The following is a 56195-nucleotide window of genomic DNA, read 5'->3' on the forward strand; positions in this document are numbered from 1 at the left end:
GTTCAAGGGTGTCAGTGCCGCAGACCGTTCCGCAAAGTACGAGGAGGGTTCTGTTCGTGCATCCCGGGTTCCTGTTCACGCGACCTTGGGTTCCTGTTCATGCGACATTGGGTTCCCGTTCATGCGACATTGGGTTCCCGTTCACGCGACTTTGGGTTCCTGTTCACGCGACCGCAGGCTTATAAGGTTCTGAAAAGAGGAGCGGAATCGCGGCCCGAATCTATAGAATCTTGAATCCCCAGAAAAGACGGTCGGCGGTGCCGCCGTCGGCATTGTGAAGCGCGGAGAATTGGCTCGTCGCGTTTGAATGCGTTTCGGCTCTCCTGCTCAGAGGCTGGAGTCTTATCTCGAGTGGGCCGCCAAGATATTCGATGCCGTTTTGGATCGCCGGAGCCGGAGCCTAATTGCATGCGACCATGCAAGACAAGCCACTCAACCGATTTGATCTGATCCGCTTTTTCAACACGACTGAAAGGGGGCTCCCGCGCATTCTGCGGGAGCTCGACCTGAGACTCGTCGGTGGAACGACGCGCTGGTCGGTTGTCTGGCGAACGCTCGGGCTTAAAGAAGACCAGGACCCCTCCCAGATCGACGACCTGAGGGAACAGCTTCTCAGGGCCGGGGACGTCGCAAGCCTTCTCGGTGTCTCCACCTCCATCATCTATCGGTGGGAGAAGGGAAAACTTCCCAAGGGTCAGAGGCCCCTTCCCAAGTCCATCGACCTTTCGGACGGGCGAAAGAATTCCCGTGCGAAGCGCTGGCGCAAGGCCGAGGTGCTGGCCTGGCATACCGGAAAACCTATTCCGCGATACGCCAAAGCCGCTCCAGCCTTCGGCGCACTCATCCCCAACAAATAAGGACGTCAATCCAATGCAGACGACGCCCCCGATACACGATTTTCGCCCAACCGACACGGATCACCAGCAAGCGACCGGGATACAAACACCCGGAGGATTTCACCGGCGGTAATCTTCCAGGCGTGTGTATCCAGACCGCGTTTTAGCGACTGAAACCGCGTTCTGGTGACACACGAGAGGAAAACAAATGGTTCAGTTCACGATCAAGACCGACACCCCGGCCAAAGCCATAACCACAGGTCGAGGGTCGGCGTCCGCCGGGAAGACAATGTCCGATCTCCATACGTATGTCCAAGCGCGGACAGATATCGCGAGTTCCACGAAGAACTCGTATCTCGGCGCAATCGAATATCTCGCCGATGTCCTAAACAAACCCCTTATCACAATCGACGCATGCCTTGATGAATTCGATGAACGGTTTCCCAAGACTGCGTTCGATATAGAACAATGGCCGACCAACACCGCATTCGGACTCTGGCGCCGCCGAGTCCGCTCTCCGCTCAGGAAGTTCCTGGGCGTAACGAAAGCTTTGGCAGACTTGCGAATGCAGCAAGACGAATGGAACGATCTCTTCGACGCGATCGAGCCTCTTGTTTCCGGCAAGGTCGGGCAGTCCGCCAGATGGCATCCCATGAAGCTTTCTGCACTCAAGACTTTCGCGGTCGTCGCACGCGCCTACGGATATCTGCCTCGCGATATCGGTATTGCCGTCGCGCTTCGGCTGGACAGCGATTTCACGGGCAACAAGAGGGAGGCGAACCGTCGCTCTATCGACAGGCTGGATGAGTTGCGTCAGTTCCCGGAAATTCTGCCGCTGCTTCCTCCGCAAGCAGTCAATTTCAAGCCCGAACTCCGGCGCAAGGCCGTCGCTTCACTCGATCATGACTGGGAAGCGCAGTTCTGCGGGTGGATCGAAAAGGTGACCAAGACAGGTTGGGATCCCGTATCCCGACAATTCGCGGACGACCATCAAAGCCACGCCGATGTCATGCGCTCGGCGATGCGGACATTCCTGCGCATCGCGGTGGATACCGGACGGGTGTCCAACGCCGATGCCGATCTCGAGGTCGTGCTTGAAGATGATGATCTGGTGACCGAAATCGCTGGTGAATTGTTGGAGAGAACCACCAGGCGTAAATGCGAGGGGCGCCTCGTCCCGCGGACATGCCGGAAATACCTCAAGGCGATCGGGCAGATCAGGCGGCACCTTGGGATCGACAACTCTGAACTCGAGCTGATCATTGCGAACAACGCCATATCCCGAGAGGGTGGAAAGGCGGAAAAGCGGATGACAAAGAAGAACCGGCAGTTCTGCGAGGCACTGATCGACAAGCCCCATGTCCGACGCCGTTTCTTCTTTTCGTTCGAGACCCTCAAGCAGGAGGCGTCTTCCATCTTCGAAAAAGCCTCACTCGAGCGTCGCGACCTGACGCGAAGGGAAATCGGAACCGCGCGCCTCCTCGGCTCAGCGGCGTGTTTCGTCGCAATCGAAATCGGTGGAGCTCCGATCAGGATCGAGAACGCGATGGGCCTCACGTGTTTTGGTGACGATGCACAACTGCGCGTCCCAAAGGGCAAAGACAAACCGATACAGTTATGGATACCACCGGAATTGACCAAGAACAGGGAGGAGATCGAATTTCCCATCCAATATGACAAGTTCGGTTACTACGAAACCATCCGCTGGTATCTGAAAGAGATCCGTCCGCTGTTCCCGCATGCAGACAGCGGTCCGTATCTCTTTCCGGCGGTGAAGACTCCGGGCGCATCGATGAACCCGTCCTGGTTCGGATCGGAATTCTCGAACGTGATGCGTACATACGTGGATCTGCCCATGACGCCGCACCAGATGCGTCACGGCCAGGTTTCCCTATTGCTGAACAAGCACCCCGAAGAGATCGAAGTGATCGCGAAGCGCATCGACGACAAGGCCGCGACCATGCGCACGTTCTACGGATTCATCAAGGCGCTTCTGATGGTCGAACGGGGCCAGGACCTCCTGAAAGGATTGATCGATGTCTGATCGTAGATACGACACGCGTAGCCGAGACCAACTGCTTGCGGGCTCGCATTTCGCACCCTACAGCGGAACCGCTTCGATCAAGACGATCGGTTTGCGGGAATTGCGTACGCTCGATCAGTTTCTCGCTTGGTCGAATGAAACCGATCTTGAATTGACGGGCAGCGATGTTTTTCTGGCCTTTGCCGCGCAAGACAAATCCACCCGGCGCCTCGAAAACCTGCGAACGGCACTCGATCGATTGCTGCCTTCGGAGGCGAGTGCCCTCGTCGCTGTCCGCGATGCAATCCGGAGAAAGCATCCCCGGAGCAGGTCCTGTGACCGGCGTGACCGGGCAACGCTTCTCGAGAGCTCTCACATCGCGCCTTATCGCGGATTGGACGCGATCGAGGAGGTGGATCTGGAAGACCTTCGTGTTCTGGAGCGATTCATGGCGTTCGCGGCCGAGCGGGGGATCGACGTACCGGACGTCAAGGATTTCCTTTCGTTCTGCTCCGACGTGACGACCTCGCGACGCCTGCGCAGCCTGAAAGCCGCGCTCGATATCCTGTTGCCTGGTAATCCCGGCGTGATCATCACCTTGAATGCGGCCATTGCCGAGAAGGGCACACCCCGGTCGCCAGTCAAGTCGCCCAAGGCGCGACCGCCGGGGAAACGTCGGGTCACACTGGCCGGGTTGCCCGATCAATGGCAGCGACGTCTTTCCGCGCTGCGTGCGGGGCGCATGATCAACGGTCGGCGTCCACCGGCCCGGAGTGTCGTCAACAGTATGGAGGAGGTGTTGCGCGAATACGTGAAAGTTCAGCAGGATGCTGGCGCGGGCATCGACCTGACGGTCGAGGGCCTTCGACGTTTCGAAGACAGCAAGGCGAGACACGCGCAAAGGATCTCCGACCCGAAATACGCCGGGCAGGGCAATCGCCCTGCGACCCGCCACACGGCCACGATGCGGATCCGTCAATTCGCGGAATACCTGAGCTGCGATGACATGATAATTGCAGCATTCAGGACGCACGAAAATGCGCTTCGACGTGAATGCGACACCGTCGTGCCCCTGAAATTCGGTAGGTACGAAGACTTGCCGACGTTGGCCGAAACATGGGAGCTGGCTCACGATCTGCTCGAGAAGAGCTTCCGCACAAAGCGCAGGCAAACAAGGCTTCGGCTCGTCAACGAAGCCGCCGTGATCGCCCTCTGGACATTCATTCCGTTGCGCCTGCAAGACGGGCAGCTTCTGTGGGGGCGCGACATCTATCATGACGGAACGCGATACCGGATCGACATAGAGACGCAGAAGGAGGGGAAAGAACTCAGAGGTCGTCTCCACGAGGCATTGACGCCCTTTCTTGACGCGCTCGTGCTCACCGGCATCGACTCAGCATATCTCGATGCAATGCGTTCACGCGCCAATGCAGAAGAACTGCCGGTCTTCGTGCGAACAAATGGCCGGATGCTGGGCGCAGGCTACCCGTCGGCCGTCTGGCGAAAACATCTCGGAACCGGCGCGCACATCGCGCGCACGCGGATCCACACTGAGCTCGGGAGGCTCGGGCGTGAAGGTGTCGATGCCGCTCTCGCGCTGTGCGCGCAGAGAGATCAACGGAGCCGGACCTTCTATCAAGCAAGGGCTGTGGCCGTCGCGCAGCGCACCAGGGGCCAGGAAATGATCGATGCAATACTGGAGGAGAGCTCCGCCGAACACCAGGGTGCCTGATCGGCGCCGACGTTAGGAAAGGTCCTCGCAGAATGCGCGGACCGCCTGCCGTGCTCCTCCGCCGTGGCACCAGCGCAGGGACGCTGGCCATCTCGGCACTCCCAGGATTCCTTCTTGGCGCCGCCCGCAGATACCGGCGCTCCTCTTGCCGAGAGCGCCGGTATCAACGCCCGTGCAATCAACTGATCGCGGACCTTTCGCGCCGCCTATTCCCAGTCGCAAACCAGGACCCCACCAATTCGAAAGGAGACGTCCGGTGGGCTGACGCTGCACGAACGCAGCGGGAAAAGGAGAACAATGCTCGACAATTCCACTTCGATGCATACCAGTACCAATCCGGATTGCGACACACTTTTTCGAATCCGGGTTTTCTTGGCGACACAGGCTCCAGGCCTTGAGGCCGCGGCGCAGTTGCTCGGAGGCCAGCGATGGTCCGGACGCGTGCGGCAGCTCTGCGCGGATGTCAGTGACGGATCGTTGCCATCGCGCGCATGCCTACGCGAACTCAAGGCACTCCTCGGTCTTCTGAGGCTTGAGTCGGTACACGATCTTACATCCGAAGAAGCGGCGTGTTTCGCGATGATTGAGCCTACGGATCCGCGCATCTTTGAAATCTGCCTGATCACCGATCGACTGGCGCAGTTCCTTGATGAGTATCAGGCAAGACCACCGGCCGACGCCAGCCAGACATGATCACATTCCGGCCCCTTGGGGCCGGTTCTGAAGGGCGGGCCCGCTGCTCGTCCCGTCCAGGAAAGGACATGGTCATGAAAAATGTAATCAACGACGCGACACTCGAAGACCTGATTTTCGAAGCCCTACAAAGAGCAAGGTCATTTGTTGCGGCGCTCAGGGGTGACAGATTCGTAATAAACGCTCGCGACAGTGCTTTTGTCGGTCGGTGCCTATCCTCAATTGAGGAGGGGCGCATACTCGAAGAAGATGTCGCGGGCACTCTCGATGCCGTCCGCGAGGTTCTCTGCCGGGAAATCGAGAAAGAGACACTCGAAACCCGTCAGGTTTTCGAGGGCTATCACGATCCCGAGATTGGCGACGTTGGACGTGTCATCGAGATACCGGTTCGGACAGTGCGCGGAGATGATCTTGCTGAATTGCTTGCTCAACTCGATGGGTTATCCAAGGCAAGGAACGCTGCGGTCGACCGATTGCGTGCAGAGAAGGAAGTCCGCAAACGGATCTGAAATGGGGCCCTGCCGCGCCGACGCGCGGCAGGGCCTTCACTCATCCGACCACACGAAGCCCCTGCGTCTCCGCCTTCTTCCGGGCTTCACTCGGCGCGTCAGAAAACGGACTCCTGATCATCGAAATGTCGATTTCGACATCCCGGATGCGCTCGAGGAGCACGTCGATATGCAGGCCCTGACTGTATGAACGATCTCCTTCGTCGCGCGGCTCGTGTCCCATCAACCGACATCTGATCGCGTCGGACTTGTCGCGGTTCATCAGGTCACCGTGGAAAGTCGTCCGGAATGCGTGGAAATCCAGACCGGGCCAGTAGCACTCGTTCGTCTGGCGATAGTACGTGAACTTCTTCGAGAAATTCTCCGAGAACTTCCCCTTGGTTTGCCCGCGGGTCAGGTTCGGAAAGAGGCGGCTCTGCCCCTGGCGCCGGCGCATCTCCACGAGTTGCAGCAAGCCCAGTTCGATGAGCTGCGGATGCACGGGTACCTTGCGTTGAGACTCGTCCGATTTGACATGGTTGGCATCGCATCGCTTGATGTCGATATAAGGTATGTTTCGATCGCTGCCAAAGTCCTCGGGCGCCAGCTGGCAAGCCTCTTCCTCCCGGAACCCCATGAGACGGGCGAGAAGGGGAAGCCAGAACAGCGGCTCGCCAGGCTCGTCGATCTCGCCCTGAAAGACGGGTGAGTGGAACAGCGTCAGGATCCGGTCGTCCCAGACGGTGCGGGCCCGGCTCGCCTCTTTTGCGGCCATGCGCTTTTTGTCGCTGTTGGAGACCGAGCAGATTTCGAAAGGATTTTTGTCGATCAACTGAAGGTCATACAGCATCTGCCCCACGGCACGCATCGTCCGACGATGCTTGATGATGGTTTCCGACCTTAGCCGGGGTTGCAATGCCTCGCGCCGCGCCTGCTCCTTGTCCGCCTCTGTCGCATCGGTGCGGGATGCCACAATATGGAGATTGGCTTCCGCGTCCGTTTCCTCGTCCGAGTCGATGCGTTCAATGAGTTCACGATAGCCATTTTCCGCCAGATATCTTTCCTGTCCCTTGCCGTGCTTGGCTGGGATGCGCGGCAGGAAAGCCAGGGCATCGCGGATGTCGTTCTTGCTCGCATCCTCGAACGTCACATTCCCAACGAATTCCGGCCAGAACGTTTCCGCGAACCGGATCTTGCTGGCGCTGTCCTTTTGCCATTTCCGGCCTGCATCGGCGTCTCGCGTTTGCTCACGCGCAAATTCATTACCGTATCCGGCCTCCTTCAGTTCGCGATACAGTCTGATCGCCTGGATCACGGTGATCCCGCGTGGTGAGGCAAGTGCCATGCGACTTTCCTCGCTCAGGTCTCGCAGGTCGATGTTCTCCAGCCGTGGGGGTCGCATCTTTGCCCTGATGGCGGCCTCGTCCCCGAGAGTGGCCGCGGCGCGGATCTCGACGGGGGCCTCGGCTTGCGATGCACTTGCCGGCGACGGGGACGGCTCCTCTTGTCGAGGTCGTGCCGTGGTCTCGCCGGCCCGGGGCGCTTCGATTGTCGTGCAGATGGGGGCCGGCACCGGCGCGGTTGGCGCCGTGTAACTCGCAGCGACGGGGGCGGCAGCAATCTGAGACGGCGTTCCGGGAGGCATAGGCGAGGCAATCGGAGCCGGGGTGGCGGCGGTCCTGATCGATGCTGCATTGCCTGGCATTCCGTTTGAGATTGCACCAGGCGCGGCACGGGCCGACACGAATATCGGGCTCGGGGTGTCGAACCGCCCGAGTTCGCGGTTCTCCCGCTCTCGGCTGACATCGAGAAGGATCCTGGTGGCCTCGTAGGCGAGCATCCGCCAGTTCTCGGTGTCTTCGGCCAGATGAACCCCGAGACGCTCGGCGACGGCTCTCAGGGGCGCGCGGACCACCTCGCGATCGCCGCAAGCCAGGGCGCGGCGCAGGACGGCCTGCGTCGCCTGTTCGCAGGCAGCGGCCTGGTGGGCGGCCGCCTCGCTTCGAGGCGGTGCCATGGCCCGCGCGGCGGCGTGCGCGTCGATCTGGAAGCGCGCCAGAGCTTCGAGCAACCGGATGTCGTCGGGTCGCAGATGGTCCATGTCTCTCTCCGTCACCATCGCGAATGCGAGGTCGCAGAGCCCGGTGAGGCGCCGTGCGAGCTCTTTCGCGTCGGTCGGGACATGGGTGCGCAGCGAGACACGCAGGAAATAGGCGGGAACAAGGTTGACTGGTGTCAGCCTTGCGGGAAGCCGTCGGCGGAAAAGAAAGCCGGCTGGGCGGCGTTCGAGATAGGGAACATGTGCGATTGCGGTCATGGCGCGACCCTCCGATGCGATGGTCGGGGCGGTCCGGAGTCGCGCAGGATGCGCAGAGTCGTGCGCGGTCGGTGTGTCGACCTGTGTCCCTGAATGTGCCCCATCCGGGGCACAAGGGCTGGACATGCGACTCCAACGAAAAGCATGTCCCATGAAATCAGGGGCTTGGAGGATTTTTGGCTCCGGCGGTAGGGATCGAACCTACGACCAATTGATTAACAGTCAACTGCTCTACCGCTGAGCTACGCCGGAACACGGTGGTCCGTATAGCAACAGCCTTGGGCGGCGTCCAGAGGGATTGTTACATATTTTCCGTGTCGCGCGCCGTGCTGCTCAGACCGTCGAAAAACGTGCGCGTGAAGAGAGGGGATCGATGGGGGCGGCGAGAGTTTGTCCCATGAGATCAATAAGGTGGGCAAGGACGTTGCGGGTCGCGGCGGGCATCAGAGATGTGGGCGTGTCGCTATAGATTCGATCCGCCAGCGCCTGCGCCGTCGCGGGGCCTGAGCGGAGTTCCTTCAGGATCGCCGCCTCGCGCGAGCGGCGGTGCGCGATCAGCCAGTCGAGCCGCGCCAGCGGGTCTTCGATCGGTGCGCCGTGCCCGGAATGGAAAATCTGTGCGCCGACACTTTTCAGGCGCTGGCAGGAGGCCATGAAATCTGTCAGGTCGCCGTCGGGGGGCGAGACGAGCGAACTGGCCCAGCCCATCACCAGATCACCTGAAAAGATCGCGTCACGGGATTGAAAACAGAGATGGTTGCCCAGGTGCCCCGGCGTCCAGAGAGCGGTGATGCGCCAACCCGCTCCTTCGACGGACTCGCCATCCGCCAGTCGGATATCGGGGCGAAAGCCGTGGTCTATCCCTTCGCCGCCATCGCCAAGACCGCTGGCCGCAAGGCGCTTCATCACGGCGCTGCGCCCGTCCTGCGCGCCGCCATAGGCATGGACCCTAGCGCCGGTCTCCTCCGCCAACCGCGCTGCCAGTGGCGAATGGTCGAGATGGGCGTGGGTGACGAGGATATGGGTGATCCGCTGGCTTGGCTTCACGGCGCCAAGGATCGCCGACAGATGTGCCTCATCCGCCGGTCCCGGATCAATCACCGCAAGACCGGATTCTCCCAGCAGATAGGTGTTGGTACCGCGAAAGGTCATCGGCGAAGGGTTGGGCGCCAGGATGCGGCGGATTCCATCGCCCAGATCCTCGGCTATGCCCACCGGCGGGTCGAAATCGCTCTGCAGCATCATCGGGCTTCCTTCCTTCGCGGTGCGCGTCTAGTTTCGGCGCATGTCGTTCAGTTGGCTCAAATCATATACGCCACGTGGCCTTTACGGGCGGGCAGCGCTGATCCTGCTCTTGCCGGTTGTCAGCCTGTTCCTGGTGATGGCGGTGGTGTTTCTCCAGCGCCACTTCGAGGGTGTTACCACGCAGATGACCCGCGTCGCCAGCCGAGAGGTTGCGGTATTGCGCGCGAGCGGGCTGTCAGCCGAGGAGACGGGCAATACACCGCTGGCCCGATCACTGGGGATTGATATCCGCGCGGTGCCTGTCGAGGCGCTGCCCGAGGGCAACCAGCGACGTTGGTATGACCTGACCGGGATCGTCGTGATCCGTGAGTTTCAGGCGCTGATCCCAGGGCTGTGGGCGGTGGACCTGCCGGATGACCGTGTGGTGCGGCTTTTCCTTCAGCAGGCCGATGGGATCTGGCAGATGGAATTCGACCGGGTCCGGGTGTCGCCCAAGAACGCGCACCAGATCTTCGTGAACATGGTTTTCTTCGGCGTTCTGATGACGGTGATCGCCTATTTCTATCTGCGCAACCAGCTGCGCCCGATCACCCGGCTGGCGCGCGCCGCCGAAGCTTTTGGCCGGGGCCGTCATGAACCCTACCGCCCTGCGGGCGCGATAGAGGTGCGCGCGGCCGGAAATGCGTTCCTGGACATGCGCGCGCGGATCGAGCGCCAGATCGAGCAGCGCACGCTGATGCTGTCGGGCGTCAGCCATGATCTGCGCACGCCGCTGACGCGGCTGAAGCTGGGTCTTTCCATGCTGGATCATGAGGATCGCATTCCCATGGAGCAGGACGTGGCGGACATGGAACGCCTGCTTGACGAATTCCTGGCTTTTGCGCGCGGCGCGCAGGAGGGGGCGCCGGTGGCGCTCGACCCTGTGGCGCTGGTCGAGCGGATCGTCGAAGACTGCCAGCGCGCCGATATTTCGGCGGAGCTTGTCGAGGTGAAGGGGGAGGGGTTGGTGCCGCTGCGCGAGGGTGGTATCCGGCGCGCCATCGAGAACCTGATCAACAACGCGGTGCGTTATGGCAGCAGGGCCGAATTGTCGCTGTTGTTGACCGATCGCGCGCTGCGAATCCGGGTCGAGGATGACGGGCCGGGTATCCCGGCGGCACGGCGCGAAGAGGCGTTGAAGCCCTTTGCCCGGCTGGAACCGGCGCGCAACCAGAACCGGGGCACCGGGGTCGGCTTGGGCCTGTCGATTGCGATGGACATCGCGCGGGCGCATGGCGGGACGCTGCGCCTCGGTGAAAGCCAGCGTCTTGGCGGTTTGCGCGCCGATATCGTGATCGGTCGCTGAGCACGGCGTGTCAGCGCCGGTTGTGCTTACGCCATTCGGCCCAGGCCTCGGGTGTGTCGAGGTCCATTGTAGCGCGCTGGCCGGGCAGGGGCAGTGTGAGGACCTTTTCCTGCGCGAGAACGGCGCGCGCGCCCTGATCGCCCGATAGGTGCGTCAGCGCCCCGAACAGCCGCGCCGGAAAGATCACCGGATGTCCGGCCTGCCCGCTCAGGTCGGTGGCGCGGATCGGGTGCGCGGGATCATGACGGAACATGGCCAGGAGGCGTTCAAGATCGCCGGTTTCGAGATCGGGCAGATCTGCGAGTAAAACCATCAATCCCATTGCGCTTTGCCCCTGTGCCCATGCCGCGCCGGCGCGAAGCGAGGCCGCGATCCCTTCGGCGGCGTCGGGCAATTCAATGCGCTCTGGCGAGCCGGATGTCGAAAGTGCCGTGTGACGTGCCTTGTCGCGCAGGCGCAGTGTGACCAGAACCGCACAACCCGTCGCCTCGGCCACCCGAACCTGACGTGCCAGCAAAGGCAGCCCGTCGACCGGTTCGAGCAGCTTGTCGCGCCCACGCATGCGCGTCGCGTCCCCGGCGGCGGGTATCAGGATGACGATATCGTTCATTGCGCCTCCGGTCGCACGGTGGCCCGGCACCTGTCGGTCAAGGCAAACGATACCTCCGCCAGCGCCTGTGGGCCAGCTGGAAAACCCTGCTCCATCGCGATAGGGGTTCAGCCGCGCATACGGGCGCCATCGGCGTCGAAAAGCGGTGTCGTGATCAGGCGGGCGGGGCGCATTTCGCCGAGGATCTCGATCTGCGCCTCAAGCCCCGGCTGGACCAACTCGGATGCGATCAGTGCCAGGGCGATGGATTTCCCGGCATGGTGCGAATAGCCACCCGAGGTACAGAAACCCTGTACCGCGCCGTCGATCCAGACCGGCTCATAGGCGTTCACATCTGTACCCCCGGCAGTGACTTCGAAAGCGGCGAGGCGACGCGCGGGACCCGCGTGGCGTTCGGCCTCGGCGGCGGCGCGACCGATGAAATCGGCATCCTTGGAAAAGCGGATGAACCTGTCGAGCCCGGTTTCGGCCGGGGTGTAATCGGGGCCGTATTCATGCAGCCAGGCCCCGAAGAACTTGTCGAGCCGCAGCGACATCATCGCGCGCATGCCAAAGGGTTCCATCCTGTATGACCGGCCTTCGCGCCAGAGTACGTCCCACAAGCTGCGCTGCGCCATCGGATCGCAATAGATCTCATAGCCCAGATCGCCGGTGAAGCTGACGCGTTGAATCAGGCAATCGACCATGCCGACATTGGCCCGCATGAGCCCCATGAACCGCAGGCCCGCCATATCTGCATCAGTGCAGGCGGCCAGCACATCGCGCGCCTTCGGCCCTGCGATCTGAAAGCCGGTCAGCCGGTCCGAGATGTTCTCGACCGTCACGCCAGCCTGCGCGTTCTGTTCGAACCAGCGCATGTGATACCCCTGCGCGCCGTAGGATGCGGTGAGTTGAAACGTCGTCTCATCGCGGCAGGCAACGGTGAAATCGCCGATGATGCGTCCCTTGGGGCTGAGCATCGGGTTGAGCGCCAGCCGACCGGGTTGAGGGATCGTACCGGCCATGATCCGGTCAAGCCAAGCCCGCGCCGAAGCACCGCGCACGAGGTATTTGCCGAAATTCTGTACTTCGTTGATGCCCACGGCCTCGCGCACGGCTCGCACTTCGCGGGCGGTGGCCGCAAAGGCGTTAGAGCGGCGAAAGCTGGGGGTTTCGAAACGCGGCTCCTCGCCTTTGGCGAAGTAGTTCGGCACTTCCAGCCCGTATTGATGCCCCCAGACCGCGCCAAGCTGATCGAAGAGGTCATACATCGGCGTTCGCCGGAACGGTCGTGCCGCAGGCAACTCTTCGTTCGGGTAGGAAACCGAGAACCGCTTCTGATAGTTCTCGATCACCTTGGGGCGGGTATAGCCGGGGGTGATCCAATCGCCATAGCGCGCCACGTCCATGGCGCTTACATCGCGCTCGCACTCGCCAGCCGTCATCCATTGCGCCAGCATCAGCCCGACGCCGCCACCCTGGCTGAACCCGGCCATCACGGCGCAGGCGGACCAGTAATTGCGCAAGCCCGGCACCGGCCCGACCAGCGGGTTGCCGTCCGGCGCGAAGGTGAAGGGGCCGTGGATCACCGATTTCACGCCCGCGCGTCCAAGGGCGGGGAAGCGGCGATAGGCGAATTCGATACTGTCCTCGATCTTGTCGAAATCGTCGGGTAGCAACTCATGACCGAAATCCCAAGGCGTGCCGTTAACTGCCCAGGGGCGGCAGGGCTGTTCGTAAAACCCGATGCAGAGTCCGCGGCCTTCCTGACGCAGATAGCTTTCGCCCGCCGGGTCCATCACATGGGGGTGCTCGCCCCCGGCGTCGATGATCGTGGCGATCTCGGGCACGTCGCCGGTCACGATATACTGGTGTTCCATCGGATGCAGGGGCAGGTAGATCGCCGCCATCGACGCCACCTCGCGCGCCCATAGCCCTGCGGCATTGACCAGATGCTCGGCGTGGATCGTGCCCTTGGCCGTGACCACGTCCCAGGTGCCGTCGGGGCGCTGATTGGTTTCATGGACATGGCAGTTGGTCTCGATCACCGCCCCGGCCATGCGCGCGGCCTTGGCATAGGCATGGGTCGTGCCCGAGGGGTCGAGATGCCCGTCAAGCGGGTCATAGAGCCCACCCAGGATGCCTTCGGTATTGGTGACCGGTGCGATCATGGCGATGTCTTCGGGTGTCACGATCTCGGTTTCCAGCCCCATGTAGCGGTGCTTGGCGCGTTCGGCCAGCAGCATGTCGAAGCGGTCGCGATTGTCGGCGAGGGTCACGCCGCCCACGTGATGCAGCCCGCAGGAGAGGCCAGTGATCTCTTCGAGTTCCTGGTAAAGCTTAATCGTGTAGCCTTGCAGGGCCGCCATGTTGGTGTCGCCATTGAGCGTATGAAATCCTCCCGCCGCATGCCAGGTGCTGCCGCTGGTCAGTTCCGAGCGCTCGATCAGCATGACATCCGACCAGCCAAGCTTGGTCAGGTGGTAAAGAACGCTGCATCCGACAACGCCGCCCCCGATCACGGCAACACGGGTGGTGGTTTTCATGGGCGTCTCCTGCATCTAGTCCGACCGTTTCAAACTGAGGTGGCGCAGTCGGGCGGGCATGTCGGAAAGCGACAGCTTTTGTCGCAACCGTGCAGGGCGGACCGGTTGCGCGGCGGCGAATTTCTGGTTCGCTCAAACCCTTGGGACGGCGCTCGCTGCCGCAAAGCGAAAAATACTGTCGTAAACCGTAAGGACATTTGCCGCCTTGCATCCAATGATGACGGGACGCGACGACCCCGGCGCGCGCTCAAGCGCGCGGGGGGGAGGCGACAACAGTCAAGGGACCGGAAATGAAAACCCATGCACAGGCCGTTGTGATCGGCGGGGGCGTCATCGGATGCTCGATCCTCTATCACCTGACCAAACTGGGCTGGAGCGATGTCGTTCTGCTGGAGCGCAACGAGTTGACATCGGGATCGACCTGGCATGCGGCGGCCAATATCCACGGCTTGCATGACAGCGCCAATATCTCGCGGCTACAGCATTACACGATGTCGCTCTATAAACAGCTCGAAGAGGAGACCGGCCAGTCCTGTGGGGTGTTTCAGCCGGGCAGTCTCTATCTGGCGCAGACCGAGGCGCGTGAACACCAGCTGCGCCTGCAGGAGGCCAAGGCGCAGCTCTACGGGATGAATTTCAGCGAAATCAGCCGCGGACGCGCCGAAGAGCTGCATCCGCTGGTGAATTTTGATGGCATCCGCTGCATCATGTGGGAGCCCGAGGGCGGCAATGTGGACCCCTCGGGCGTGACCAATGCCTATGCCGTGGGCGCGCGTCAGCGCGGCGCCGAAATCCATCGCTTCACGCCGGTCACGGCGACGACGCAAAAGCCCGATGGCAGCTGGATCGTGGAAACGCCCAAGGGCGAAATCGAGACCCGTTGGGTCATCAACGCGGCGGGTCTTTGGGGGCGCGAGGTGGCGAAACTCGCGGGGATCGAAATGCCGCTGCAGCCTACCGAACACCAGTATTTCGTGACCGAGACCATCGCCGAGATCGACGGGATGGACCGCCGCCTGCCTTCAGTGGCCGACCGCGACGGGGAGTATTACCTGCGTCAGGAAGGCAAGGGCCTGCTGATCGGTGCCTATGAGCGCGATATGCGGTTCTGGGCGGAGGACGGCACGCCGCTTGATTTCGCGCATGATCTCTTTCCCGACGACCTGGAACGGATCATGGAAAACGTCATGCGCGCGATGGACCGCGTGCCGGTTGCCGCCGAGGCCGGGATCAAGCGTGTGATCAACGGGCCGATGATCTGGTCCCCCGATTCCAACGTGATCCTTGGGCCGGTGCCCGAATTGAAGAACTATTTCATGTGCGGCGGTATCATTCCCGGCTTCAGCCAATCCGCCGGGATGGGTCTGATGGCGGCGCAGTGGATTGTCGAGGGCGAGATGCAATATGACATGTTCGCCTGGGATCTGGCGCGGTTCGGCCAATGGGCCAATGACCGCGATTTCGTCAAGGCCAAGGTCGAGGATGTCTATGCGCATCGCTTCGCCATTCATTATCCCAACGAAGAGCGCGAAGCGGGCCGCCCGCTGCGCACGCGCCCGGTCTATGGCATGCAAAAGGAGATTGGCGCGGTGTTCGGCCTGAACTACGGCTGGGAGCATCCCCAATGGTTCGCCGATGAACCCGGCAGCGAGGACACGAACGGCTTCACCCGCCAGAACTGGTGGGGGCCGGTTGGCGAGGAATGCCGCATGCTGCGCGAACGCGCGGGCATCATCGACATCTCGAATTTCGCTAAATACAGGGTCAAGGGGCCGGGGGCGGAGAATTGGCTGAACGCGGTTTTCGCCAACAACATGCCCAAATCCGTGGGCCGCTCGTGCCTCACGCCGCTGATTTCGGTGCGCGGCGGAATCGCGGGTGACGCCACGGTGACGCGTGTCGCCGAGGATGAATTCTGGGTCATCAGTTCAGGCATGGCCGAGCGCTATCACAAGCGCTTCTTCGACATGGTGCCATTGCCCGAGGACACCAGTTTCGAATCCCGGACCGAACGGATGTGCGGCTTCAACGTGGCCGGGCCGAAGTCGCGCGAGCTGTTGGCGCGGCTGACGAATGCCTCGCTTGCCACCGAAGACTTTCCCTTCATGCGCTCGCAGCGCATCGAGTTGGCGGGGGTCGATTGCCTGGCGCTGCGGGTCAGTTTCACCGGCGACCTGGGCTGGGAGCTGCATTGCGCGACCGAAGACCAGGCGCAGCTTTATGCAGCGTTGCTGGAAGCGGGAAAGCCTCTCGGCGCGGGCCCGGTGGGCGCGCGTGCGCTGATGTCGATGCGCATCGAGAAGGGCTACGGTTCCTGGTCACGCGAATACAGCCCCGAATACTGGCCCCATGAGGTGGGGCTTGCCGGGTTGTGCAAGATGGGCAAGGATTTCCTGCACAAATCCGCGCTGGAAGAGGTGCTGGAGAAGACCCCGCGCGAGGATCTGGTGCTGATCCATATCGATGAGGCGGCGGTCGCGGCTTCGAATGCGGATGCCACAGGCGGCGAGCCGATCTTGTGCAAGGGCAAGCCCGTGGGTCGCGTGACCTCGGGCACCTATGGTTACAGCGTCGGCATGAGCCTTGCGCTTGGCTATGTGCGCCACGGCGCGGCGACGCCGGGCGACGCGGTTGAGGTGATGGTGCTTGGCCAGCCTCACAAGGCCCGCATCCTGCACGCGCCGCCATTTGATCCCAAGGGCGAAAAACTGCGGGCGTGATTTTCCGCGGCAAGGCCGGGGGGCCAGCCCCCCGGACCCCCCGAGGTATTTGAAGCCAGATGAAGGGGGGCGGCGCGCAGAGGGTTCGTCAGATCTTGCGGATCTTGAGGCGGGTGATCCGATTGTCGGCCTTGGCGACGACCTCGAAGCGGAAGCCGTGGAAGTTGAACACCTGGTTCACGTCCGGGATCATTTGCGCCTCGTGGATCACGAGACCGGCGATGGTGTTGGCCTCGTCGTCGGGCAGGTTCCAGTCGGTCGCGCGGTTGAGATCGCGGATAGTCATGGCGCCATCGACGAGGAACTGGTTGTCCTCGCTCTTGCGGATCGGATGATCGGCGTCGGGGTCGAATTCATCTGTGATCTCGCCGACGATTTCCTCGAGAATGTCCTCGAGCGTGATCAGCCCTTCGAGCGTGCCGTATTCATCCACCACCAGCGCGAAATGGCTGCGCATTCGAAGGAACTGGCGCATCTGGTCATCCAGCGTGGTCGTTTCGGGCACGAAATAGGGCTTCATCGCCACATCACAGATATCAAAGGACTTCAGCGCGTCGCGCGACAGCTCGTCGACCGTGACGAGCTTGTGCATGGCGCGCAGAAGGTCCTTGGCATGAACGATGCCGATGATGTTGTCGGGGTCGTCGCGATAGATCGGCAGGCGCGTGTAATTGGATTGCAGGCACTGGTTGAGGATGGTCTCGGGATCGTCCTCGGCATTGATCATCTCGATCTGGCTGCGGTGGAGCATGATCTCCTCGACCGCGCGCTCGCCGAGGTCCAGGGCACCGAGAATGCGGTCGCGATCCTCTTTTTCGACCACGCCTTCGGAATGGCCGAGATAGAGCGCGCCGGCGATCTCCTCACGCACTGCGAGGATATGGCTGTCGGGATCGGTCTTGACTCCGAAGACCCGCAACACGCCGCGCACCAGCCAGCGCACCGCCGAGACGATCGGCGAGAAAGCATTGACCGCGACACCGATCGTCGGGGCGACGCGCGCTGCGGCGGCCTCGGCATTGGTGATGGCGTAAGTCTTGGGCAGCACCTCGGCGAAGATCAGCACGAGAAGCGTCATCACGAGCGTCGCCAGTGCCACGCCGGATTCGCCAAAGAGGCGGGTGAACATGGCCGTCGCCAGCGAGGCGGCGAGGATGTTCACAAGGTTGTTGCCCAGCAGAACCGACCCGATCAGACGCTCGTTATCCTCGGTGATCTGGAGCGCGCGCGCGGCGCCAGTTTCGCCCTTGTCGGCACGCGCACGCAGTTTACCGCGCGAGGCGGCGGTCAGCGCGGTTTCGCTGCCTGAAAAGAAGGCAGACAGCACCAGCAGGGTGATGATCGAGACCGAGGTGATCCAGAAAGCGGCATCAAGTGTTGGCGAGGTAGGTTCCATGGAGTGCGGCATCCTTATATCCAAGAGGCGTTATGGGCTGTGCCGAGGTTGCGATCAAGGAGGAATGGGTGTGAGCCCGGGTGTGAATCTGCGTGATACTCGGAGTATTGGACGGCCCGGTGCCGATCTTTGGCTGCCCCCCCCTTTGAAGCTGCATCCGACGCGTGCCCAATGATGGCGTGCCGGAGGACCGCTTTGCGGTGCTGAGCGGCGCAGAGGTCTCGATCGGACGTCTGCGGTATGGTCATGCGGGCGCGCGCTGTGCGATGCGGGCGGCGAGGCTGAGCCATGGCCATGACGATGCGCTTATGGGCGTCTACTGACCCTCTCAGGAGGTCTTGCCGCCCGCATTGCGCCGCGCCGCCCGTGCCAGCGGATGATGATCTTGCACGAGATCGCGCAGGCGCTGTTCCAGAACATGTGTATAGATTTCCGTGGTCGCGAGGTCGGCATGGCCCAGAAGCGTCTGGATCGAGCGCAGATCGGCGCCATTGGCCAGAAGGTGGGTCGCAAAGGCATGGCGCAGCGTATGCGGGGTGACCTTGGCCGGTGAGACGCCCGCCGCGACCGCGATATCCTTGATCAGGATGTAGAAACGGTGTCGCGTCAGGTGCCCGGCCTTGCCCGAGGAGGGAAAGAGATGCGGTGATGCGGCCTTGCCACGCTTACGCGCGGCGTCCTCCTGCGCGTTGCGGCGCGCCAGCCAGCCCGCCAGCGCGATACGGGCATCGTGTGACAGGGGCACCATGCGTTCCTTGCCGCCCTTGCCGCTGATCAGCAACATGCGCGGGTCTCCGCGCGCCGCCGACACGGGCAGCGCGACCAGTTCGCTGACCCGCATGCCGGTGGCATAGAGCAACTCCATCAGGCAGGTATTGCGCAGGCGGGCTGCGTCATTGCGCCCATGGTTGCGGGCGGCGGCAAGCAGGCTGTCCACCTCGGCTTCGCTGAGGGTCCTGGGCAGTTTGTGATCGCGCCCCGGCCCCTTGATGCGGATCGCGGGGTTGTCCGTGCGCAGGCGCTCCTCGAAGGCGAAACGAAAGAGCTGCTTGATCGCCGAAAGCCGCCGTGCACGGGTCGCGCGTGCCAGCCCCTGCGCGTCGCAATGCACGAGATAGGCTTCGATGTCATGCTGGTCGGCGGTATCGGCCTGCAGGGCGTTGGCGCCAAGCCAGTCGTCGAAATCGCGCAGGTCACGGGCGTAGGCTTCGAGCGTGTTGCGTGCTGACCCGAGTTCGGCTGCCTGTGCTTCGAGAAAGGCGGAAATCCAGTGGCGCGCCGGGGTCATGTCCCGCGTTCCAGGATGAGCAGCTGCAAACCCGCGCGCCGGGCGGTGTCTTCCAGCCCGACCGCACGCAGGGTGGCGAGCGACTTTGAGATATCGTCAAAGCCGCGCGGTCCCGCCTCATCCAGTTGCAGGGCCGCCGTGAGGATCGCCTGTCCAAGCTTGCCGCTGTTGAGCATTCCCGCATGGGTGCGTGCCGGGCCTTTGCCATCAAAGGCGCGGGCGATAGCCTCCTTGAGCGGCGTGTCGGCAAGATCGGCAGGTGGTGCGCCCCGCGCCAAACCGGCCAGGAAGGCCTCGGCGGGGTCGTCGGGATTGGCGGCTTGCGCGGCTGTCTCGTAGTCCGGCGAGAGCAGCGCGATACGCAGCGCAAGGGCGCGCGCGGGCGCGGACAGGCCGCTGAGCGCAGCGAGATCCTTGCCGTAAAGCTCGGCAAAGCTGACGCTCAGCCTTTGCTCGCGCATCTTGCGCCAGACGTCAGGCAGGGCGTTGGCGATGGCGTCGCGACTGCCACGCGCAAGGGCCTGATCGAAGGCCTGTATCGCTGCGACCCTGTCCCACACGCCGCCGGATGCCGCGGGGCTGCGTTCGGTATAGAGACCTGACAGGCGGTTGGGAGGTAATGCGCCGGTCCGCGTGAGGCGCTCGGCCGCCTCGATCCGGGCTCTCCATCCGCTTGAGGGGCGAAGGTCGGCCATCGCGAAGGCACGGGGCAGACCCTGTGTGGACAGGGGCTCGCCGATGGATTCGTAAAGCCGGAACAGAAGCGGTGTCATGTCGCTTGGCGAGGTCCGCGAATGGGATTCTCCAACCATTTCGGGATCCAGGAACTGCGCCAGAAGGTCGGCCTCGGTGGCGCTCAGAAGGTCGAGCGCACGAGCCGTTTCATAGAGCAGCGCCGCGGTCTGCCAGTCGCCCGCACGCGCCGTGCAGAAAATGCGCGCGCCATAGCGTTGGCTCAGTGGCGGCGTATCGGCAAGCGCCTTGCAGGCAGCGTTCTCGGTGCCCGCCAGAAGCGACAGATCAAGCCAGCGGTCGAACAGCGCAGGGTTTGCCGGACCTGCGCGCTCGATCAGGGCAAGGGCTGGATCGACGGCGCCGAAAGACTCCAGCGCGGTCAGCCGCGCCTTGAGGAAATCCGCGCCTGCGCCTGCATCTGCCGGGGCCTCCGCCTCGGCAAGAAGCAGCGTGTAATAAAGCGCCTGTATCGCCGGCAGGGGCTCGGGCGAAAGACGCGCGAACTGGGCCATCACGGCGCGCTCCGTGCTGGCCTGCCAGAGTGACACCGGCAATCCGGTCACGTCCGAAGGCAGAAGGCCGACCGAGTCCCTGCGTGCCGATCCAAGCGGCATCACGGCGACTTGAGGTGTGTCGACACCCTCGCTCACGGACATGTCGTCCAACGGCATGACCCGGGGTGCGGCGACGGTGACCGAGACCGGGGCATCAAGCCACTCGATCGCCGAAAGGGGCTCCTGCGCGGCGGCGCCGGAGGCGATGAAAATCGAAGCGATGAGCGCGTCAGTCTGTCTCAAGTATGATTTCCTGGCGAATCTCATTCGTCGGGGGCGAGAAGTCCGCCCCGAAAAACGGCCCTATATAAGCATAGCCCACAAGCCCGATGAACGCCAGAATGGCGAGGTATAACAGCCATTTGATCAATCGAAACATGGTGGGCCTGCCTCATTCGCTCCGGATTTTTGCATGTTTATAACTGGCCTTTCTGGCAAGATCACGTCATTCAGTGCGAACGCGCGAAATTTGGGCAGGGGAGCGCCGAAGGTGATTGCGCAGGAACAGTGGAAGCTGAAGAAAACCGTGGTGCTTGTCGGAATGATGGGGGCCGGGAAGACGGCCGTCGGCAAGGCGTTGGCCGCAGGGCTCGGGGTGCCGTTCCTGGATTCGGATGCCGAGATCGAACGGGCGGCGAACATGAGCATCGCGGAGATATTCGCGCGTGACGGGGAAGCGTTTTTCCGGGACCGCGAGACCCAGGTGATCGACCGTCTGCTTGATGATGAATGCGGAGTCTTGTCGACCGGCGGGGGCGCGTTTCTGGCGCCGCGCAATCGTGAACTCATCTCTCGTAAGGGCGTTTCGGTCTGGCTGAAGGTCGATCTTCCAATCCTGTGGGGTCGCGTAAAACACAAGGATACCAGACCCTTACTGCGCACAAGTAATCCTTATTCGACGCTACAAGATCTGTTCGAGGCTCGCGTACCTGTCTATGAGCAAGCGGATCTCTGTGTCGAGGCGCGGGCGGATTATTCGATCGAAACCATGGCGGGCAAGGTGCTGGAGGCGCTGGCGAGCCGCGCGGATGTTCTGGAGAAGGTGACATGATGGAAACGGTGCATGTGCCGCTGGATGAGCGGGCCTATGACATACATATCGGCCCCGGCCTGATCGAGCAGGCGGGCGGGCTGATCGCCCCCTTGCTGCACCGCCCGCATGTGGCGATCATCGCCGACGAGCATGTTGCGACCTTGCATGGAGAAACGCTTGTAAACAGCTTGAAAAACAATGGTATTTCGTCGTCTCTCATGACGCTTCCGCAAGGTGAGTCCACCAAATCCTGGCCTCAGTTCGAGCGCGCTGTGGAGTGGCTTCTGGACGAGCGGATCGAGCGACGGGACGTGGTGATCGCCCTTGGTGGCGGGGTGGTCGGGGACCTTGTGGGCTTTGCGGCGGCGGTGCTTCGGCGGGGGGTGCGGTTCGTTCAGGTGCCGACGAGCCTGCTGGCGCAGGTGGACAGCTCGGTTGGCGGCAAGACCGGGATCAACGCACCGCAAGGCAAGAACCTGATCGGCGCGTTTCATCAGCCGAGCCTTGTTCTGGCCGACACGGCGGTTCTGGACAGTCTGACCGAGCGCGATTTCCTGGCCGGTTACGGTGAAGTTGTCAAATATGGACTTCTTGGAGATTCTAATTTCTTTCAATGGCTTGAACGCCACGGGCCATGTCTTGCCGCAGGTGATCGCGCCGCGCGCGTGGCGGCTGTGAAACGGTCGGTCGAGATGAAAGCGGATATCGTCGTGCGGGACGAAAAAGAGATGGGGGATCGGGCGCTTTTGAATTTGGGTCATACATTCTGCCATGCTTTGGAGGCGGCGACGGGGTATTCGGGGCGGCTGTTGCATGGCGAGGGTGTGGCCATCGGATGCGCGCTGGCATTCGAGCTTTCGGCGCGGCTGGGCCTGTGCAGCCAGGAGGAGCCAGGCCGCGTGCGCGCGCATCTTAAGAACATGAAGATGAAGGCTGATCTGTCCGATATTGAGGGAGAATTGCCCGACGCCGACACGCTTCTGAACCTGATGGGACAGGACAAGAAAGTCGTCGCAGGCAAGCTGCATTTCATCCTGGCACGCGGCATCGGGGCGGCGTTCGTGACCTCGGATGTGGACCGGGGCGCGGTGCGCGACCTGCTGGATGACGCGCTGGCGGCGCGGGGCTGAGACAGCGTACAAAACGTCCGTTTTGTACGCCGCTTTTGTACAGGATTCGCCGTCGCGCCCCGGAGTTTTGTACAAACCGCCCGAAAGCGGCCTAAGTGCCCTTGGTTTCGGCGCCGCCCATTGCCGCCGGCGCGTTCACCCGGCGCGAAAGTTCTTCGACGGATTCGATCCGTTCGGAATACCTGTCGGTCAGATAATCCGTTTGCGCGCGCGTCAGTAACGTGAATTTAACCAGTTCCTCCATAACATCGACGACACGGTTATAGAGCGGCCCCGGTTTCATCCGGCCCGCATCGTCGAACACATCCCAGGCCCTGGGAACGGAGGATTGATTTGGAATGGTGAGCATCCGCATCCAGCGACCCAGAATCCGCATCTGGTTGACCGCGTTGAAGCTTTGCGATCCGCCCGACACCTGGGCCACGGCGAGGGTCTTGCCCTGGGTCGGGCGAATGCCGCCGATCGGCGCCAGAGGAATCCAGTCGATCTGGGATTTCATGATGCCGGTCATCGCACCGTGGCGCTCGGGGCTGACCCAGACCATGCCTTCGCACCACATCACGAGGTCGCGCAGCTCGGCCACTTTGGGGTGGGTATCGGGCGCGTCATCGGGCAGGGGCAGGCCGGAGGGGTCGAAATGGCGGGTCTCGCAGCCAAGTCCGCGCAGGATGCGCGCGGCTTCCTGTGCAAGGAGGCAAGAATAGGAGCGATCCCGCAGGCTGCCATGCAGCAGCAGGACGCGCGGCGGATGGCCGGGCCGGTCCTGCGGAAACAGGCGCGCGGCGTCGATCTGGTGAAACTGGCTCTTGTCGATATTCGGTGTGCTGTTGTCAGGCAATGCGTTGTCCTTGTCGGTCGGTGGTCAAGCTGCCGGGGACCTTGAGAGGCGATCCGGGCGGGAGCGAATCGGAAGGGCCGGGCAGGGGTTCGGAAAGGTCGGGCTGATGTTCGCAAAGGTCGGGCAGGATTTGAGAAAGGTATGGCAGGATTTGGGAAAGGTCGAACAGGGTTTCGCAGGGTTGGCCGCCATGCGGGCCATTGAAAGAGCGGATGGCGTGCGATCGACCGGACCCGGTTGCGCCTGCATCGCGTGGGGTCGTGCACCCATGCCGGCCGATGAGGTCGGCATGCCGGGCCATTTGCTGTCCATCTGTGTCAATACTCAAGCGGGTGTCCTTCGTGAAGGTGGTCCGGCGGAGTGTGAAACAGGCGAGAGTGGCGCGAACCCGTTCGGAGCGCGGGGCGGCCGGATAAACGCAATTGATCGCGCGCGGGGGGAACGTGGGGAACCGGGGGCATTGCAAACGGCCAAGCGCGCCGGGGCGTCAGGCAACCCGCTGCCCTTGAGCGTCGATGATCAGTTCGCCATCCTCCTTGTAGAGCGGTCCGGGCGGGAGCGTGTCGAGAAGGTCGAGCACGGTTTCGGACGGGCGGCACAGGCGCACCCCCTTGGGCGAACACACGATGGGGCGGTTGACCAGCACGGGATGATCCAGCATCGCGTCAAGCAGCGTGTCGTCGCTGACCGAGGGGTCCAGAAGGCCAAGCGACTCGGCGGGCGATCTGGTGCTGCGCAGGGCCGCGCGCGGGGTGAGACCGGCGGCGGCGAACAGCGCAAGAAGCTGCGGGCGCGTCCAGCCGGTATCGAGATAGGGGATCACCGTGGGCTCGGTTCCGCTGGCGCGGATCAGGGCCAGAACGTTGCGCGATGTGCCGCAGTCGGGATTATGATGGATGACGACGTACTTGTGTTCCGCGCGCGGTGTGAGGGAATTCGGAATGTGATCGGGCATGAACCGTCCTATGCTTCGGGAAACCAGTGGCGGGTGCGGTTGGCGAAGGCCACCAGCGAGAGCATGACCGGCACTTCGACCAGCACGCCCACAACCGTTGCCAGCGCGGCGCCCGAACCGAGGCCAAAGAGGCTGATGGCGACGGCCACGGCCAGTTCGAAGAAATTCGATGTGCCGATCAGGGCGCAAGGCGCCGCGACGTTGAACGGCACTTTCCAGGCCCGCGCCATGCCGTAGGCGACGAAGAAGATACCGTAGCTTTGCAGCAGGAGCGGCACGGCGATCAGGCCAATGACCAGCGGGGTTTCGATGATGACCTGCCCCTGAAAGCCGAACAGCAGGACCACGGTGACCAGAAGGCCGATGACGGTGAATGGCTTGATCCGGTCTCGGAAGCCTTCGACGTGGGCTTCGCCGCCCATCGCCATGAGGCGCATGCGCGTCAGAAGCCCCGCGATCAGCGGGATCACGATATAGAGGACCACCGACAGGATCAGCGTATCCCACGGCACCACGATATCGGTGACACCCAGAAGGAAGGCGACGATCGGGGCGAAGGCGAAGACCATGATCACGTCGTTCACGCTGACCTGAACAAGCGTATAGGTGGCATCGCCGCGCGTGAGGTTGGACCACACGAAAACCATCGCAGTGCAGGGGGCCGCACCGAGCAGGATCACCCCGGCCAGATAGGCCTGCGCATCATCGGGCGGAATGAGACCGGCGAAGACGACCTCGAAGAACAGCACCCCGAGGGCGGCCATGGTGAAGGGCTTGATCAGCCAGTTCACGAGCAATGTGATGACCAGGCCCTTGGGGCGTTCGCCGATATGACTGAGGGCGGTGAAATCCACGCCCACCATCATCGGATAGACCATCGCCCAGATCAGAACGGCGACGGGCAGGTTGACCGAGGCGACCTGAAGATCCGCGAGGGCCTGAAAGAGCCCCGGCACGAGGTTTCCGAGCACGACACCCGCCGCGATGGCGAGCGCGACCCAGAGCGAGAGCCAGCGTTCGAAGGTTCCGATGCCGCCGGGGGCGTCGGTGGTGGCGTGGTCGGTCATATCGTGGCTCCAACGGTGTCAGGTGTTTTCGGAATCAATGGTCTGGCCGATCTCGTTCAGATTGGTTTGCAGCGCGAGGCTGTCGAGCGTCTCGAGCGGCAGGTTGACGAAGATCGAGATCCGGCGCAGCAGCATCCGGTATGTCAGGGCGAAGGCGGCGGCGATCTCGGCCTCGCTGCCGGTGACGGCGGCGGGATCGGCCAGGCCCCAATGGGCATTCATCGGCTGGCCGGGCCAGAGCGGGCAGGTTTCGCCCGCGGCATTGTCGCAGACGGTGAAGATGAAATCCATCTGCGGCGCGCCGGGGGCGGCGAATTCATCCCAGCTTTTCGATCTGAGCCCGGACACGTCGTGATCGAGGTTCTTCAGCAGGGTGATGGCATGCGGGTTGGGTTCGCCCTGGGGCTGGGAGCCTGCGGAGAAGGCGCGAAAGCGGCCTGCGCCTTCGGTGTTCAGGATCGACTCGGCGATGATCGAGCGGGCGGAATTTCCTGTGCAGAGGAAGAGGACGTTTTTCATCTGGGCAGCCTTTCAGCGGTGTATCAGCAGGGACAGGTGATCGTGTCGAGCAGGGGTTGGCAGGCGGCGGGATTGCCGCCGCAGCAATCCTCCATCAGGAATTCGAGAAGGCCGCGCAGCCCTTCGAGATCGGCGAAATAGCGGATCGAGCGGCCCTGGCGGGCGTTGCGGATCAGCCCGGCCTGCATGAGCACCGCAAGATTGGCGGACATGGTGTTTTGCCGCGCGTCAAGTGCCGTGGCGATCTCGCCCGCGGCCATGCCATCGGCGCCTGCGCGGATCAGCAGGCGCAGCACGTCGAGGCGCGTGGCCTGCGAGAGGGCGCCAAAGGCGGTGAGGGCGTGTGTCTTATCCATATATCATGAACTATGGATATATGAGGCCGGGCGCAAGTGAAGTTTTTCTGACAGCCGGGGTGATGCCCGGCTGCCGTGGCGCTGGCCGGCGGATCAGTCGGCGAGCTTGATCAGCGCGTGGCGCTTCTTGCCGGCGCTCAGCTTGATGGGCGCGCGCAGTGCGCCCGCGTCGATCATCAGCCCCGCATCGGTAAGGGGGGCGTCGTCAAGGCGCGCGCCGTTCTCGGCGATGAGGCGCTTGGCGTCCTTGCCGGATTTCGCCAGCCCCGAGCGCACGATCAGCTGCACGATGGAGATGCCGTCGCCCAGTTCGCCTGCTGTGAGTTCGAGTGTGGGCAGGTCATCGCCGACGCCGCCTTTCTCGAACACCTCGCGGGCGGTGGCCTCGGCATTGGCGGCGGCCTCGGCCCCGTGCAGAAGCGTGGTCACCTCGTTGGCGAGGATGATCTTGGCGGCGTTGATCTCGGAGCCTGCGAGCGCGCCGAGGCGGTCGCATTCCGCGACCGGCAATTCGGTGTAGTATTTGAGGAAGCGGCCCACATCGGCGTCAAGCGTGTTGCGCCAGAACTGCCAGAATTCATAGGGGCTGAGCATGTCGGCATTGAGCCAGACCGCGCCGCCCGCCGATTTGCCCATCTTGCGCCCGTCGGCGGTGGTCAGCAGCGGCGAGGTGAGGCCGAAAAGTTCGGTCCCCGAGACGCGCCGGGTGAGGTCGATGCCGTTGACGATATTGCCCCACTGGTCCGAGCCGCCCATCTGCAGCGTGCAGCCGTAGCGGCGGTTCAGTTCCAGGAAGTCATAGGCCTGGAGGATCATGTAGTTGAATTCGAGGAAGCTGAGCGATTGTTCGCGGTCGAGCCGGGATTTCACGGATTCGAAGCTGAGCATCCGGTTGACCGAGAAATGCCGCCCGATATCGCGCAGGAATTCGATGTAGCGCAGCCCGTCGAGCCATTCGGCATTGTCGAGCATGAGCGCGCCGGGTGCGGTTTCGCCGTAGTCGAGGAAGCGGGCGAAGACCTGTTGCATGGCGGTGATGTTCTCGCCGATCTGGGCCGCATCGAGGAGCGGGCGCTCATCGGAGCGAAACGAGGGGTCGCCCACCTTGGTGGTCCCGCCCCCCATCAGGGTGATCGGGCGGTGGCCGGTCTTTTGCAGCCAGCGCAGCATCATGATGTTGAGCAGATGCCCGACATGCAGCGATTTGGCGGTGGCGTCATAGCCGATATAGGCCGTCACCGTGCCGGAACGCAGGCTGTCGTCGAGCGCCTGCAGGTCCGTGCAGTCCGCAAGGAAGCCGCGCTCGATCATCACGCGCAGGAATTCGGACTTGGGGTGGTAGGTCATATGGCTTGTCCCGGTCTTGATTGCGCGGCATGTATAGGCACCTGAGCCGCGAAGGGAAAGGCCATGATGAAAGCCGGTCGCATACGGGCATTGGGCGCGATGTCGGGCACCTCGCTGGACGGGGTGGACGCGGCGGTGATCGAGACCGATGGCGAGCGGATCCTTGCCCTTGGAGAAAGCCTCTACAGGCCCTATTCACCGGAGGAACAGGCGGTGCTGAGCGCCGCGCTGGGGCGCTGGCCGGATGATGGCGGGCTCGACGCCGCGCTGGCGGTGGTGCAGGGCGCCCACGAAGAGGCGCTGGCCGGGTTCGAGGATATCGCGCTGGTTGGGTTTCACGGGCAGACGCTGGCGCATGAGCCGCGCGGGCGGGGCACGCATCAGTTGGGCGATGGCGATGCGCTGGCGGCGGCGCTGGGGCTGCCGGTCGTGTGGGATTTTCGCAGCGCCGATATCCGTTTTGGCGGCGAGGGCGCGCCGCTGGCACCGTTTTATCATTTCGCCTGCGCCAGGTGGATCGGCGCCGATGCGCCGCTGGCCTTCCTGAACCTTGGCGGCGTGGGCAACCTGACCTGGGTCGATCCGCGAAAGGCGCGCCCCGACGATGCGGGCGCCTTGCTGGCCTTCGACACCGGCCCGGCCAATGCCCCGATCAATGACGTGATGCTGGCGCGGCGCGGCGAGGCCTTTGACCGCGACGGGGCGCTGGCGCGGCAAGGCGAGGTGGCGCAGGGCGCGCTGGAGATGTTTCTTGACGAGTCCTATTTCCTGAAGGTGCCGCCGAAGTCGCTGGACCGGGACGCCTTCAGGGACATGATCGGCCTGGTCAACGAACTGAGCGACGCGGATGCGGTGGCGACGCTGACGGGGATGAGCGCGGCGGCGGTGTTGCGGGGCATGGAGCATTGCCCCGAGCCGCCCGCGCGGCTGCTGGTCTGTGGCGGGGGGCGCAAGAACCCGGTCATGATGGACATGCTGCGCGCGGCGCTGGATTGCCCGGTTGATCCGGTCGAGGATGTGGGGCTTGACGGCGACATGCTGGAGGCGCAGGCATTTGCCCATCTGGCGGTGCGGGTGGCGCGCGGCTTGCCGACCTCGTGTCCCGGCACGACGGGCGTGCGCGCCGGGGTGTCGGGCGGCACGCTGAGCCGCCCGTAACGCATGATGCGGTCTTGAGAGAGGCCGGAAGAGGAGGATGAATGACGCGATACAGGCTGGACGATGGCGCGGGCGCGGGTTTGCGGATGGGCCTTGTGGTGCTGAGCACCGACGAGACGCTGGAATTCGAGGCGCGCAAGGTTCTGACCGGGCGCGACGCGAACCTGATGCATACGCGCATTCCCGCCCAGGCGGATGTCACGCCCGAGACATTGCGCATGATGGAGGCGGGCTTGCCCGCAACGGCGGGGCTGTTGCCGCAGGGGCTGAGCGTGCTGGGCTATGGCTGCACTTCGGCGTCGACGGTGATCGGCCCCGAGGCGGTGGCGGCGGCGGTGCAGACCGTGCATCCCGGCGTGCCGGTCACCAACCCGATGAGCGCGACGCTGGCCGGATTGGAGGCCTTGGGCGCGGCGCGCATTGCACTGGTCACGCCCTATGTGCCCAGCGTCACCGCCGCGATGCGCGATTTCCTGGCTGGTCGCGGCATCGAGGTGCTGAGCGAGATCAGCTTTGGCGAGAAGGAAGACCGGAGGGTGGCGCGAATCGCCGAGGAAAGCACGCTGGATGCGATCCTGGAGGCGGGGCGCGCAAAGGGTGTCGAGGCGGTTTTCGCAAGCTGCACCAACCTGCGCAGCTTTGGCGTGATCGAACAGGCCGAGGCCGAATTGGGCGTGCCGGTGATCAGTTCAAACCAGGCGCTCTTGTGGCATATGCTGGGGCTGGCGGGGGTGGCGCAGCCCTGCGGCTGGGGTCCGGGGCGGCTGTTTGAAGAGGGGGCACTGACATGAGCGACAAGAGGCAAGGATGGGCGCCCGCGACCCTGGCGGCGCAGGCGGCGGGCGCGGTCAATCGCGCCGATGGCGGCGTCGTGCCGGGCATTGCGATGGCCAGCACCTATGAGCGGGGCACCGACAATGCCTTGCTGTCGCCCGAAAATATCTATGCGCGCGACCATAACGAGACGATTCGCCAGGCCGAAGAGGTGTTGCGCCAGTTGGAGGGCGCGGCGGCGAGCCTGCTTTTTCCCTCGGGCATGGCGGCGATCGCGGCGGTGTTGCGCACGGTGCCGGGCGGTGGCCGGGTCATCATGCAATCGGGCATCTATTGGGGCACGACAAGCTGGGTCCGCGATTTCTGCGCGCGCCGGGATGTCACCCTCGAGGAGGTGGACACGGCCGATGATGGCGCGCTGGCGGCGGCCTGCGCCACGCCTGCGGATATAGTGTGGATCGAGGTGCCGTCGAACCCCTGGCTCAAGATCACGGATATCGCGCGCGCCGCCGAACTGGCGCATGGCGCGGCGGCGGTTCTGGCGGTGGATGGCACGGCGGCGACACCGGTGCTGACGCGGGCGCTGGATCATGGCGCCGATATCGCCATGCATTCGGCGACCAAGGCGATCAACGGCCATACCGATGTGGTGGCGGGCGTGCTGTCGTGCCGCGAAAGCGACGCGCCGGTCTGGCGTGCGATTGCGACCGACCGTCATGACGCGGGCGCGATCCTGGGGCCGTTCGAGGCGTGGCTTTTGATGCGCGGGATGCGCACGCTGCCCTTGCGCATGGAGCGGATGTGCCAAAGCGCGGCGCGCATTGCCGCGTTCCTGGCCGGTCACGACGCGGTCGAGGCGGTGCTTTACCCCGGCCTTGAGGGTCATCCGGGCCATGAACTGGCGGCGCGCCAGATGCGCGGGGGGTTTGGATATCTCATGTCGGTGCTGATCCGTGGGGGCAAGGCGCGCGCGCTTGAGGTCAATGGCCGGCTGGCGCTGTTTCACCGGGCGACATCGCTGGGCGGGGTCGACAGCCTTGTGGAGCATCGCGCCACGATCGAGCCCGATACGGGGATTCCGGAGAACCTTCTGCGCCTGTCGGTGGGGATCGAGGATGTCGACGATCTGATCGGTGATCTGCGCCAGGCGCTGGAGGGGTAAGGCGCGGCGCTGACTTGCGCGCGCGGGCCGGGGTTGCTATCTGCCTCGTGTAAATCCGATAAGTTTGATCGGGAAGAAACACGAGGCCAAGGTGCAGTCAGCGACTCCGCGTCTGGAAATCAGGAATCTCGTGCGCCGCTACGGCGCGCGCACGGTCGTCGATGACGTGTCGCTCAAGGTGTTGCCGGGGCAGGTGACATGCCTTCTGGGGCCGTCGGGCTGTGGCAAATCGACGACCCTGCGGATGATCGCGGGCGTCGAGATGCAGGACGAGGGCGAAATCTGGGTGGATGGGGAGCTGGTCTGTGACCGGGTGTTCCGCGTGCCCCCGGAGCGGCGCCATATCGGCTTGATGTTTCAGGATTTCGCGCTGTTTCCGCATCTGAGCGTGGCGGCGAATGTGGCCTTTGGCCTGTCGGGCGAACGCGGTGCGATCGACCGGCGGGTGGATGAGCTGCTGGAGCGCGTGGGTCTTGGCAGCTACCGCGAGACCTATCCGCATGAATTGTCGGGAGGTGAGCAGCAGCGCGTCGCGCTGGCGCGCGCATTGGCGCCGCGCCCCTCGATCATGCTGATGGACGAGCCGTTTTCGGGGCTCGACAACCGGCTGCGCGACGGCATCCGCGACGAGACGCTGGATATCCTGCGCGAGCAGGATACGGCGGTGTTGCTGGTCACCCATGAGCCCGAAGAGGCCATGCGCATGGCCGACGAGATCGCGCTGATGCGCGACGGGCGGATCGTGCAGCAGGGTGCGCCCTATAACATCTACAACGCGCCCGTGGATCGTGATGCGGTGGCATTTTTCAGTGACATCAATGTGATACGTGGCAAAGTTAACGGGTCGCTGGTGGAGACGCCCTTTGGCCATTTCCTGGCGCCGGGGGTGCATGAGGGCAACGAGGTGGATATCGTTATTCGCCCGCAGCATATCCGCATCGATTTCGACCGCGCCGGGCGCGGCCCCGGACCGACCATCGAGAACGGCACGCCTGCCCGCGGCGTGGTCGAGCGCGCCCGCTTCATGGGCAGCGAAAGCCTTGTGGAGTTCCGCATGGATCACGACGGTTCGCTGATGCACGCCACGGTGCCCAACGTGTTCCTGCCCAGCCCCGGCAAGCCGCTGTGGCTGATGATCCGGCGCGACCGCTGTTTCGTCTTTCCGGCGCGTGATTGAAGTGACGCGAAGAGGGGGCGCTGCCCCCGTCGCCGCAAGCGGCGACTCCCCCGAGGTATTTTCGGGCCAGATGAAGGGTGGTTGCGGCGCGCGGCGGGGGAAATTGCCGATTTCTGGTCTGTGCATGACTATTGGTTCTTCCAACCCGCGCGATGAAGGCTTAGATACGGTTGACGAAAATGCCGGGGAGGCGCACAAACGGTCCCCGACAATGGGAGATAGACTATGCTGAACAATATCGGCCTTCCGGGCCTTCTGCTGATCGCCGTCGTGGTGCTGGTGCTATTCGGGCGCGGCAAGATATCGTCGCTGATGGGCGAAGTGGGCAAGGGCATCACATCGTTCAAGAAGGGCGTCGCCGAAGGCACCAAGGAAATCGACGAAGCGAGTGACGAGACCGGCGACACCGCCAAGGACGTCACGCCCGAAGACGAAAAAGACAAGGTCTGAACCCTGAATGTTCGACCTGGGCTGGACCGAGCTGATGGTGATCGGCATCGTCGCGCTGATCGTCGTCGGACCCAAGGATCTGCCGGGCATGTTCCGCGCAGTCGGGAATTTTGTGGGCAAGGCCAAGCGCATGGCCCGCGATTTCAGCCAGGCGATGAATGATGCCGCCGACGAGACCGGGGTCAAGGATGTCTCGGACAGTCTGCGCAAGGCCACCAATCCGGTAGGCAGCGCGATGGACGAAGTGCGCAAGACCGCCAAATCGGCCAGCGAGAGTTTCACCCAGGATACCATGGCCGGCCCGAAAACCGCCAAGGCCAAGGCGGAGGAGCAAACCGGCGACGGGCCCGCGGAAGAACCGACCGGGCTGAGCGAGGAACGCCGGACCCAGGCCGAGAAGATCCGCGCCAGGAGCGCCGAGATGGCGACCGAGCGCCACGCACGAGAGGCGGCCGAAGCGGCCGAGGCGGCGGCGGCCGAGACCAGTGCCGATGACGCGCCCGCCAGCTCCAAGGACAGCAAGGCATGAGCCCCAGCGACGATATCGAAGACAGTTCGGCCCCCCTGATCGAACATCTGACCGAGCTGCGCACGCGGCTGATCAAATCGGTCGTGGCCTTCCTCATCGGCATGATCATCTGTTTCACGGTCGCCACGCCGATCTTCAACTTTCTCACCGCGCCGCTCTGCCAGGTTCTGGCCAGCCGCGGGCAGGATTGCGACCTGATCTTCATCAGCCCGCAGGAAGGTTTCTTCGTCGCCATCAAGGTGTCGCTGCTGGGCGGTCTGATGCTGTCCTTTCCCTATATCGCCAACCAGATGTGGCGCTTCGTGGCGCCGGGGCTTTACAAATCCGAGAAGGGCGCGTTTCTGCCCTTCCTCGTGGCTTCGCCCTTCATGTTCATCCTGGGCGCGTCCTTCGCCTTTTACGTGGTGACGCCGCTGGCCTATGATTTCTTCCTGGGCTTCCAGCAATTCGGCGCGGGCGGCGAGGCCCTGCCGGGGGGCGGCCAGGGCGCCGCGCCGCTGAGCGTGGTGTTTCAGGGGTCGGCGCAGGAATATCTGAACCTCACGATCAAGTTCATCGTGGCCTTCGGGATGTGCTTTCAGTTGCCGGTGCTGCTGACGCTGATGGGCAAGGCCGGGCTGGTCAGCGCCGAAGGCTTGGGCAACATGCGCAAATACGCGGTGGTCGGCATCCTGTTGCTGGCCGCCCTGGTGACGCCGCCGGACGTGATCACCCAGGTGATCCTGTTCGTGGTGGTCTACGGGCTTTACGAAGTGTCGATCTGGCTGGTGCGCCGGGTTGAGCGCAAGCGCGAGGCGCGGCTGCGCGCGGAGGGACTCTGGTTCGACGATGACGAGGATGATCATGATCCCGATCCATCCCCTGACTCCACGCCAGATGCCGCGCGGGACCCTTATGGCGAGGATGATTTCGACGACCCGCTGCTTGACGAGTTCGACGAGGACGATGCGGGCGACAAGAAAAAGGACGACGAGGACAAATCGACGTGAGCGACAGCATGGACCGGATTGCGGCGGCGCTTGAGCGCATGGCGCCCGCGCCCCTGGAAACGCCCGATTTCGACGCGGCCGACGCCTTTGTCTGGCATGTGGAGCCCGACCGTCTGCAACCCGTGCCCGAGGTGAACCGGGTGGACATGTCGCTGCTGCTGGGTATCGACCGCTCGCGCGACACGCTGCTTGAGAATACCCGCCAGTTCGCACAGGGGCTGCCTGCCAATAACGCGCTGCTCTGGGGCGCGCGCGGGATGGGCAAATCGAGCCTCGTGAAGGCGGTTCATGCGGCGGTGCGCGCCGAGGGCCCGTCGCTCAAGATCGTGGAGCTTCAGCGCGAGGACCTGCCCAGCGTCGGCCGCCTGTTGGGGCATCTGCGCCAGTCAAGCGCGCGTTTCATCCTGTTTTGCGACGACCTCTCCTTCAGCCATGACGACCAGCATTATAAATCCCTCAAGGCGGTGCTTGATGGCGGGATCGAGGGGCGGCCCGACAACGTGGTCTTTTATGCCACGTCGAACCGGCGCCACCTGATGCCGCGCGACATGATCGAGAATGAACGCTCCTCGGCGATCAGCCCTTCGGAAGCGACCGAGGAAAAGGTCTCGCTCAGTGATCGTTTCGGGCTGTGGCTGGGCTTTCATCCCTGCGATCAGGACGAATATCTGGCCATGATCCGGGGCTATTGCGATGCGCATGGGATCGAGATCGACGATGCGACGCTGCGCGCAGAGGCGATCGAATGGCAGGCCACGCGCGGGTCGCGCTCGGGCCGGGTGGCGTGGCAGTATTTCACCGATCTGGCGGGGCGGCGCGGCATCGCGATCTGATCCGCCAGAAAGCCGGCACTGCGTTTCATCTGGCCATAAATACCTGATCGCGAGGCCGCATCCCGGCGCCACCTGCGCCGCTTTCGCGCCGCAGCACCCACAGGCACAAATCAGGAAAACCTGCGCGCGCGGGACGCGCGCTCCGCTGGATCAGACCTGTTCCGGGGCGGGCGGTCAGCCGAGATAGTCGTTGGGGTCGACGCTGTCGAAACCGTCGCGGACCTCGAAATGCAGCGCGGCAGTGCCTTCGCGCCGTATCTCGGCCAGCTTCTGGCCCCGGCTGACATTGTCACCCTTGGTCACGGTGACGTTGTCGATATTGGAATAGACGGTCAGCAGGTTATCGGGGTGCTTGATCACGATGATCGGCACGCCGTTTGTGTCATTGGTAATGGCGGCGACCACGCCATCGGCGGCGGCCTTGACCGCGGTGCCGGGGCTGGCGGCGATGTCGATACCGTCATTCTCGCCCTTGGCATAGTCGCGGATGATGTCGCCGCGCACCGGGAAGGCCATCGCGGCGCCATCGCTTTGTGCGCTCTGGGTGGCGCCAAGGTCGGGGGCGCTGCTTTCGACCGGCTCGGCGGCGGGAACGGTATCCTCCTCGGGCAGCGGGCGCGAGGAGGAGGGCGGCTCGGGCGTGGGCGAGCCGGTGCCGGGGCGGGTGGTCTCCTCATCGTCGCTGGCCTGCCGGTCGTCGCCACTTTCGGTGCGGGCCACGGGGATCAGCAGATACTGCCCTTCGCGCACCGAAAGGTCCGAGCCCAGCCCGTTCCATTCGGCGAGGCTGCGAACCGTGACATCATAGAGCCGGGCGATCGTATAGGCGGTTTCGCCGCGCTCGACCTTGTGGCGCATGGGTTCGACGCCGGACTGGGCGGCGGGCAGGGCCGAGGTCTGCACGCTGGCGGGTTGCTGGGCGTTGGTGATGGCGTCACCTGCAAGGGTGGATATATCGACCTCGCCCGAGGGGGTGATCGGTCCGCCCGAGGGTTCACTGACGCGGCCGGGCAGGGCCACGATCTCGCCCTCGCGCAGGGGGTCGCCGGTCTGGATGCCGTTATAGCGCGCGAGTTCGCCGGGATCGACGCCGATCCGCGAGGCGAGGTCGGCCACGTTGTCCCCGCGCTGTGCCACGGCCACCTGATAGCCGGGATAGGAGATGATTCCGCGGCTGTCGGGCTCGGGGCGCTTGGCGGTCGCGTTTGCGGCGGCCTCGGCGGTGCTGGGCGCGTTGCCGAAAGCGCCGCGCAGGTCGAAATCGAGGGGCCGGTCGCCGCAGGCGCTCAGCATCAGGATCGCGGTGCCTGCCAGGAGCGGCGCGCTGGTTCTGGAAAAGTTCATCTCGATCGGTCCTCGTCCTGCGCCCCTTGTTGGCCGGGGCTCGGGTTTGCTACTCGTCTTGCGCGGTCAGCCGTCGCGGCCCAGCCCCTCGACCAGGGGCACGAAGCGCACCGGGCGCATCTCGTCGTAATCGAACCCCGTCTCGTGGCGTGTGACGCGGATCAGGCTTTGCACGGCGTCGGACTGGCCGACCGGCAGCACCATGATACCGCCGATTTTCAATTGCGCCAAGAGCGGGCCGGGGGGATCTTCGGCGGCGGCTGTCACCAGGATACGATCAAAGGGCGCCTGATCGGGCAGGCCGAAGCTGCCATCGGCGGTAACGGCGGTGATATTGGTGAGATCCAGTTCGCGAAAGATCGTGCTGGCCTCGTCGACCAGCCGCTTGTGGCGGTCCACGGTGTAGACGCGCCGCGCCAGGTAACTGAGGATCGCCGCCTGGTAGCCCGAGCCGGTGCCCACCTCGAGCACCTTGTCGCGCGGGCTGACCTTGAGCGCCTGGCTCATCAGCCCCACCACCGAGGGCTGCGATATGGTCTGGCCGCAGGCGATCGGCAGGGGCATGTCCTCATAGGCGCGATGCGCGAAATAGCCGCGGATGAAGGGGCCACGGTCGACTTTCTCCATCGCCGTCAGCACCCGCATATCCGTCACGCCCTTGGAGCGCAGCGCGAAGAGGAACTGCATCTTGCGTTCGGCGATATCGGCGGCGTCGTCACTCATTCGATGGCCCTGAGTGCCTCCAGCGCGTCATGGGCCGTGAGGTCCGCGCGCATCGGCGTGACCGAGATATAGCCTTTGAGATTCATGTCGGCATCGGTGCCATCGACGGTGGGCTGCTGCTGAGGTGCGCCGGTGACCCAGAGAAAGCGGCGCCCCGAGGGCGAATGCACCGGCTGCACGCCAAAGCCCATGTCGCGGCGAAAGCCTTGCGGTGCGACCTTGATGCCCTTTACCCCGGCGGCGGGGACGGGGGGGAAATTGATGTTGTAGAAGATGCCGTAATCGTCCCTGGTCCAGACGCCGCGCTCCAGCAGGGCGTTGAGCGTGGCGAGGCCATGCTGTCGGGCGGCCTCGAACGGGTCATCGAGATCGCGGATTTCGGGGCCGTAATACTGGCTGAGCGCCACGGCGCGCAGCCCTTGCAGCGCCGCTTCCATCGCGCCGCCAAGCGTGCCGGAATAAAGCGCGTTTTCGGCCGAGTTGTTGCCCCGGTTCACGCCCGAGAGCACGAGATCGGGGGGATTGCCCTGCATCACGTCATGCACGGCCGCCAAAACGCAATCGGCGGGGCTGCCCTCGGCGGCGAAGCGGCGCGGGCCAATCTCGGAAATCATCATCGGGCGGGTGAAAGAGATGGCATGACCGACGCCCGATTGCTCGAAGGCGGGGGCGACGGTCCAGACCTCGCCGTCGTCACCGGCCAGCGTGCCGGCGATCTCTTCGAGCACCTTCAGGCCCGGTGCGTCGATCCCGTCGTCATTGGTGATGAGAATGCGCACGGATATAGCCCCTTTTTCGTGGTCGCGTTGCGCTCTCTTCTATCCCTGTGGCGGCCCTGCGGCAAGCGCAAGACCGGCCTTGCGCAAACGCTTCAGGCGAGCGTTGCCAGAAGGCGGCGCGCCTCGTCCCGGGGTGTGGCGAGTCCGGCGCGCTCTTCGCCCGGAAAGAAGCGTGCGCGGGTGGCTGTCTGCATGGGTTCGGGGGCAAGGATATGCACCGCAGGCCCGGTCTTGACGCTTTCGGCCTGCCAGCTGCGGGCCAGCGCAATCTGCGCCGCCTTGGTGGCGCCGTAGATGCCGAAGAATTTCTGCCCGGTGCGCGCCTCGTCGGCAAAAAACAAGGCGCGGCCCGACTCGTCCAGAAGCGGCGCGACGAAGGCGATCAGGCGGCCGGTGGCGGTCACGTTCACTTCGACCGATTTTTCCCAGACATCCTCGTCGAGATGCGCGGCGGGCATCATCGGCGCGGCATTGATGGCGGTATGTGCCCAGATGTCCACATTGCCCCAGCGATCATGGATCGAGCGGCAGAGCTGGCGCATGGCGTCAACCTTGGTGATGTCCATCGGCGCGAGCGTGGCATTGCCGCCCCTGGCCTTGATGCGATCATCGAGTTCCTCGAGCGCGCCGGTCGTGCGCGCCACGGCGACGATGTGATGGGTGTCGCAAAGCGCCTCGGCCAGGGCGAACCCGAGCCCGCGCGACGCACCGGTGATGAGGGCGATACGGTCTGTCATGGCACGGGTCTGCGGAGAAAACCGGGCGAGGTCAAGGGCAAACAGGGCGGCGCGGCGACGCGCCCCGCCGGGGCGGGGCGAGGGCGCCTATTCCGCCGCCTTGAGCTGGAAGCCCTGTTCGATCATGTCCGAAGGCGCGACCGGGTATTCGCCGGAAAAACAGGCGTCGCAATATTGCGGGCATGAGGCCTTGCGGCCGCTGGCCTCGCCCACGGCGCGGTAAAGACCGTCGAGCGAGACGAACTTGATGCTGTCCACCTGAAGGTGGTCACGCATTTCGTCCTCGCTCATCGTGGCGGCGAGGAGTTTCTCGCGCTGCGGCGTATCCACCCCGTAAAAGCACGGCCAGGCGGTGGGCGGCGAGGCGATGCGGAAATGCACCTCGGCGGCCCCGGCATCGAGGATCATTTCCTTGATCTTGCGGCTGGTGGTGCCGCGCACCACGCTGTCATCCACCAGGATCACGCGTTTGCCCTCGATCAGGGCGCGGTTCACGTTGAGCTTGAGGCGCACACCCATGTTGCGGATCTGCTCGGTCGGTTCGATGAAGGTGCGGCCCATATACTGGTTGCGGATGATCCCCATGGCGTAGGGGATGCCCGATTCCTGGCTGTAGCCGATCGCTGCTGGCGTGCCGCTGTCGGGAACGGGGCAGACGAGATCGGCGTCGACCGGGGCCTCGCGCGCCAGTTCCACGCCGATCTGGCGGCGCGTTTCATAGACCGAGCGCCCGCCGATGATCGAGTCGGGGCGCGAGAAATACACATGTTCGAAGATGCAGAAGCGGGGTTTCTGCGGGCGGAAGGGAAAGAGGCTTTCGACGCCGTCTTCGGTGATCACCACCATTTCGCCGGGTGCGACCTCGCGCACGAACTTGGCGCCGATGATGTCGAGCGCGCAGGTTTCCGAGCTGAGCACCCAGCCATCGCCGATCTGGCCCAGGACCAGAGGGCGCACGCCCAGCGGATCGCGCACGCCAATGAGCTTGCTGCGGGTCATGGCCACCACGGAAAACGCGCCTTCGACGCGGCGCAGCGCGTCTTCCATCCGTTCGGGGATGGTGCGTTGCAGCGACCGCGCCATCAGGTGGATGATGCATTCGCTGTCCGAGCTGGACTGGAAGATCGAGCCGCGCTCGATCAGTTCGCGGCGCAGGGCATTGGCATTGGTGATGTTGCCGTTATGGGCGATCGCCGCGCCGCCCATGGCGAATTCGCCGAAGAAGGGTTGCACGTCGCGGATCTGGGTGGGGCCTTTGGACCCGGCGGTGGAGTAGCGCACATGCCCGATAGACAGCGGGCCGGGCAGGGTTTCCATCAGCGACTGCTTGGTGAAATTGTCGCGCACATAGCCGAAGCGGCGCGCCGAATTGAACCCCTGTTCGGCGTCATGGCAGACGATGCCGCCCGCCTCTTGCCCGCGATGTTGCAGGGCATGCAGCCCGAGGGCCACGAAATTGGCGGCATCGGTCAGGCCGATCACGCCGAATATGCCGCATTCTTCCTTCAGCTTGTCGGCATCGGCGTCATCCGCCATTGCGTCGAAATCGAAGGGATGCGCGGGGGGCATATGCTTGGACAAGGGGCAGCTCCGAATCCCGGTCATGCATTCGACCCCTAGATAAGGGCTGTGGCGGCATATGTCACGAAACTATCACAGAAACTTGCCTGATGCCTGCGCGATGGGGCCGGCGCGCCATCACTTCTCGTCAGGGTTTTGGAGCGGGCCGCGGGCTCGCGTCCGGTTTCAGTAGCGCGAGAGCACCACACCACCCGCCACCATCAGCGCCGCCAGCAGGCGGGTGACGGTGATTTCACGCGCGGCAATGCCGAAGAGGCCGATATGGTCGATGATCAGCGCGGCGGCGATCTGGCCGAGGATCAGCACCGCCGTCAGCGTCAGCACGCCCAGAACCGGGACGCTGTAGAGCGTCGCCCAGACCAGGAATGCGCCAAGGATGCCGCCGGTCAGCAACAGCCGGGGCGCTTGCGCCGCGCCAAGCAGCTTGCCGCCGTCGCCATAGGCCAGCGTGATCATCACCAGAAGGGCGAAGCCGACCCCGAAAGATATCGTCGCCGCGCCGAGGCTGCTGGAGATATGGCGGCCGAGGGCGGAATTGATGGGCGATTGCAGCGCGATGGCCGCCCCGGCGACGGTGACCAGGATCATGGCGAAAAGGGGCGGTTGGGGCATCGCGGTCTGGTGTCCTTGATCGGCAGGCCCGGCGCGCGCCCTATTCGCTGGCGGCGGGGGCCGTGGTCTGGGTGTCTGCGGGGGCGGCGGGCGCATCGCAGGCGCCGACCAGTTCTTCGTACTGGCGGGTGATCCAGCCAAGCGCCTGTTCGGGATTGCCGTCCTGGATCTTGCCGGTCATCTGGCTGAAGATGCGCGCCGAGCGGCTGTCGTCGATGATCTGGATGTTCTGGCTGGACACCACGGTTTCATAGACGAAATAGGCGATCGCCACCAAGAGCACGCCCCGCGCCACCCCGAAGAGAAAGCCGATCCCCTGATCGAGCCCGCCCAGGGCTGAGCGCTGCACGAGGGACGAGAACAGCGGCGTGATCAGTGACGCGACGATCAGCGCCACGGCGAAGACCGCGGCAAAGGCGCCGATCATCGACAATTCGCAGCTGTCGGCGATGAAATCGCCCACGACGGGCACTTCCTTGACCAGAGGCTCGACCTGGGGGGCGAACATGAAGGCCAGGATACCGGCCACGATCCAGCCCGCGATGGCCAGCGCCTCGCGCACGAAGCCGCGCGAATAGGCCAGAAGCGCCGACAGCACGATGACAAGCGCAACAACGCCGTCGATGATTGTGAAACCGTCCATTCAATATCCGTCCTGTCCCTGGTGGCGCTTACCCTGCACCGAAAACCTCACCCACGAAGGCGGTCAGATCGCTCATCCGGGTGAGCGAAAGGCCACCGCTGCCACCGGGTTTACCGCCGGACGGCAAGATTGCCGATGTGAAACCAAGTTTTCGCGCCTCTTTCAACCTGTTTTCCGTCTGGCCGACCGGGCGGAGCGCGCCCGAGAGGCTGATTTCCCCGAAAATCACCGTTTCCGCCGGCAGGCTGGTATCCTCGCGCGCACTGAGCAGCGCGGCGGCGACGGCAAGGTCGGCGGCGGGTTCGGAAATCTTGATGCCGCCCGCGACGTTGAGATAGACATCGAGCCCCGCGAAGGGGATGCCACAGCGCGCCTCGAGCACGGCGAGGATCATGGCGAGGCGCGCGCCGTCCCAGCCGACCACGGCGCGGCGGGGCTGCGAATGGGGGCTGGGCGCGACCAGCGCCTGCATCTCGACCAGCACCGGGCGGGTGCCTTCGATCCCGGCGAACACGACCGAGCCGGGGGCCGGGTCGCCGCGCCCCGAAAGGAACAGCTCCGACGGGTTCGCGACCTCGGCCAGCCCGCCGCCGGTCATTTCGAAGACGCCGATCTCGTCGGCGGGGCCAAAGCGGTTCTTGACGCTGCGCAGGATGCGGAACTGGTGGCCGCGCTCGCCCTCGAAATAGAGCACGGTATCCACCATGTGTTCGACCACGCGCGGCCCGGCGATCTGGCCGTCCTTGGTGACATGGCCGACCATGACGACGCTGGCGCCCTTGCGCTTGGCGAAGGTGGTCAGTTCATGGGCGGCGGCGCGCACCTGGCTGACGCTGCCGGGGACGCTGTCGACGTTGTCGGCCCAGACCGTCTGGATCGAGTCGATGATGACGAGGTCGGGCGATTCCGATTCCAGCGTCGTGAGGATGTCGCGCAGGCTGGTGGCGGCGGCCAGCTTGACCGGCGCATCCGCCAGCCCGAGGCGCTGCGCGCGCATGCGGATCTGGGTGCTGGCCTCTTCGCCCGAGACATAGAAGGTCTTGAGCCCGGCGCGGGCGAAGCAGGCCGCGGCCTGCAACAGGAGCGTCGATTTGCCGATGCCGGGATCGCCGCCCACGAGGATGGCGCTGGCGGGCACCAGCCCGCCGCCCAGCACGCGGTCGAGTTCCGCCAAGCCCGAGCCGGTGCGCGGGGGGGGCGATTCCTTCGCCGAAAGATCGGTGAGGTGGATCTGGCGGCCACGTTTCGTGCCCAGCGATTTCGAAGCCGGGCCGGAGGACAGGGGCGTGTCTTCGGTGATGGTGTTCCATTCGCCACAGGCGTCGCAGCGCCCGGACCATTTGGAAAAGGACGCGCCGCAGGCCGAGCAGGAAAAGGTGCCGGATTTCGCCATGTCAGCGTCATGCCCCAAGCCGGTGAGAGCGTCAAACCCCTATTGGGCGATTGAGCGTTTGCGCGCCGCCCCGGTGCGCCAGGCGATCAGGATCGAGGCGAGGATGCAGGCGGTGAACAGGTAAAGCCCCCAGGCGATCTCGATGCGCCCGAGGCCGATGCCCTTGGCCAGCGTGACATAGAGCGCGATGAGGAACACGTCAGCCATCGCCAGCTTGCCCAGAATCTCGAGCGCGGGCAGCACCTTGCGCCGGAGCAGGCCGAAATGGATGAGCGCGAGGCCGATGGTCTTGAGATAGGGCGCAAAGAGCGCGAACACGGTGACGACAAGCGCCAGGAACACATCGCTGCGCCAGAGGCTTTGCAGCCCCGAGATGACGCTGATTTCCGAGAGGCCGAAGAGCGGCAGGTTCAGCCCCGCACGCATCAGGGGCGCGAACCACGCGACAGGATAAAGGACCAGCAGCGCGAGGTTGGCGTATTTGAGGCCTGTCACCGGACCGCCTCGATCGGGCCGGTGGCGCGACCGTGGATGAACTGGTCAAGATAGGGGTCGCCGCTGTTGTCCATATCGGCGACGGGGCCGGTCCATTTGATCACCCCGTCATGCAGCATCGCCACATTGTCGGCGATGGCGCGCACCGAGGTCATGTCATGGGTGATGGTCATGGCGGTGGCGCCCATCTCGGTGACGATCTCGCGGATCAGGTCGTTGATGACGCCCGCCATGATCGGGTCGAGCCCGGTGGTGGGTTCGTCAAAGAAGATGATCTCCGGCTCGGCGCAGATGGCGCGCGCGAGGCCGACGCGTTTCTGCATGCCCCCCGACAGTTCGGCGGGGAACTTGTCGGCCTGTTCGGGGGTCAGCCCGACGCGGCGCAGTTTCTCGATGGCGATATCGCGGGCCTCGTCCCTGGGCCGCTTGAGCGAGCCGCGCAGCAGGCGGAAGGCGACGTTTTGCCAGACGGGCAGGGAATCGAACAGCGCGCCGCCCTGGAACAGCATCCCGAAGCGCGCAAGGAAGGCGTCGCGGTCGCCGCGCGTCACGTCCTTGCCATCGAGAAGGATGTCGCCGGAATCGTGGCGGATCAGCCCGAGAATGCATTTCAGCGCCACCGATTTGCCGGTGCCCGAGCCGCCGATGATGACCATCGACGTGCCGGTGGGAATGGTGAGGTCCACCCCTTGCAGCACCCGGTTTGCCCCGAAGGCCTTATGAACGTCCTTGAGTTCGATCATGCTTCTTCACTGTCGTCTTCGGGAGGTGGGAGCTGCTTGACTTCCTCGGGCTCGGGGAGCTGATCGTAGGCTTTTGTACCGCGGCGCGCGATACTGACAACTTCATTCATCCGATCACTCAAAGGCTTAATGTTCACTCCAAACTTGCCGAGCGTTTCGCCAAGGTCGTCAATACCGCCCCTTACGACATCAAACATGCCTTCGGGTTTATGGGTTTCCGCTTCGATGGCGGCGATGCGATTCAACAATCGAACTCTATGTGGCTGGTCAAACTCAGAAGCACTGAAAACTATTCTTCGCATTCTCTCGCATAATTCAAGAATTCGGTCCCGCTCTCCTCGCTCCAAAGCGAAGGTAGGTATAAGTTCATCTGAAGCGTCCGGACGATTGGAAGCCTCTACCATTCTTGCTTTAAGAGAAGGCGGCAGACGATCAATTACGCGTATCATCTGTTTGAGGCTTTGGATCAGCCCATCGCGTTCAGAAGAGGTTTGACGGCTAAAATTCTCTATCAGACGTCGCAGTCGGGGCGGAATAGACCCATCGTCAGAATCAAGAATTATATCCAATTGCATAAGGTGATAGAACTCGATTTCTTCAAACTTGGAGATGTATTCCACGGTTTCTTCAAGGATTTCATAGGAATTCGTGCTCACCAGCTTTACTCCTAAGCGGAAAAGAACAGTTCTGTCAGGATGTAGTTGGAGGCCAGGATCAGCACCGAGGCGGCGACCACCGCCGCCTTGGTCGCGCGGCCGACGCCCTGTGCGCCGCGCCCCGAATTCATGCCGTAATAGCAGCCCATCAGGGCCACGATGAAGCCAAAGACCGCGCCCTTGATCATGCCCGAGACGACATCCCATGTCTCGAGGAAGTCGATTGTGTTGTGCAGGTAGGTGCCGGCGCCGAAATCGAGCCGCCCGACGCCCACCAGAAACCCGCCCATGATGCCGATCGCGTCGCCCACGCCGACCAGCATCGGCACCGCCAGCGTCGCCGCCAGCACACGCGGCAGGGTGAGGTATTTCATCGGGTTGGTGGAAAGTGTGGTGAGCGCGTCGATCTGTTCGGTCACCTTCATGGTGCCGATCTCGGCGGCGATGGAAGAGGCCACGCGCGCCGCCACCATGAGTCCGCCCAGCACCGGGCCAAGTTCGCGCGTGAGGCCGATGGCGACGATCGAGGGCACCACGGTTTCAGCGTTGAAGCGTGCGCCCCCGGCATAGATCTGAAGCGCCAGCGCGCCGCCGGTGAACAGCGCCGTCATGCCCACCACCGGCAGCGAGAGCCAGCCGATCTGGATCAGCGCATGGCCGAATTCACGCGCATAGAAGGGCGGGCGCAGAAGATGGGTGACGGTGGCGGCGGCAAAGAGCGCGATGCGCCCGATCACGGCCATGATCAGCAGCGTCTGGCGGCCCAGCCGGCCGAGAAGGGCGGTGATCAGCTTCATCCGCCGGTATAGCGGCGCCGATAGCGCGCCCCGAGCGAGGTGAGGATTTCATAGCCGATCGTTCCGGCATTGTCGGCCAGGTCGTCGACGCCCTGTTCGGCGCCCAGCAATTGCAGCGATTTCGGATCATGGTCGAGATCGGTCACATCGACGCCGATCAGGTCCATCGAGATGCGCCCCGCCATCGGGCAGCGGGTGCCGTCCTCGGCCAGGACCACGCTTTGCGGTCCCATGGCGCGCAGGATGCCATCGCCATAGCCCGCGGCGATGGTGGCGATGCGGGTCGGGCGGCGGGCGGTGAAGGTGTTGGCATAGCCCACGGTCTCGCCCGGCGCGAGGTCGCGGCTCTGGATCACGGGAATGTCGAGCGTGACCACCGGGCGCGCATCCGCGAAGGGGCGCCCGCCATAGAGCCCGATACCGGGGCGGCACATGTCGAAATGGTAATCCGCCCCCATGAGCACGCCGCCGGTATTGGCGAGGCAGCGCGGCACGTCGAGCCCGTCGGTCATGTCATGGAAAGCATGAAGCTGCTGGCGGTTCATGTCGTGGTCGGGCAGGTCGGCGCAGGCGAGGTGGCTGATGATCAGCGCCGGGGACTGGCTGAGCGCCACATCGCGCACCGCCGCCCACTCGCCCGGCTCCATCCCCAGCCGGTTCATGCCGGTGTCGAGCTGGATGCCGAACGGGTGGCCGGGCAGGGCCTCGGCGTGGCGGATCATCTGGTCGAGCGAGTTGAGCATCGGAATGAGGCCGGTATCGCCGATCATGTCGGCATCCCCCGGCATATGCCCCGAAAAGACATAGATCGCCGGGGAAGGCCCCAGCGTGGCGCGCAGGGCCGCGCCTTCCTCGGCGACGGCGACAAAGAAGCTGCGGGCGCCGCAATGCGCCAATGCGCGCGCGACGCGCTCGGCGCCCAGCCCGTAGGCGTCGGATTTGACGACGGCGGCGGTCTCGCCCGTGCTCATGGCATCGAGCGTGCGCCAGTTGGCGCGGATCGCGTCAAGGTCGATGGTCAGCGTGCCGGTGCTCATGGGGAGGGTTTTGCCATGGTGAGGGTCGGGGTCAAGGGGAAAGCGCGAGAGGAGCGGATCAGGGGCGCGCGAAGATGCGGCGGCGGCGCGCATCCGGGCGCTGGTGCGGGGGGCGCTGCCCCCGTCGCCGCAAGCGGCGACTCCCCCGGGATATTTCGAAACAGAAGAAGCGCCGGGGGGACGGGGGATGGGGGGGCGCGGTCAGAACTCGCGCTCGCCCGCGCCGTCCTGTTGCCAGGGTTTCACGAGGTTGCCAAAGCGCGTGAACTGGCCCTCGAAGCTGAGTTCGATGGTGCCGATGGGGCCGTGGCGCTGCTTGCCGATGACCACTTCGGCCTTGCCGTGCAGGCGCTCCATCCGTTCCTGCCAGGCGGCCATTTCATCGAGCCGGTCATCGGAGGGTTTTTCGCGCTCAGCGTAATATTCCTCGCGGAAGACGAACATCACCACGTCGGCATCCTGTTCGATCGAGCCGGATTCGCGCAGGTCCGAGAGCTGCGGGCGCTTGTCCTCGCGCGATTCGACCTGGCGCGAGAGCTGGCTGAGGGCGATCACGGGGATGTCGAGCTCCTTGGCGATGGCCTTGAGGCCCTGGGTGATCTCGCTCACTTCGTTGACGCGGCTGTCCTTGGCGGAAGCGGGGCGCACCAGTTGCAGGTAATCCACGATCAGCACGTCGAGCCCGTGGGTGCGCTTGAGGCGGCGCGCCCGCGCGGCGAGCTGGCTGATCGGCAGGGCAGGCGTGTCGTCGATGAAGAGCGGGCAGGATTCGAGCGCCTTGGCGGCATCCACGAAGCGGCGGAATTCCGGTTCGGTCATGTCGCCGCGCCGGATCTGTTCGGAGGGGACTTCGGCGGCTTCCGAGAGAATCCGCGCGGCCAGCTGTTCGGCGCTCATCTCGAGGCTGTAAAAGCCCACGACGCCGCCTTCGATGGCGCCTTGCGTGCCGTCGGGGCGCTCGCCCATACGATAGGCCTTGGCGATGTTGTAGGCAATGTTGGTGGCCAGCGAGGTCTTGCCCATCGAGGGACGTCCGGCCAGGATCAGAAGGTCGGATTTGTGCAGCCCGCCGAGTTTGCGGTCCATGTCCATCAGCCCGGTCGAGATGCCCGCGAGCCCGCCATCGCGCTGATAGGCGGCATTGGCGACATTGACTGCATCGGTCACCGCGCGCAGGAAGCTTTGAAAGCCGCTTTCGGTCTGGCCCTGTTCGGAGAGCTGGTAGAGCTTCTGCTCGGCCTCGACGATCTGGTCGCGCGGTTCGCTTTCGACCTCGGCGCGCGCGGCCTTGCCGGCGATGTCATGGCCAAGGGCGATCAACTCGCGCCGGATCGCCATGTCATGGATCATCTGGGCATAGTCGCGCACCGCGAAGGCGCTGATCGCGGCCCCCGCGAGGCGGGCGAGATAGGCCGGGCCGCCCAGTTCCTTGAGGCCCTCGTCATCCTCGAGGAACGCTTTGAGCGTGACCGGCGAGGCGAGATTGCCCTTGCCGATCCGCGCCACGGCGGTTTCGTAGATGCGCTGGTGAACGGGATCGTAGAAATGATGCGGCTTGATGATCGAGGCGACGCGGTCATAGACCTCGTTATTTGTCAGCAGTGCACCCAGCAATTGCTGCTCGGCCTCGATGGAATGCGGCATGGTCTCCGCGTCCTGTATCTTGGCACCGGTGGCGTTGAAGCTCGCGACTTCGTTCATGGTCTCCCCCGTTCCTGCTGGATCACCGCTCATAGCTCCCGTGCGAAGGGGTGAACAACGTGGAACAACTCTGTGGATGATCTGTGGATATCCTTGGGTGCCTCATATTGCCGCCTTTGGGGGGCGTTCGTCAACATGTTGTGGCGAGCCATAGGTGCGGCGCGGCCGCCGTGGCGAATTCGCCGCAACCGGCATTTTTCTGCCCTGGCGCGCGTGCATCCCGGCGCGCGCCAGTCACGATTCGTTCAGCCGCGCGCCGCCTGCCAGGCGCGCGGGTCATCCAGAAACGATTCGACCCCGTCGAGCGTGGCGGCGTCAAAGGTGCCCTGAGCGCGGGCCTCGGCCAGAACGTCGCGCCAGGTGCAAAGGTAATGCAGCGCCACGCCATGATCGCCGAGGGTCTTTTCGGTCTCCGGAAAGATGCCGTAAAAAAAGATCACCGCCGTATGGGCGCAGGTCGCGCCGGTGTCGCGGATCGCATCGACGAAGCTCAGTTTCGAGCCGCCATCGGTGGTCAGGTCCTCGACCAGCAGCACCCGGTCGCCTTCACCCATGACGCCTTCGATTCGGGCGTTGCGCCCGTAGCCCTTGGGCTTCTTGCGCACATAGGTCATCGGCAGCGCCATGCGTTCGGCCACCAGCGCGGCAAAGGGGATGCCCGCGGTCTCGCCGCCCGCGACATTGTCGAAGGCCTCGAGCCCGGCGTCGCGCATCACCGTGACGGAGAGGAAATCCATCAGCGTGGCGCGGATGCGCGGGAACGAAATCAGCTTGCGGCAGTCGATATAGGTGGGCGAGGGCAGGCCGGAAGACAGCGTGAACGGTTCGGCCGCGTTGAAATGCACGGCTTCGATTTCGAGCAGCATGCGGGCGGTGAGGCGGGCGATCGCGTCGCGCGGCGGGTAGGCGGTGGGGATCATCGGTATGCTCCTGTGGAAGACGGCGGGCGGCGGGTCAGTCGGCGACGGACCAGTGAACGGGAAAGCCGGGATCGAAGACGGTGACGGGGCCGTCGCCGGAATCGATGCGCCTGGGGAAGCGGGTGGGGCTGTCGCCCTTCACCAGCGTCAGCGATGCGTCATTGACCGGCAGGCCGTAAAAGGCGGGGCCGTGGCGCGCGGCGAAACCTTCAAGCCGCCCGAGCGCGGCTTCCTCTTCGAAGACATGCGCAAGCATTGGCATCGTGTTGGTGGCGGTGAAGCAGCCCGCGCAGCCACAGGCGTTTTCCTTGGCGTCGTCGCTGTGAGGGGCGCTGTCGGTGCCCAGGAAAAAGCGCGCGTCGCCAGAGGTGGCGGCGGCGCGCAGGGCGAGGCGGTGGGATTCGCGCTTGGCCACGGGCAGGCAGTAGTAATGCGGCTTGATTCCGCCGACCAGGATATGGTTGCGGTTGATGATCAGGTGATGGGTGGTGATCGTACCGGCCAGATCGCTGTCGGCGGATTTGATATAGTCCACGCCGTCGCGCGTCGTGACATGTTCCATCACGACCCTGAGCCCCGGCACCGCACGGCGCAGCGGATCGAGCACGCGGTCGATGAACACCGCCTCGCGGTCGAAGATGTCGATCTCGGGATCGGTCACCTCGCCATGCACGCAAAGCGGGCAGCCGGAGTCCGCCATCGCCTCGAGCACGCCGCGCACGCGGTCGAAATCGCGCACGCCGCTGGCGGAATTGGTGGTGGCCCCCGCCGGGTAGAGCTTGACCGCGGTGATGAGCCCTTCGGCATGGGCGCGCGCCACGTCGGCGGGGTCCGTCGCCTCGGTCAGGTAAAGCGTCATGAGCGGCGTGAAATCGGCGCCCTCGGGCAGGGCGGCCATGATCCGGTCGCGATAGGCGCGGGCATCGGCGCCGGTCACCACGGGGGGCACGAGGTTGGGCATGATGATGGCGCGGGCGAAATGGCGCGCGCTTTCGGGCAGGACGGCACGCAGCATCGCGCCATCGCGCAGATGCAGGTGCCAGTCGTCGGGGCGGGGGATGGTCAGGCTCTGGCTCATGGTTCCGAGCCTTTACACAATCGCGCGGCGCGCCGCCAGATACCACGGCACCTTGCGGCACAGGGAATGCGCGGTTCAGTCCGCTTCGCGCTCGGGCATGGTGAGCCCCTTGTCCTCGGCGGTCTGATAGGCCGAGCGCAGCGCGCGGCGGAACCGGGGCCCAGGGGTTTCGCGCATGATGCTGCGACACCAGAGCGCCACGAGGAAAAGCCGTTTCTCATGTTCGAGCCGCGCGAGGACCCGTTTGAGGTATGGCACATGCGTGCGGCGGGCGCGCATCATCTGCGCGAGGCTCCGGCGGGTCAGGCGCCCGGCGCTGACCTGGGCGAGGATGCGCAGCAGCACATCCATCCCCAAGAGCGATTGCTGAAGGCGCGTGCCCATGAATCGCAGCCGGAAGCGGGTGACATTGGGCCGGGTAAAGAGCGCCGAATGCATCGCATCAAGCTTGATTTCGGGATCATAGAGCACGAAGGCGTGCCCGGCGGCGTCCAGCATGTCGGGCGCATAACCGTAGCGGTCGTCGAAGGCGATGCGGCGCATCGCCTTGTAGCGATCATCCCATTCGGCGATGCGCGGGTCCAGCGTGGCCTGCGGGCGCAGCGCCACCACCCGTGCGCCGGGAGCCGCCACCGAGAACGCCGCCGCCGCATAGCCGCAGGCGCCCTCGCCGTAAAAGATGACCTGCTCGAACTCGTCGAAGAAGCCGTCATCGACCAGTCGGTCGAAATAGCCATAGACGTGACGGTCGCGAAACCAGCTGTCACCATTGCAGATCAGGCAGAGATGCGACCAGCCGAGCGCCTTGACCATCGACCAGCCCAGGGGGTGCGCGTTCTGCGACTGTTCGATGATGGTCTGCCTTGTCTCGAAACTCACCAGAAGGGTCGGCTTCTCCTCGAGGAAGACCGCCGCGTGCCGCCGTCCCAGCCGCTCGACATAGCCATCCTCGTCGACGATTCCTTCCGCCGCCTCGAGCCATGCCGACCAGTCGAGCCCGCCAAGCGGGGTGTCATAGGTATTGGGACTGTCCTGCATTCTGCTCCGATCCTTATTCTGCGTCCTCGCGCAGCGGCCGCTTGCAACGGCTTCGACGCCTTCGGACTAGGCTGCAATCTGGGCGAAATTTGGGAAAATCCAAGGGGTTTCTGGTGCCGGCACAAGGGGCTGCGTCGATGAGTGGCGCTTGACGCTGGACGTGCGCGCATGCACTTCTTGACGCATGACCGAGGGAGGCGCGGATGAAGACGATACCGGGGTCGATCGACGAGGTGCAGGCGATGCTCGCTGCCGAGGGCTATGTCTGCGACCGTGCGCTTGGAACGGTGGTGTTCCTTGCGCTCAGGCTGGGGCGGCCGCTTTTCCTCGAAGGCGAGGCGGGGGTGGGCAAGACCGAGATCGCCAAGGCGATCGCCGCCGGGCTCGGGCGGCGGCTGATCCGGCTGCAATGCTACGAGGGGCTGGACGCGGCGAGCGCCGTCTGTGAGTGGAACTTCGCCGAACAGATGATCGCCATACGCACCGCCGAGGCGATGGGGTTCGAAGGCGCGGGCGCGGATCGCGATGCCTTGAAGGACGAGCTTTTCACCGAGCAATACCTGATCGAACGCCCGCTCCTTCAGGCCATGCGCCCGCAGGATGGCGGGCCGCCGGTGCTGCTCATCGACGAGCTTGATCGCACCGATGAACCTTTCGAGGCCTTCCTGCTTGAGGCGCTCAGCGATTTCCAGGTGACGATCCCGGAACTCGGCACCATCGCCGCCCCCGCGCCGCCCATCGTCATCCTGACATCCAACCGCACCCGCGAGGTGCATGACGCGCTCAAGCGGCGCTGTCTTTACCACTGGGTCGATTACCCCGATTTCGACCGCGAGATGGAGATCCTCCATGCCCGCGCCCCCGAAGCCGCCGAAGAGCTCAGTCGCGAGGTCGTGGCCTTCGTCCAGCGGCTGCGCGGCGAGGACCTCTTCAAGAAACCCGGTGTCGCCGAAACCATCGATTGGGCCAAATGCCTGCTGGCGCTTGACGTGATCGCGCTCAGCCCCGAGGTGATCGCCGACACGATCGGCGCGATCCTCAAATATCAGGACGACATCCAGCGCCTTCAGGGCTCCGAGGCCAAGCGCCTGCTGGACGAGGCCAAAGCCAGCCTGGAGCCGGCCTGATGCTTCATCTTGCCGGAAATACTCCGGGGGTTTGGGGGCTGGCCCCCAAGCTGCGCAATGGCTGAATACCCCGCGCTCGATCTGCCGGACAATCCCCGGCTGACCCAGAACGTCATCCATTTCGCCCGCGCCCTGCGCAAGGCGGGCCTGCCGGTCGGGACCGGGCGGGTGATCGACGCGATCCGCGCGGTGGCGGCGGCGGGATTCACCTCGAAGACGGATTTCTTCTACACGCTGCGCGCCTGTCTGGTCACGCGCCCCGAACATCGCGCGGTCTTTGCGCAGATCTTCCGCCTCTACTGGCGCGACCCGCGCTACATGGAACACATGATGGCGATGATGCTGCCCGCGATCCGCGGCGTCCAGGAGGAGCGCGCGGCGCAGGCGGGCGAAAAGCGCGCCGCCGAGGCGCTGCTCGACGGGATCGAACCCGAGGCGCCCGCGCAAGGGGGCGATGAGGGCAAGGACGACGAGAGCGAGATCGAGATCGACGCCTCGGCCACGATGTCCGCCGAAGAACGGCTGCGTCATCTCGATTTCGAGCAGATGAGCACCGAGGAGACCGCCGCCGCGCGCCGGATGCTGGCGCGGCTCAGCCTGCCGGTGAAGCCATTGAAATCGCGCCGCGCCATCGCCAGCGCGCAGGGCACGCGGATCGATGCGCGCGCCACGCTGCGCGCCGCCATGCGCCGCGGGGGCGAGCTGCGCCGTATCCACATGCAGAAACCGCGCCCGCGCTGGCCCAATCTCGTCGTCCTGTGCGACATTTCCGGCTCGATGAGCCAATACAGCCGCATGGTGCTGCATTTCCTGCATGCGGTGGCCAATGAAAAGGGTGCCGGCTGGGCGCGGGTCCATGCCTTCACCTTCGGCACGCGGCTGACCAATATCACCCGCCATCTGGACCGGCGCGACGTTGACAGCGCGCTGGCCGCCGCCGGGCAGGAGGCGCAGGACTGGGAGGGCGGCACGCGGATCGGCGACTGCCTGCACGCCTTCAACCGCGACTGGTCGCGCCGGGTGATGGGGCAGGGCGCGGTGCTGCTGCTGATCACCGACGGTCTGGACCGGGGCGATGCGGATGCGCTGGAGCGCGAGATCGAGCGCCTTCATCTGAGCGCGCGCCGCCTGATCTGGCTCAATCCGCTGCTGCGCTGGGAAGGGTTCGCGCCGCGTGCCAGCGGCATCCGCGCCATGCTGCCCCATGTCGATGCCTTTCGCGCGGGCCATTCCATCGCCACGCTCGAGGCGCTGGCCGAGGCGATTTCGCGCCCCGGCGACGCGGGCGAGAAGGCGCGGCTGATGGCTGCGATGGACGCCGCGCGCTGAGTGCGCGGGCCTTGCGCTAGATCATTGCATTTTGCTCCTGGTCATTATATTCAGCATTCAGAATGTAATTGATGGAAGGAAAACCCGAATGGTCCTCAACTGGAAAACCGGTGGGGTGCTTCTGGGGCTCGTGTTCTTCTTGGCGGTGTTGCTGGTGAAGCCGATCGGCGTCTCCACCCAATTCGTCATCCTGGACGCGATCATCGCCGATACGGTGAACCCCGATCTGATCACCCAGACCGAAGACGGCTACAGCTCGACCAACGCCTATCTGGCGAAATCGGGCGGAAAATACGCCGGCAATGCTGCCAATCCGCTGAATTACAGCTTCGTTTTCGTGCTGGCAATGGCGCTGGGCGCGTTCCTGTCGGCGATGGCGCGTGGCGGTGTGGGCGCGGATGAGCGCAAGCTGCCCGCGATCTGGTATGCCAATTATGGCGACACGCCGGTCAAGCGTTATGTCGTCGCGTTTATTGGCGGCTTCATCGTGCTTTACGGCGCGCGCCTGGCGGGGGGCTGCACCTCGGGACACATGATGTCGGGAATGATGCAGACCGCGGTGTCGGGCTATGTCTTTGCAGCCGGGGCCTTCGCCGCCGCGCTGCCCGTCGCCATCATGATGTACAAGCAGGAGGGCTGAGCCATGACCACCATTATACTGGCCATCGTGATCGGCGCCGCCTTCGGCGCGGTCCTGGACCGGATCGGCGCCACCAACCCCAACTGGATCGGCAAGATGCTGACCCTGACCAACCTGCACCTGATGAAGACCATTCTGCTGGCGATCGGCACGGGGTCGATCCTGATGTTCGCCGGGCAGATGGCGGGTCTGGTCGATGTCGGCCACATGAGCGTCAAGGCCGCCTATGCGGGCGTGTTCATCGGCGGGCTGATGCTGGGCGCGGGCTGGGCCGCGGCGGGCTATTGCCCCGGTACCGGCGTCTGCGCGGCGGCCTCGGGGCGCAAGGACGCGCTGTTCTTCATCGCCGGGGGCTTGATGGGCGCGGCGGCCTACATGATGACCTATCCGGCCTGGGAATCGGCGGGGCTTCTGGATGGCGGCAAGCTGACTCTGGGGGAGGTTCCGGGCGCGGGCTATGACGCGCTGAGCACTTTGCCGGGAGATATCCTGGGCATTGTCATCGGTGCGGGTTTCGTGGTGATCGCGATCGCCTTGCCCGAACGCCTGCGCGGCGGCGGCGAGGCCGTCGCCCCGGCCGAGTAACGCCTGGCGCCAAAGGCGCGAAACATCGCCCGCCTCCTGCGCATCGCCGGGGGCGGGTTTTTTCGTTTGTAGAAGCTGGCGGCGCATCCCATATTGCCGGGCGAGGGAGGCGCCAGATGGACAGGTTCGACAGGATCCCGGAAATCGCGCTTGGGTGGCAACGCGCAGGCAAGGGCGCGGCGCTGGCCACCGTGGTCGAGACATGGGGCAGCGCACCGCGCCGCGTCGGCAGCCAGCTGGCCATTTCGGGCGATGGCGAGATCGCGGGTTCGGTCTCGGGCGGCTGCGTCGAAGGCGCGGTCGTGGCCGAGGCAATGGATGCGATCGAGGACGGCAAGCCGGTGATGCTGGAATACGGGGTCAGCGACGGCGATGCCTTCGCCGTGGGTCTGGCCTGCGGCGGCACGATACGGGTGCTGGTCGAGCCCGTCGGCCCGGTGATGCCGGTGGCGCTGCTGGAAGAACTGGTGGCGGCGCGCGGCGCGCGCGAACCCATCGCCTATGTCACCGGCATGACCGCCGCCCCGCGCCTTGCGCGCGACGGCTTTGACGAGAGGTTCCGCATGGACCGCTCGGGGTTCGAGGCCGATGGCGAGACTTTTGTCGCCATTCACAACCCGCCGCTGCGCATGATCATCGTGGGGGCCGTGCATATCGCGCAGGCGCTGGTGCCGATGGCCCGGATCGCGGGTTATGACCCGCTGCTGATCGACCCGCGCGAGAGTTTCGCGAGCGCCGAGCGCTTCCCCGGGGAAACCATCCGGGATGACTGGCCCGACGAGGGGGTGCAGGCCTTTGGTCTTGATGCGCGCACGGCGCTGGTTCTGCTGACGCATGATCCCAAGCTTGATGATCCGGCGCTGGAACAGGCGCTGAGCAGTGACGTCTTCTATATCGGTGCGCTTGGCTCGACCCGGACCCATGCCAAGCGGGTCGAGCGGCTGCGCGAGAGGGGGCATGGGGATGCGGCCATCGCCCGCATTCATGGCCCTGTGGGGCTTGATATCGGCGCGGCGGGACCGGCGGAGATCGCGCTCAGCATTCTGGCCGAAGTGACCCGCGTGTTGAGGCGTGGGGCATGAAATTCGGCGCCGTGCCCGTGGCCGAGGCCGAAGGCGCGATCCTGGCCCATTCGCTGCGGCTGCCTTGCGGGCGGCTACGCAAGGGCGTGGTGCTGAATGCGGAGCATATCGTGACATTGCGGGATGCGGGTATCCGCGAGGTGAGCGTCGCGCGGCTGGAAGACGGGGATATCCACGAGGACGAAGCCGCGCATGCGCTGGCGCAGGCCCTGTGTGAAGGCGCCGGAAGCATCCATTGCACGGCGCCCTTCACCGGGCGGGTGAACCTGATCGCGGATGGCCCCGGCGTGGTGCTGATCGATGCGGCGCGCATCGATGCGGCCAATGCGGT

55 protein-coding genes and 1 tRNA gene (1 of these 56 running past the window's edge) are annotated in these 56195 nt (G+C 64.4%); 24 read left to right on the top strand and 32 right to left on the bottom strand.

What is annotated here, in order from left to right:
* Nucleotides 1–416: 416 nt before the first annotated feature.
* From N5A93_RS08255 to N5A93_RS08275, 5 genes are all read left to right on the top strand, one after another.
* The gene (locus tag N5A93_RS08255) at nucleotides 417–857 is read left to right on the top strand and encodes a helix-turn-helix transcriptional regulator (protein ID WP_268954613.1); all 441 of its coding nucleotides are present in this window, start codon (nucleotides 417–419) and stop codon (nucleotides 855–857) included.
* Between the two features lie 187 nt (nucleotides 858–1044).
* Entirely contained in the window at nucleotides 1045–2880 is a 1836-nt protein-coding gene (locus tag N5A93_RS08260) for a site-specific integrase (protein WP_268954614.1), read from the top strand.
* A complete protein-coding gene (locus N5A93_RS08265) occupies nucleotides 2873–4591 on the top strand; it encodes a hypothetical protein (protein ID WP_268954615.1) in 1719 nt (572 codons plus the stop codon). Before N5A93_RS08260 ends, N5A93_RS08265 begins: the two co-directional genes overlap by 8 nt.
* A gap of 297 nt (nucleotides 4592–4888) precedes the next feature.
* A complete protein-coding gene (locus tag N5A93_RS08270) occupies nucleotides 4889–5284 on the top strand; it encodes a hypothetical protein (RefSeq protein ID WP_268954616.1) in 396 nt (131 codons plus the stop codon).
* Nucleotides 5285–5358: 74 nt separating this feature from the next.
* Nucleotides 5359–5793 carry a hypothetical protein gene (locus tag N5A93_RS08275; RefSeq protein WP_268954617.1) on the top strand — a complete coding sequence of 145 codons (435 nt, stop codon included), beginning with the start codon at nucleotides 5359–5361 and terminating at the stop codon, nucleotides 5791–5793.
* Nucleotides 5794–5833: 40 nt separating this feature from the next.
* Here N5A93_RS08275 and N5A93_RS08280 read toward each other — a convergent pair whose 3' ends face one another.
* The 3 genes from N5A93_RS08280 to N5A93_RS08290 all read right to left on the bottom strand — a co-directional run bounded on the left by N5A93_RS08280 (nucleotide 5834) and on the right by N5A93_RS08290 (nucleotide 9334).
* Nucleotides 5834–8089, bottom strand: a complete 2256-nt coding sequence (locus N5A93_RS08280) for a DUF6538 domain-containing protein (protein WP_268954618.1) — start codon at nucleotides 8087–8089, stop codon at nucleotides 5834–5836.
* 177 nt (nucleotides 8090–8266) lie between these two features.
* Nucleotides 8267–8341: transfer RNA gene (locus N5A93_RS08285), tRNA-Asn, on the bottom strand.
* An 81-nt stretch (nucleotides 8342–8422) separates the two neighbouring features.
* On the bottom strand, nucleotides 8423–9334 hold the full coding sequence (locus N5A93_RS08290; RefSeq protein WP_268954619.1) for an MBL fold metallo-hydrolase: 912 nt from the start codon (nucleotides 9332–9334) through the stop codon (nucleotides 8423–8425).
* A 40-nt stretch (nucleotides 9335–9374) separates the two neighbouring features.
* On the opposite strand from N5A93_RS08290, the gene N5A93_RS08295 reads away from it, so the two are divergent.
* Nucleotides 9375–10679 (top strand): ATP-binding protein, encoded by a 1305-nt coding sequence (locus N5A93_RS08295; RefSeq protein WP_268954620.1) that lies wholly within the window; start codon nucleotides 9375–9377, stop codon nucleotides 10677–10679.
* Between the two features lie 10 nt (nucleotides 10680–10689).
* Here N5A93_RS08295 and N5A93_RS08300 read toward each other — a convergent pair whose 3' ends face one another.
* Complete coding sequence (locus tag N5A93_RS08300; protein ID WP_268954621.1) at nucleotides 10690–11289, bottom strand: nucleotidyltransferase family protein; 600 nt, start codon at nucleotides 11287–11289, stop codon at nucleotides 10690–10692.
* Between the two features lie 107 nt (nucleotides 11290–11396).
* Nucleotides 11397–13814 carry a GcvT family protein gene (locus N5A93_RS08305; protein WP_268954622.1) on the bottom strand — a complete coding sequence of 806 codons (2418 nt, stop codon included), beginning with the start codon at nucleotides 13812–13814 and terminating at the stop codon, nucleotides 11397–11399.
* Nucleotides 13815–14104: 290 nt separating this feature from the next.
* Between N5A93_RS08305 and N5A93_RS08310 the strand changes: the two genes are divergently transcribed.
* Complete coding sequence (locus N5A93_RS08310; protein WP_268954623.1) at nucleotides 14105–16534, top strand: GcvT family protein; 2430 nt, start codon at nucleotides 14105–14107, stop codon at nucleotides 16532–16534.
* 88 nt (nucleotides 16535–16622) lie between these two features.
* Here N5A93_RS08310 and N5A93_RS08315 read toward each other — a convergent pair whose 3' ends face one another.
* Nucleotides 16623–17930 (bottom strand): HlyC/CorC family transporter, encoded by a 1308-nt coding sequence (locus N5A93_RS08315; protein WP_268954624.1) that lies wholly within the window; start codon nucleotides 17928–17930, stop codon nucleotides 16623–16625.
* A gap of 164 nt (nucleotides 17931–18094) precedes the next feature.
* Here N5A93_RS08315 and N5A93_RS08320 point away from each other — a divergent pair, with 164 nt between their 5' ends.
* On the top strand, nucleotides 18095–18253 hold the full coding sequence (locus tag N5A93_RS08320; RefSeq protein ID WP_268954625.1) for a hypothetical protein: 159 nt from the start codon (nucleotides 18095–18097) through the stop codon (nucleotides 18251–18253).
* A gap of 5 nt (nucleotides 18254–18258) precedes the next feature.
* On the opposite strand, the gene N5A93_RS08325 is transcribed toward N5A93_RS08320, so the two are convergent.
* Genes N5A93_RS08325 through N5A93_RS08335 form a run of 3 tightly spaced genes read right to left on the bottom strand, consistent with a single transcriptional unit; the run spans nucleotide 18259 to nucleotide 20886 of the window.
* Nucleotides 18259–19218 carry a site-specific tyrosine recombinase XerD gene (locus N5A93_RS08325; RefSeq protein ID WP_268954626.1) on the bottom strand — a complete coding sequence of 320 codons (960 nt, stop codon included), beginning with the start codon at nucleotides 19216–19218 and terminating at the stop codon, nucleotides 18259–18261.
* On the bottom strand, nucleotides 19215–20750 hold the full coding sequence (locus N5A93_RS08330; RefSeq protein WP_268954627.1) for a hypothetical protein: 1536 nt from the start codon (nucleotides 20748–20750) through the stop codon (nucleotides 19215–19217). The genes N5A93_RS08325 and N5A93_RS08330 overlap by 4 nt, the downstream gene beginning before the upstream one ends.
* Nucleotides 20737–20886 carry a hypothetical protein gene (locus N5A93_RS08335; RefSeq protein WP_268954628.1) on the bottom strand — a complete coding sequence of 50 codons (150 nt, stop codon included), beginning with the start codon at nucleotides 20884–20886 and terminating at the stop codon, nucleotides 20737–20739. The genes N5A93_RS08330 and N5A93_RS08335 overlap by 14 nt, the downstream gene beginning before the upstream one ends.
* Nucleotides 20887–20976: 90 nt before the next feature.
* Between N5A93_RS08335 and N5A93_RS08340 the strand changes: the two genes are divergently transcribed.
* On the top strand, nucleotides 20977–21558 hold the full coding sequence (locus tag N5A93_RS08340; RefSeq protein WP_268954680.1) for a shikimate kinase: 582 nt from the start codon (nucleotides 20977–20979) through the stop codon (nucleotides 21556–21558).
* Nucleotides 21555–22670: a 3-dehydroquinate synthase gene (aroB, locus tag N5A93_RS08345; RefSeq protein WP_268954629.1), complete on the top strand. Its 1116-nt coding sequence runs from the start codon at nucleotides 21555–21557 to the stop codon at nucleotides 22668–22670. The genes N5A93_RS08340 and aroB overlap by 4 nt, the downstream gene beginning before the upstream one ends.
* 91 nt (nucleotides 22671–22761) lie before the next feature.
* On the opposite strand, the gene arsH is transcribed toward aroB, so the two are convergent.
* The 6 genes from arsH to tyrS form a co-directional block, all read right to left on the bottom strand.
* A complete protein-coding gene (gene arsH, locus N5A93_RS08350; RefSeq protein ID WP_372921677.1) occupies nucleotides 22762–23508 on the bottom strand; it encodes an arsenical resistance protein ArsH in 747 nt (248 codons plus the stop codon).
* A 487-nt stretch (nucleotides 23509–23995) separates the two neighbouring features.
* Entirely contained in the window at nucleotides 23996–24463 is a 468-nt protein-coding gene (arsC, locus tag N5A93_RS08355) for an arsenate reductase (glutaredoxin) (protein ID WP_268954630.1), read from the bottom strand.
* Between the two features lie 8 nt (nucleotides 24464–24471).
* Nucleotides 24472–25530 carry an ACR3 family arsenite efflux transporter gene (arsB, locus tag N5A93_RS08360; RefSeq protein WP_268954631.1) on the bottom strand — a complete coding sequence of 353 codons (1059 nt, stop codon included), beginning with the start codon at nucleotides 25528–25530 and terminating at the stop codon, nucleotides 24472–24474.
* An 18-nt stretch (nucleotides 25531–25548) separates the two neighbouring features.
* Nucleotides 25549–26049 (bottom strand): arsenate reductase ArsC, encoded by a 501-nt coding sequence (locus tag N5A93_RS08365; RefSeq protein ID WP_268954632.1) that lies wholly within the window; start codon nucleotides 26047–26049, stop codon nucleotides 25549–25551.
* Nucleotides 26050–26072: 23 nt separating this feature from the next.
* Nucleotides 26073–26405 (bottom strand): ArsR/SmtB family transcription factor, encoded by a 333-nt coding sequence (locus tag N5A93_RS08370; protein WP_268954633.1) that lies wholly within the window; start codon nucleotides 26403–26405, stop codon nucleotides 26073–26075.
* A gap of 93 nt (nucleotides 26406–26498) precedes the next feature.
* Nucleotides 26499–27752 (bottom strand): tyrosine--tRNA ligase, encoded by a 1254-nt coding sequence (tyrS, locus tag N5A93_RS08375; protein WP_268954634.1) that lies wholly within the window; start codon nucleotides 27750–27752, stop codon nucleotides 26499–26501.
* Between the two features lie 63 nt (nucleotides 27753–27815).
* Between tyrS and N5A93_RS08380 the strand changes: the two genes are divergently transcribed.
* The 8 genes from N5A93_RS08380 to N5A93_RS08415 all read left to right on the top strand — a co-directional run bounded on the left by N5A93_RS08380 (nucleotide 27816) and on the right by N5A93_RS08415 (nucleotide 34824).
* Nucleotides 27816–28910 carry an anhydro-N-acetylmuramic acid kinase gene (locus tag N5A93_RS08380; RefSeq protein ID WP_268954635.1) on the top strand — a complete coding sequence of 365 codons (1095 nt, stop codon included), beginning with the start codon at nucleotides 27816–27818 and terminating at the stop codon, nucleotides 28908–28910.
* Between the two features lie 41 nt (nucleotides 28911–28951).
* Nucleotides 28952–29701 (top strand): maleate cis-trans isomerase family protein, encoded by a 750-nt coding sequence (locus N5A93_RS08385; RefSeq protein ID WP_268954636.1) that lies wholly within the window; start codon nucleotides 28952–28954, stop codon nucleotides 29699–29701.
* Complete coding sequence (locus N5A93_RS08390) at nucleotides 29698–30846, top strand: trans-sulfuration enzyme family protein (RefSeq protein ID WP_268954637.1); 1149 nt, start codon at nucleotides 29698–29700, stop codon at nucleotides 30844–30846. The genes N5A93_RS08385 and N5A93_RS08390 overlap by 4 nt, the downstream gene beginning before the upstream one ends.
* A 91-nt stretch (nucleotides 30847–30937) precedes the next feature.
* Entirely contained in the window at nucleotides 30938–32023 is a 1086-nt protein-coding gene (locus N5A93_RS08395; RefSeq protein WP_268954638.1) for an ABC transporter ATP-binding protein, read from the top strand.
* A gap of 225 nt (nucleotides 32024–32248) precedes the next feature.
* Nucleotides 32249–32473, top strand: coding sequence for a twin-arginine translocase TatA/TatE family subunit (locus tag N5A93_RS08400; RefSeq protein WP_268954639.1), 225 nt, complete (start codon nucleotides 32249–32251; stop codon nucleotides 32471–32473).
* Between the two features lie 7 nt (nucleotides 32474–32480).
* Nucleotides 32481–33002: a Sec-independent protein translocase protein TatB gene (tatB, locus tag N5A93_RS08405; RefSeq protein WP_268954640.1), complete on the top strand. Its 522-nt coding sequence runs from the start codon at nucleotides 32481–32483 to the stop codon at nucleotides 33000–33002.
* Nucleotides 32999–33991 carry a twin-arginine translocase subunit TatC gene (gene tatC / locus N5A93_RS08410; protein WP_268954641.1) on the top strand — a complete coding sequence of 331 codons (993 nt, stop codon included), beginning with the start codon at nucleotides 32999–33001 and terminating at the stop codon, nucleotides 33989–33991. Before tatB ends, tatC begins: the two co-directional genes overlap by 4 nt.
* Entirely contained in the window at nucleotides 33988–34824 is an 837-nt protein-coding gene (locus N5A93_RS08415) for an ATP-binding protein (protein WP_268954642.1), read from the top strand. Before tatC ends, N5A93_RS08415 begins: the two co-directional genes overlap by 4 nt.
* A 174-nt stretch (nucleotides 34825–34998) precedes the next feature.
* Here N5A93_RS08415 and N5A93_RS08420 read toward each other — a convergent pair whose 3' ends face one another.
* From N5A93_RS08420 to N5A93_RS08500, 17 genes are all read right to left on the bottom strand, one after another.
* Nucleotides 34999–36168: a M23 family metallopeptidase gene (locus N5A93_RS08420; protein ID WP_268954643.1), complete on the bottom strand. Its 1170-nt coding sequence runs from the start codon at nucleotides 36166–36168 to the stop codon at nucleotides 34999–35001.
* A gap of 66 nt (nucleotides 36169–36234) precedes the next feature.
* Complete coding sequence (locus tag N5A93_RS08425) at nucleotides 36235–36891, bottom strand: protein-L-isoaspartate(D-aspartate) O-methyltransferase (protein WP_268954644.1); 657 nt, start codon at nucleotides 36889–36891, stop codon at nucleotides 36235–36237.
* Nucleotides 36888–37670, bottom strand: a complete 783-nt coding sequence (gene surE / locus N5A93_RS08430; protein WP_268954645.1) for a 5'/3'-nucleotidase SurE — start codon at nucleotides 37668–37670, stop codon at nucleotides 36888–36890. Before surE ends, N5A93_RS08425 begins: the two co-directional genes overlap by 4 nt.
* Nucleotides 37671–37762: 92 nt before the next feature.
* Entirely contained in the window at nucleotides 37763–38407 is a 645-nt protein-coding gene (locus N5A93_RS08435; protein ID WP_268954646.1) for an SDR family NAD(P)-dependent oxidoreductase, read from the bottom strand.
* An 87-nt stretch (nucleotides 38408–38494) separates the two neighbouring features.
* The gene (gene purF, locus N5A93_RS08440) at nucleotides 38495–39976 is read right to left on the bottom strand and encodes an amidophosphoribosyltransferase (RefSeq protein WP_268954682.1); all 1482 of its coding nucleotides are present in this window, start codon (nucleotides 39974–39976) and stop codon (nucleotides 38495–38497) included.
* A 177-nt stretch (nucleotides 39977–40153) separates the two neighbouring features.
* The gene (locus tag N5A93_RS08445) at nucleotides 40154–40600 is read right to left on the bottom strand and encodes a DMT family transporter (RefSeq protein ID WP_268954647.1); all 447 of its coding nucleotides are present in this window, start codon (nucleotides 40598–40600) and stop codon (nucleotides 40154–40156) included.
* 40 nt (nucleotides 40601–40640) lie between these two features.
* A complete protein-coding gene (locus tag N5A93_RS08450) occupies nucleotides 40641–41243 on the bottom strand; it encodes a CvpA family protein (RefSeq protein WP_268954648.1) in 603 nt (200 codons plus the stop codon).
* Between the two features lie 28 nt (nucleotides 41244–41271).
* Nucleotides 41272–42636 carry a DNA repair protein RadA gene (radA, locus tag N5A93_RS08455; RefSeq protein WP_268954649.1) on the bottom strand — a complete coding sequence of 455 codons (1365 nt, stop codon included), beginning with the start codon at nucleotides 42634–42636 and terminating at the stop codon, nucleotides 41272–41274.
* A 39-nt stretch (nucleotides 42637–42675) separates the two neighbouring features.
* Complete coding sequence (locus tag N5A93_RS08460; RefSeq protein ID WP_268954650.1) at nucleotides 42676–43131, bottom strand: paraquat-inducible protein A; 456 nt, start codon at nucleotides 43129–43131, stop codon at nucleotides 42676–42678.
* Nucleotides 43128–43874 (bottom strand): ABC transporter ATP-binding protein, encoded by a 747-nt coding sequence (locus tag N5A93_RS08465; RefSeq protein WP_268954651.1) that lies wholly within the window; start codon nucleotides 43872–43874, stop codon nucleotides 43128–43130. The genes N5A93_RS08460 and N5A93_RS08465 overlap by 4 nt, the downstream gene beginning before the upstream one ends.
* Complete coding sequence (locus tag N5A93_RS08470; protein WP_268954652.1) at nucleotides 43871–44530, bottom strand: hypothetical protein; 660 nt, start codon at nucleotides 44528–44530, stop codon at nucleotides 43871–43873. Before N5A93_RS08470 ends, N5A93_RS08465 begins: the two co-directional genes overlap by 4 nt.
* Before the next feature lie 11 nt (nucleotides 44531–44541).
* Complete coding sequence (locus N5A93_RS08475; protein ID WP_268954653.1) at nucleotides 44542–45327, bottom strand: MlaE family ABC transporter permease; 786 nt, start codon at nucleotides 45325–45327, stop codon at nucleotides 44542–44544.
* On the bottom strand, nucleotides 45324–46364 hold the full coding sequence (gene alr / locus N5A93_RS08480; RefSeq protein ID WP_268954654.1) for an alanine racemase: 1041 nt from the start codon (nucleotides 46362–46364) through the stop codon (nucleotides 45324–45326). The genes N5A93_RS08475 and alr overlap by 4 nt, the downstream gene beginning before the upstream one ends.
* A gap of 201 nt (nucleotides 46365–46565) precedes the next feature.
* Nucleotides 46566–48065 (bottom strand): replicative DNA helicase, encoded by a 1500-nt coding sequence (locus N5A93_RS08485; protein ID WP_268954655.1) that lies wholly within the window; start codon nucleotides 48063–48065, stop codon nucleotides 46566–46568.
* A 245-nt stretch (nucleotides 48066–48310) separates the two neighbouring features.
* On the bottom strand, nucleotides 48311–48985 hold the full coding sequence (locus tag N5A93_RS08490; protein ID WP_268954656.1) for an orotate phosphoribosyltransferase: 675 nt from the start codon (nucleotides 48983–48985) through the stop codon (nucleotides 48311–48313).
* 34 nt (nucleotides 48986–49019) lie between these two features.
* Nucleotides 49020–50063: a dihydroorotase gene (gene pyrC / locus N5A93_RS08495; protein ID WP_268954657.1), complete on the bottom strand. Its 1044-nt coding sequence runs from the start codon at nucleotides 50061–50063 to the stop codon at nucleotides 49020–49022.
* Between the two features lie 75 nt (nucleotides 50064–50138).
* Nucleotides 50139–51101: a phosphoadenosine phosphosulfate reductase gene (locus N5A93_RS08500; RefSeq protein WP_268954658.1), complete on the bottom strand. Its 963-nt coding sequence runs from the start codon at nucleotides 51099–51101 to the stop codon at nucleotides 50139–50141.
* Between the two features lie 203 nt (nucleotides 51102–51304).
* Here N5A93_RS08500 and N5A93_RS08505 point away from each other — a divergent pair, with 203 nt between their 5' ends.
* The 6 genes from N5A93_RS08505 to N5A93_RS08530 form a co-directional block, all read left to right on the top strand.
* Complete coding sequence (locus tag N5A93_RS08505) at nucleotides 51305–52228, top strand: AAA family ATPase (protein WP_268954659.1); 924 nt, start codon at nucleotides 51305–51307, stop codon at nucleotides 52226–52228.
* A 57-nt stretch (nucleotides 52229–52285) separates the two neighbouring features.
* The gene (locus tag N5A93_RS08510) at nucleotides 52286–53557 is read left to right on the top strand and encodes a vWA domain-containing protein (protein WP_268954660.1); all 1272 of its coding nucleotides are present in this window, start codon (nucleotides 52286–52288) and stop codon (nucleotides 53555–53557) included.
* 88 nt (nucleotides 53558–53645) lie between these two features.
* A complete protein-coding gene (locus N5A93_RS08515) occupies nucleotides 53646–54197 on the top strand; it encodes a YeeE/YedE thiosulfate transporter family protein (RefSeq protein WP_268954661.1) in 552 nt (183 codons plus the stop codon).
* Between the two features lie 3 nt (nucleotides 54198–54200).
* A complete protein-coding gene (locus N5A93_RS08520) occupies nucleotides 54201–54782 on the top strand; it encodes a YeeE/YedE thiosulfate transporter family protein (protein WP_268954662.1) in 582 nt (193 codons plus the stop codon).
* 116 nt (nucleotides 54783–54898) lie between these two features.
* Nucleotides 54899–55864, top strand: coding sequence for an XdhC family protein (locus N5A93_RS08525; RefSeq protein ID WP_268954663.1), 966 nt, complete (start codon nucleotides 54899–54901; stop codon nucleotides 55862–55864).
* Nucleotides 55861–56195 carry the beginning of a molybdopterin-binding protein gene (locus N5A93_RS08530; RefSeq protein WP_268954664.1) on the top strand. 685 nt of this gene lie beyond the right edge of the window, so 335 of the gene's 1020 nt are visible here — the first part of the coding sequence; the start codon lies at nucleotides 55861–55863; the stop codon falls past the right edge of the window. Before N5A93_RS08525 ends, N5A93_RS08530 begins: the two co-directional genes overlap by 4 nt.

The organism is Roseovarius salincola, from assembly GCF_026891095.1.
In the GTDB taxonomy this organism is placed as follows: Bacteria; Pseudomonadota; Alphaproteobacteria; order Rhodobacterales; family Rhodobacteraceae; genus Roseovarius; species Roseovarius salincola.

Bases quoted from the DNA above. Each gene is read 5' to 3' on its own strand.
- N5A93_RS08255 (WP_268954613.1), top strand. From the start codon at position 417: ATGCAAGACAAGCCACTCAACCGATTTGATCTGATCCGCTTTTTCAAC.
- N5A93_RS08260 (WP_268954614.1), top strand. From the start codon at position 1,045: ATGGTTCAGTTCACGATCAAGACCGACACCCCGGCCAAAGCCATAACC.
- N5A93_RS08265 (WP_268954615.1), top strand. From the start codon at position 2,873: ATGTCTGATCGTAGATACGACACGCGTAGCCGAGACCAACTGCTTGCG.
- N5A93_RS08270 (WP_268954616.1), top strand. From the start codon at position 4,889: ATGCTCGACAATTCCACTTCGATGCATACCAGTACCAATCCGGATTGC.
- N5A93_RS08275 (WP_268954617.1), top strand. From the start codon at position 5,359: ATGAAAAATGTAATCAACGACGCGACACTCGAAGACCTGATTTTCGAA.
- N5A93_RS08280 (WP_268954618.1), bottom strand. From the start codon at position 8,089: ATGACCGCAATCGCACATGTTCCCTATCTCGAACGCCGCCCAGCCGGC.
- N5A93_RS08290 (WP_268954619.1), bottom strand. From the start codon at position 9,334: ATGATGCTGCAGAGCGATTTCGACCCGCCGGTGGGCATAGCCGAGGAT.
- N5A93_RS08295 (WP_268954620.1), top strand. From the start codon at position 9,375: ATGTCGTTCAGTTGGCTCAAATCATATACGCCACGTGGCCTTTACGGG.
- N5A93_RS08300 (WP_268954621.1), bottom strand. From the start codon at position 11,289: ATGAACGATATCGTCATCCTGATACCCGCCGCCGGGGACGCGACGCGC.
- N5A93_RS08305 (WP_268954622.1), bottom strand. From the start codon at position 13,814: ATGAAAACCACCACCCGTGTTGCCGTGATCGGGGGCGGCGTTGTCGGA.
- N5A93_RS08310 (WP_268954623.1), top strand. From the start codon at position 14,105: ATGAAAACCCATGCACAGGCCGTTGTGATCGGCGGGGGCGTCATCGGA.
- N5A93_RS08315 (WP_268954624.1), bottom strand. From the start codon at position 17,930: ATGGAACCTACCTCGCCAACACTTGATGCCGCTTTCTGGATCACCTCG.
- N5A93_RS08325 (WP_268954626.1), bottom strand. From the start codon at position 19,218: ATGACCCCGGCGCGCCACTGGATTTCCGCCTTTCTCGAAGCACAGGCA.
- N5A93_RS08335 (WP_268954628.1), bottom strand. From the start codon at position 20,886: ATGTTTCGATTGATCAAATGGCTGTTATACCTCGCCATTCTGGCGTTC.
- aroB (WP_268954629.1), top strand. From the start codon at position 21,555: ATGATGGAAACGGTGCATGTGCCGCTGGATGAGCGGGCCTATGACATA.
- arsC (WP_268954630.1), bottom strand. From the start codon at position 24,463: ATGCCCGATCACATTCCGAATTCCCTCACACCGCGCGCGGAACACAAG.
- arsB (WP_268954631.1), bottom strand. From the start codon at position 25,530: ATGACCGACCACGCCACCACCGACGCCCCCGGCGGCATCGGAACCTTC.
- N5A93_RS08365 (WP_268954632.1), bottom strand. From the start codon at position 26,049: ATGAAAAACGTCCTCTTCCTCTGCACAGGAAATTCCGCCCGCTCGATC.
- N5A93_RS08370 (WP_268954633.1), bottom strand. From the start codon at position 26,405: ATGGATAAGACACACGCCCTCACCGCCTTTGGCGCCCTCTCGCAGGCC.
- tyrS (WP_268954634.1), bottom strand. From the start codon at position 27,752: ATGACCTACCACCCCAAGTCCGAATTCCTGCGCGTGATGATCGAGCGC.
- N5A93_RS08380 (WP_268954635.1), top strand. From the start codon at position 27,816: ATGATGAAAGCCGGTCGCATACGGGCATTGGGCGCGATGTCGGGCACC.
- N5A93_RS08385 (WP_268954636.1), top strand. From the start codon at position 28,952: ATGACGCGATACAGGCTGGACGATGGCGCGGGCGCGGGTTTGCGGATG.
- N5A93_RS08390 (WP_268954637.1), top strand. From the start codon at position 29,698: ATGAGCGACAAGAGGCAAGGATGGGCGCCCGCGACCCTGGCGGCGCAG.
- N5A93_RS08400 (WP_268954639.1), top strand. From the start codon at position 32,249: ATGCTGAACAATATCGGCCTTCCGGGCCTTCTGCTGATCGCCGTCGTG.
- tatB (WP_268954640.1), top strand. From the start codon at position 32,481: ATGTTCGACCTGGGCTGGACCGAGCTGATGGTGATCGGCATCGTCGCG.
- tatC (WP_268954641.1), top strand. From the start codon at position 32,999: ATGAGCCCCAGCGACGATATCGAAGACAGTTCGGCCCCCCTGATCGAA.
- N5A93_RS08420 (WP_268954643.1), bottom strand. From the start codon at position 36,168: ATGAACTTTTCCAGAACCAGCGCGCCGCTCCTGGCAGGCACCGCGATC.
- N5A93_RS08425 (WP_268954644.1), bottom strand. From the start codon at position 36,891: ATGAGTGACGACGCCGCCGATATCGCCGAACGCAAGATGCAGTTCCTC.
- N5A93_RS08435 (WP_268954646.1), bottom strand. From the start codon at position 38,407: ATGACAGACCGTATCGCCCTCATCACCGGTGCGTCGCGCGGGCTCGGG.
- purF (WP_268954682.1), bottom strand. From the start codon at position 39,976: ATGCCCCCCGCGCATCCCTTCGATTTCGACGCAATGGCGGATGACGCC.
- N5A93_RS08445 (WP_268954647.1), bottom strand. From the start codon at position 40,600: ATGCCCCAACCGCCCCTTTTCGCCATGATCCTGGTCACCGTCGCCGGG.
- N5A93_RS08450 (WP_268954648.1), bottom strand. From the start codon at position 41,243: ATGGACGGTTTCACAATCATCGACGGCGTTGTTGCGCTTGTCATCGTG.
- radA (WP_268954649.1), bottom strand. From the start codon at position 42,636: ATGGCGAAATCCGGCACCTTTTCCTGCTCGGCCTGCGGCGCGTCCTTT.
- N5A93_RS08465 (WP_268954651.1), bottom strand. From the start codon at position 43,874: ATGATCGAACTCAAGGACGTTCATAAGGCCTTCGGGGCAAACCGGGTG.
- N5A93_RS08475 (WP_268954653.1), bottom strand. From the start codon at position 45,327: ATGAAGCTGATCACCGCCCTTCTCGGCCGGCTGGGCCGCCAGACGCTG.
- alr (WP_268954654.1), bottom strand. From the start codon at position 46,364: ATGAGCACCGGCACGCTGACCATCGACCTTGACGCGATCCGCGCCAAC.
- N5A93_RS08485 (WP_268954655.1), bottom strand. From the start codon at position 48,065: ATGAACGAAGTCGCGAGCTTCAACGCCACCGGTGCCAAGATACAGGAC.
- N5A93_RS08490 (WP_268954656.1), bottom strand. From the start codon at position 48,985: ATGATCCCCACCGCCTACCCGCCGCGCGACGCGATCGCCCGCCTCACC.
- pyrC (WP_268954657.1), bottom strand. From the start codon at position 50,063: ATGAGCCAGAGCCTGACCATCCCCCGCCCCGACGACTGGCACCTGCAT.
- N5A93_RS08500 (WP_268954658.1), bottom strand. From the start codon at position 51,101: ATGCAGGACAGTCCCAATACCTATGACACCCCGCTTGGCGGGCTCGAC.
- N5A93_RS08505 (WP_268954659.1), top strand. From the start codon at position 51,305: ATGAAGACGATACCGGGGTCGATCGACGAGGTGCAGGCGATGCTCGCT.
- N5A93_RS08510 (WP_268954660.1), top strand. From the start codon at position 52,286: ATGGCTGAATACCCCGCGCTCGATCTGCCGGACAATCCCCGGCTGACC.
- N5A93_RS08515 (WP_268954661.1), top strand. From the start codon at position 53,646: ATGGTCCTCAACTGGAAAACCGGTGGGGTGCTTCTGGGGCTCGTGTTC.
- N5A93_RS08520 (WP_268954662.1), top strand. From the start codon at position 54,201: ATGACCACCATTATACTGGCCATCGTGATCGGCGCCGCCTTCGGCGCG.
- N5A93_RS08525 (WP_268954663.1), top strand. From the start codon at position 54,899: ATGGACAGGTTCGACAGGATCCCGGAAATCGCGCTTGGGTGGCAACGC.